The organism is Streptomyces sp. 3330 (genome assembly GCF_031456635.1).
In the GTDB taxonomy this organism is placed as follows: Bacteria; Actinomycetota; Actinomycetes; order Streptomycetales; family Streptomycetaceae; genus Streptomyces.
On record NZ_JAVDVA010000006.1, the window covers coordinates 172,257 to 228,991 of the forward strand.

At 73.4% G+C, this 56,735-nt stretch carries 48 protein-coding genes and 1 riboswitch (2 of these 49 cut by a window edge); of the genes, 29 read left to right on the plus strand and 19 right to left on the minus strand.

Translation table 11 applies throughout. The features are described from left to right. Together J2X68_RS12810 and J2X68_RS12815 are read right to left on the minus strand one after the other, a co-directional pair. On the minus strand, positions 1–550 hold the 5' portion of the coding sequence (locus J2X68_RS12810) for a 2Fe-2S iron-sulfur cluster-binding protein (RefSeq protein WP_310432612.1). Its footprint begins 11 nt before the window's first position; 550 of the gene's 561 nt are visible here — the first part of the coding sequence; its start codon is at positions 548–550; its stop codon lies off the left edge, out of view. A 123-nt stretch (positions 551–673) separates the two neighbouring features. Further along, positions 674–1,834, minus strand: a complete 1,161-nt coding sequence (locus tag J2X68_RS12815) for a hypothetical protein (protein ID WP_310432613.1) — start codon at positions 1,832–1,834, stop codon at positions 674–676. Positions 1,835–2,377: 543 nt separating this feature from the next. Here J2X68_RS12815 and J2X68_RS12820 point away from each other — a divergent pair. The 4 genes from J2X68_RS12820 (at position 2,378) to J2X68_RS12835 (ending at position 6,044) form a co-directional block, all read left to right on the plus strand. Next, positions 2,378–3,424 carry an enoyl-CoA hydratase/isomerase family protein gene (locus J2X68_RS12820; RefSeq protein ID WP_310432614.1) on the plus strand — a complete coding sequence of 349 codons (1,047 nt, stop codon included), beginning with the start codon at positions 2,378–2,380 and terminating at the stop codon, positions 3,422–3,424. Positions 3,425–3,590: 166 nt separating this feature from the next. After that, positions 3,591–3,665, plus strand: a riboswitch (cobalamin riboswitch). Positions 3,666–3,726: 61 nt separating this feature from the next. Then, positions 3,727–3,948: a CbtB-domain containing protein gene (locus J2X68_RS12825; protein ID WP_310432615.1), complete on the plus strand. Its 222-nt coding sequence runs from the start codon at positions 3,727–3,729 to the stop codon at positions 3,946–3,948. Positions 3,949–3,972: 24 nt separating this feature from the next. Beyond that, a complete protein-coding gene (locus tag J2X68_RS12830) occupies positions 3,973–4,734 on the plus strand; it encodes a CbtA family protein (protein ID WP_310432616.1) in 762 nt (253 codons plus the stop codon). A gap of 221 nt (positions 4,735–4,955) precedes the next feature. Beyond that, on the plus strand, positions 4,956–6,044 hold the full coding sequence (locus J2X68_RS12835) for an FAD-dependent oxidoreductase (RefSeq protein ID WP_310432617.1): 1,089 nt from the start codon (positions 4,956–4,958) through the stop codon (positions 6,042–6,044). A gap of 44 nt (positions 6,045–6,088) precedes the next feature. Here the strand turns inward: J2X68_RS12835 and J2X68_RS12840 are convergent, their stop codons facing one another. Then, positions 6,089–6,400 carry a helix-turn-helix transcriptional regulator gene (locus J2X68_RS12840; protein WP_310432618.1) on the minus strand — a complete coding sequence of 104 codons (312 nt, stop codon included), beginning with the start codon at positions 6,398–6,400 and terminating at the stop codon, positions 6,089–6,091. A 66-nt stretch (positions 6,401–6,466) separates the two neighbouring features. On the opposite strand from J2X68_RS12840, the gene map reads away from it, so the two are divergent. From map to J2X68_RS12860, 4 genes are all read left to right on the plus strand, one after another. Beyond that, positions 6,467–7,249: a type I methionyl aminopeptidase gene (gene map / locus J2X68_RS12845; protein ID WP_310432619.1), complete on the plus strand. Its 783-nt coding sequence runs from the start codon at positions 6,467–6,469 to the stop codon at positions 7,247–7,249. Positions 7,250–7,550: 301 nt separating this feature from the next. Continuing rightward, the gene (gene msrA / locus J2X68_RS12850; RefSeq protein ID WP_310432620.1) at positions 7,551–8,063 is read left to right on the plus strand and encodes a peptide-methionine (S)-S-oxide reductase MsrA; all 513 of its coding nucleotides are present in this window, start codon (positions 7,551–7,553) and stop codon (positions 8,061–8,063) included. A 543-nt stretch (positions 8,064–8,606) separates the two neighbouring features. Further along, on the plus strand, positions 8,607–10,178 hold the full coding sequence (locus J2X68_RS12855; RefSeq protein WP_310432621.1) for a protein kinase domain-containing protein: 1,572 nt from the start codon (positions 8,607–8,609) through the stop codon (positions 10,176–10,178). A 227-nt stretch (positions 10,179–10,405) separates the two neighbouring features. Next, complete coding sequence (locus J2X68_RS12860) at positions 10,406–11,167, plus strand: alpha/beta fold hydrolase (protein ID WP_310432622.1); 762 nt, start codon at positions 10,406–10,408, stop codon at positions 11,165–11,167. Between the two features lie 85 nt (positions 11,168–11,252). Here the strand turns inward: J2X68_RS12860 and J2X68_RS12865 are convergent, their stop codons facing one another. The 3 genes from J2X68_RS12865 to J2X68_RS12875 form a co-directional block, all read right to left on the minus strand. Further along, a complete protein-coding gene (locus tag J2X68_RS12865; protein ID WP_310432623.1) occupies positions 11,253–11,954 on the minus strand; it encodes a response regulator transcription factor in 702 nt (233 codons plus the stop codon). A gap of 153 nt (positions 11,955–12,107) precedes the next feature. After that, on the minus strand, positions 12,108–12,803 hold the full coding sequence (locus J2X68_RS12870; RefSeq protein WP_310432624.1) for a CBS domain-containing protein: 696 nt from the start codon (positions 12,801–12,803) through the stop codon (positions 12,108–12,110). Between the two features lie 60 nt (positions 12,804–12,863). Continuing rightward, positions 12,864–13,334 carry a cyclic nucleotide-binding domain-containing protein gene (locus J2X68_RS12875; protein WP_310432625.1) on the minus strand — a complete coding sequence of 157 codons (471 nt, stop codon included), beginning with the start codon at positions 13,332–13,334 and terminating at the stop codon, positions 12,864–12,866. 462 nt (positions 13,335–13,796) lie between these two features. On the opposite strand from J2X68_RS12875, the gene J2X68_RS12880 reads away from it, so the two are divergent. The 6 genes from J2X68_RS12880 (at position 13,797) to pflA (ending at position 21,690) form a co-directional block, all read left to right on the plus strand. Further along, a complete protein-coding gene (locus J2X68_RS12880; protein WP_310432626.1) occupies positions 13,797–15,302 on the plus strand; it encodes an amino acid permease in 1,506 nt (501 codons plus the stop codon). A 58-nt stretch (positions 15,303–15,360) separates the two neighbouring features. Further along, complete coding sequence (locus J2X68_RS12885; RefSeq protein WP_310432627.1) at positions 15,361–16,575, plus strand: arginine deiminase; 1,215 nt, start codon at positions 15,361–15,363, stop codon at positions 16,573–16,575. A 19-nt stretch (positions 16,576–16,594) separates the two neighbouring features. Further along, on the plus strand, positions 16,595–17,596 hold the full coding sequence (argF, locus tag J2X68_RS12890; protein WP_310432628.1) for an ornithine carbamoyltransferase: 1,002 nt from the start codon (positions 16,595–16,597) through the stop codon (positions 17,594–17,596). 4 nt (positions 17,597–17,600) lie between these two features. After that, positions 17,601–18,524 (plus strand): carbamate kinase, encoded by a 924-nt coding sequence (locus J2X68_RS12895; protein ID WP_310432629.1) that lies wholly within the window; start codon positions 17,601–17,603, stop codon positions 18,522–18,524. Between the two features lie 164 nt (positions 18,525–18,688). After that, entirely contained in the window at positions 18,689–20,947 is a 2,259-nt protein-coding gene (pflB, locus tag J2X68_RS12900) for a formate C-acetyltransferase (protein ID WP_310432630.1), read from the plus strand. A gap of 5 nt (positions 20,948–20,952) precedes the next feature. Beyond that, positions 20,953–21,690, plus strand: a complete 738-nt coding sequence (gene pflA, locus J2X68_RS12905) for a pyruvate formate-lyase-activating protein (protein ID WP_310432631.1) — start codon at positions 20,953–20,955, stop codon at positions 21,688–21,690. Positions 21,691–21,707: 17 nt separating this feature from the next. On the opposite strand, the gene J2X68_RS12910 is transcribed toward pflA, so the two are convergent. After that, positions 21,708–23,420 carry a sulfate permease gene (locus J2X68_RS12910; protein WP_310432632.1) on the minus strand — a complete coding sequence of 571 codons (1,713 nt, stop codon included), beginning with the start codon at positions 23,418–23,420 and terminating at the stop codon, positions 21,708–21,710. A gap of 219 nt (positions 23,421–23,639) precedes the next feature. On the opposite strand from J2X68_RS12910, the gene J2X68_RS12915 reads away from it, so the two are divergent. From J2X68_RS12915 to J2X68_RS12930, 4 genes are all read left to right on the plus strand, one after another. Then, positions 23,640–24,269, plus strand: a complete 630-nt coding sequence (locus J2X68_RS12915; protein WP_310432633.1) for a DoxX family membrane protein — start codon at positions 23,640–23,642, stop codon at positions 24,267–24,269. Positions 24,270–24,421: 152 nt separating this feature from the next. Further along, entirely contained in the window at positions 24,422–25,327 is a 906-nt protein-coding gene (locus J2X68_RS12920) for a universal stress protein (protein ID WP_310432634.1), read from the plus strand. Positions 25,328–25,387: 60 nt separating this feature from the next. Beyond that, the gene (locus J2X68_RS12925) at positions 25,388–26,410 is read left to right on the plus strand and encodes a zinc-dependent alcohol dehydrogenase (RefSeq protein WP_310432635.1); all 1,023 of its coding nucleotides are present in this window, start codon (positions 25,388–25,390) and stop codon (positions 26,408–26,410) included. 5 nt (positions 26,411–26,415) lie between these two features. Further along, entirely contained in the window at positions 26,416–27,288 is an 873-nt protein-coding gene (locus J2X68_RS12930; protein ID WP_310432636.1) for a universal stress protein, read from the plus strand. A gap of 17 nt (positions 27,289–27,305) precedes the next feature. Here J2X68_RS12930 and ppk2 read toward each other — a convergent pair whose 3' ends face one another. Then, entirely contained in the window at positions 27,306–28,109 is an 804-nt protein-coding gene (ppk2, locus tag J2X68_RS12935) for a polyphosphate kinase 2 (protein WP_310432637.1), read from the minus strand. 36 nt (positions 28,110–28,145) lie between these two features. Between ppk2 and J2X68_RS12940 the strand changes: the two genes are divergently transcribed. The 5 genes from J2X68_RS12940 to J2X68_RS12960 all read left to right on the plus strand — a co-directional run bounded on the left by J2X68_RS12940 (position 28,146) and on the right by J2X68_RS12960 (position 35,767). After that, on the plus strand, positions 28,146–30,527 hold the full coding sequence (locus J2X68_RS12940) for a phosphoketolase family protein (RefSeq protein ID WP_310432638.1): 2,382 nt from the start codon (positions 28,146–28,148) through the stop codon (positions 30,525–30,527). Positions 30,528–30,560: 33 nt separating this feature from the next. Continuing rightward, entirely contained in the window at positions 30,561–31,574 is a 1,014-nt protein-coding gene (gene gap / locus J2X68_RS12945) for a type I glyceraldehyde-3-phosphate dehydrogenase (RefSeq protein WP_310432639.1), read from the plus strand. 151 nt (positions 31,575–31,725) lie between these two features. Continuing rightward, positions 31,726–34,449 (plus strand): GNAT family N-acetyltransferase, encoded by a 2,724-nt coding sequence (locus tag J2X68_RS12950; protein WP_310432640.1) that lies wholly within the window; start codon positions 31,726–31,728, stop codon positions 34,447–34,449. 19 nt (positions 34,450–34,468) lie between these two features. Then, positions 34,469–35,206: a CBS domain-containing protein gene (locus tag J2X68_RS12955; protein ID WP_310432641.1), complete on the plus strand. Its 738-nt coding sequence runs from the start codon at positions 34,469–34,471 to the stop codon at positions 35,204–35,206. 63 nt (positions 35,207–35,269) lie between these two features. Then, the gene (locus J2X68_RS12960; RefSeq protein WP_310432642.1) at positions 35,270–35,767 is read left to right on the plus strand and encodes a flavodoxin domain-containing protein; all 498 of its coding nucleotides are present in this window, start codon (positions 35,270–35,272) and stop codon (positions 35,765–35,767) included. Between the two features lie 141 nt (positions 35,768–35,908). On the opposite strand, the gene J2X68_RS12965 is transcribed toward J2X68_RS12960, so the two are convergent. Further along, the gene (locus J2X68_RS12965) at positions 35,909–36,604 is read right to left on the minus strand and encodes a universal stress protein (RefSeq protein ID WP_310432643.1); all 696 of its coding nucleotides are present in this window, start codon (positions 36,602–36,604) and stop codon (positions 35,909–35,911) included. 377 nt (positions 36,605–36,981) lie between these two features. Then, positions 36,982–37,563, minus strand: coding sequence for a hypothetical protein (locus tag J2X68_RS12970; RefSeq protein WP_310432644.1), 582 nt, complete (start codon positions 37,561–37,563; stop codon positions 36,982–36,984). A gap of 259 nt (positions 37,564–37,822) precedes the next feature. Between J2X68_RS12970 and J2X68_RS12975 the strand changes: the two genes are divergently transcribed. From J2X68_RS12975 to J2X68_RS12995, 5 genes are all read left to right on the plus strand, one after another. After that, a complete protein-coding gene (locus tag J2X68_RS12975) occupies positions 37,823–38,875 on the plus strand; it encodes an Acg family FMN-binding oxidoreductase (protein WP_310432645.1) in 1,053 nt (350 codons plus the stop codon). A gap of 192 nt (positions 38,876–39,067) precedes the next feature. Then, entirely contained in the window at positions 39,068–40,138 is a 1,071-nt protein-coding gene (locus J2X68_RS12980; protein ID WP_310432646.1) for a zinc-dependent alcohol dehydrogenase family protein, read from the plus strand. A 19-nt stretch (positions 40,139–40,157) separates the two neighbouring features. Continuing rightward, entirely contained in the window at positions 40,158–40,832 is a 675-nt protein-coding gene (locus J2X68_RS12985; protein ID WP_310432647.1) for a pyridoxamine 5'-phosphate oxidase family protein, read from the plus strand. Between the two features lie 113 nt (positions 40,833–40,945). Beyond that, positions 40,946–41,386, plus strand: a complete 441-nt coding sequence (locus J2X68_RS12990; RefSeq protein ID WP_310432648.1) for a pyridoxamine 5'-phosphate oxidase family protein — start codon at positions 40,946–40,948, stop codon at positions 41,384–41,386. Positions 41,387–41,578: 192 nt separating this feature from the next. Further along, positions 41,579–42,409 carry a universal stress protein gene (locus J2X68_RS12995; RefSeq protein WP_310432649.1) on the plus strand — a complete coding sequence of 277 codons (831 nt, stop codon included), beginning with the start codon at positions 41,579–41,581 and terminating at the stop codon, positions 42,407–42,409. Between the two features lie 157 nt (positions 42,410–42,566). Here the strand turns inward: J2X68_RS12995 and J2X68_RS13000 are convergent, their stop codons facing one another. From J2X68_RS13000 to ppdK, 7 genes are all read right to left on the minus strand, one after another. Next, positions 42,567–43,019: a pyridoxamine 5'-phosphate oxidase family protein gene (locus J2X68_RS13000; RefSeq protein WP_310432650.1), complete on the minus strand. Its 453-nt coding sequence runs from the start codon at positions 43,017–43,019 to the stop codon at positions 42,567–42,569. A gap of 194 nt (positions 43,020–43,213) precedes the next feature. Then, positions 43,214–44,818 carry an oleate hydratase gene (locus J2X68_RS13005; protein WP_310432651.1) on the minus strand — a complete coding sequence of 535 codons (1,605 nt, stop codon included), beginning with the start codon at positions 44,816–44,818 and terminating at the stop codon, positions 43,214–43,216. A 181-nt stretch (positions 44,819–44,999) separates the two neighbouring features. Continuing rightward, positions 45,000–45,425: a hypothetical protein gene (locus J2X68_RS13010; RefSeq protein ID WP_310432652.1), complete on the minus strand. Its 426-nt coding sequence runs from the start codon at positions 45,423–45,425 to the stop codon at positions 45,000–45,002. 23 nt (positions 45,426–45,448) lie between these two features. Continuing rightward, positions 45,449–46,681 carry a globin domain-containing protein gene (locus tag J2X68_RS13015; protein ID WP_310432653.1) on the minus strand — a complete coding sequence of 411 codons (1,233 nt, stop codon included), beginning with the start codon at positions 46,679–46,681 and terminating at the stop codon, positions 45,449–45,451. Positions 46,682–46,781: 100 nt separating this feature from the next. Beyond that, positions 46,782–49,475, minus strand: a complete 2,694-nt coding sequence (adhE, locus tag J2X68_RS13020; RefSeq protein WP_310432654.1) for a bifunctional acetaldehyde-CoA/alcohol dehydrogenase — start codon at positions 49,473–49,475, stop codon at positions 46,782–46,784. Positions 49,476–49,576: 101 nt separating this feature from the next. After that, a complete protein-coding gene (locus J2X68_RS13025) occupies positions 49,577–50,299 on the minus strand; it encodes a CBS domain-containing protein (RefSeq protein WP_310432655.1) in 723 nt (240 codons plus the stop codon). A gap of 25 nt (positions 50,300–50,324) precedes the next feature. After that, positions 50,325–53,009 (minus strand): pyruvate, phosphate dikinase, encoded by a 2,685-nt coding sequence (ppdK, locus tag J2X68_RS13030; protein ID WP_310432656.1) that lies wholly within the window; start codon positions 53,007–53,009, stop codon positions 50,325–50,327. 386 nt (positions 53,010–53,395) lie between these two features. On the opposite strand from ppdK, the gene J2X68_RS13035 reads away from it, so the two are divergent. Then, entirely contained in the window at positions 53,396–55,114 is a 1,719-nt protein-coding gene (locus J2X68_RS13035) for a GAF domain-containing protein (protein WP_310432657.1), read from the plus strand. A 45-nt stretch (positions 55,115–55,159) separates the two neighbouring features. Here the strand turns inward: J2X68_RS13035 and J2X68_RS13040 are convergent, their stop codons facing one another. Then, the gene (locus J2X68_RS13040) at positions 55,160–55,654 is read right to left on the minus strand and encodes an FMN-binding protein (protein ID WP_310432658.1); all 495 of its coding nucleotides are present in this window, start codon (positions 55,652–55,654) and stop codon (positions 55,160–55,162) included. A gap of 7 nt (positions 55,655–55,661) precedes the next feature. Then, positions 55,662–56,735 carry the 3' portion of a ferric reductase-like transmembrane domain-containing protein gene (locus tag J2X68_RS13045; RefSeq protein WP_310432659.1) on the minus strand. The gene runs 279 nt beyond the window's last position, so only the last 1,074 of its 1,353 coding nucleotides appear in the window; the start codon falls outside the window, past its right edge — the gene reads right to left on this strand; it ends in the stop codon at positions 55,662–55,664.

Here is a 56,735-nt window from a genome sequence, read left to right on the forward strand (position 1 = left end):
CCGCCCCGGTCACGTCCTCGACCGCGTCCACGATGCGCGGATACGCGCCGCAGCGGCACAGATTGCCGCTCAGCCGCTCGCGGATCTCGTCCCGGTCCAGCGCGACGGGCCGTCCGGAGGGCGCCGCCGGGTCCGTGACGTGCGAGGGGTGGCCCGACTCGGCCTCGGCGAGCGCGCCCACCGCGGAGCAGATCTGCCCCGGCGTGCAGTACCCGCACTGGAAGGCGTCGCGTTCCAGGAAGGCCTGCTGCAGCGGATGCGGGTCCTCGCCGTCGGCGGACAGGCCTTCGACGGTCGTCACGTCGCTGCCGTCCAGGGCGACGGCGAGCAGCAGACAGCTGTTGACGCGCCGCCCGTCCACGAGGACCGTGCACGCGCCGCACTGACCGTGGTCGCAGCCCTTCTTCGCCCCGGTGAGGTCCAGATCCTCCCGCAGGACGTCCAGCAGCACGCGCCGGTGGTCGACGGTGAGGGTGTGCGGCTTGCCGTTGACGCGCAGCGTCGTGTCGCTTCGGTGGGGCGACGACCGGGGGCCGTGCTCACTGCCCATGTCCTGGTCCCTTCCGGGGCGGTCCGTGGTGCCGTGGGGACCGCGTATCCAGAGTGGGGCGAGTGACACGTCCCGGTACGAGGGAATTCGGCCCCGGACGCCCGGCGGGCCCCGGAGGAACGCCTACCGGCCGGTCCCCTCGGGCGCGTCACCGCCCGTGGCGCCCCCGGCGCCTGCCGGACGGTCGTGTTCCGACGGCTCGACCCGGGCCGCGGGCGCGGCCGGCGCCAACGGGCGCAGGCTCTTGGTCGTCTCCCTGAACCGCTCCAGGGTCCGGCCCAGCTGCTGGAACGGCGAGCCGCTCTTCCTGGCCGGCGCCTGCCGCGGTTCCACGGCCTCGGCGGCCGCCTCGCGGTACGCGGCCAGCGCCTCGTGGGCGTGCTCGGCGGCCTCCCGGTACAGGTCCCGGGACTCCGTCATCGCCTCCAGCGCCTCCTTGTACATCACCACGAGCTTGCGTTCCCGGGCGAGCTCCTCCTCCGGGGTCAGCAGCTGCCACTCCTCCCGCAGCGCGGTGAGCGCGGCGTCGGCGTCCTCCGGCAGCGGCCTGGGCAGCGCCGCGAAGCGCCGTACCGCGTCCAGCAGCTCGGTGGGATGCGTCCCGTCCAGGAACACGCTGCGCACCGAGTGGTCGGCGGCGTCGTAGTCGGCCGGAGCGGGGATGCCGGGCAGCACCAGCGCCCCGCCGCGCGGCACCTCCACCCCGGACTCCTTGAGGGCCCAGTTCACGGTGCGCAGCTGGTGCGGGGCCGCGCGGTGCTCGATGACCCGGTGGTGCAGGCCGGGCGGCAGCAGCGGCACCAGCGACCGCCGGCCCCGCTCGTCGGGCGTCATCGCCTCGTGCACGACGAGATGGATCGTCCAGGCGTCCCGCAGGGCGCCCCGGAGCACGCGCCGCAGCTCCTTCTCGTCGGCGGGGAGCGGGTTGGTGGTGAGGAAGCGCTCACCGGTGACGGTCTCGTTGCCCCACGGCGTGTCCGCCTCCCAGGACCAGAACATCCCGGCGGGCGACGGCCACCGCTGGTCCCACGGCCGTTCCGCCTCCGCCGTCAGCGTCCACTCCTGGCCCTGGCCCGACCACTCGGCGAGCCTCAGCCGGGCACGGACCGTCACCTCCTCCGCGATCAGCCACCGGGCTTCGAAGGCCGTCTCCCCTTCGGGGGTGTCGGTGTCGGGCAGCTCCATGAAGTCCTGGACGGTCTCGGCGTCCTTGAGTGCCTGAAGGTGTTTGCGCAGGACGTCCGGGGCGGTGGGGCCGGTGTGACGGCCACGGGTCTGCCACACCGTGGAGGGCGTCGTGGGCGGAACGGTCGCGGAGATGTGTGTCAGTCCATTCGTGAGGGTGGTGACGGCGTGCGTAGGCCAGTATCACTCGCCGCCGGGGGCGGGCGATCAAGCGGGGCGGTGGCACGGACACCCGCGGGCGCCCCGCCGGGATGTGCCTTCCCCGGTGCGGCCGAGGTCACGCGTCCGGATCCGGCCGCGGGCCGGCGGTCCCGTGAGGGGGTGTGCGCCACTCGTACGGGGTGTGCGCGGTTCACCACGGCCGGCGCCCCCGCACTCGTGGGCCCGCCGTGCTCCGGGGCCCGAGAATCGGAGCCGGTGGACAGGGCTCGCCCACCATCCGCGTCGGGGCGAGCCCTGTCCGCGCGCCCGGGGCGCCGGATGCCCGGTGGGCGGCTCGGCTCCCCCTGGCGACGGGGCCGGGGCTTCCTCGGTGAGCACGGTACGGAGAAGATCGTCCATGACCTGTGCGTACGGCACCCTGGAAGGAAGAAGCGAGATCATGCGCGTCAACGTGGCCCGCGGCCTGGCGGAGGCATCCGGATGAACGACGTCGAGGACCCCGTCCTGCTGCACACCACCGGCCGGGCCGCCCACATCACGCTCAACCGCCCGAGGGCCATCAACGCCCTGAACCACACGATGGTGCGCCGCGTCGACGCCGCGCTGACGGCCTGGGAGCGCGACCCGGCCGTCGAGACCGTCGTCCTCTCCGGCGCGGGGGAGCGCGGCCTGTGCGCGGGCGGCGACATCCGTGCCGTCCACGACGACGCCCGCGACGGCGACGGCACCGCCTCGGCCGCCTTCTGGCGCGACGAGTACCACCTCAACGCCCGCATCGCCCGCTACCCCAAGCCCTACGTCGCCCTGATGGACGGGATCGTCATGGGCGGCGGTGTCGGCGTCTCCGCGCACGGCAGCGTGCGGGTCGTCACCGAGCGGTCGAGGATCGCGATGCCCGAGACGGGCATCGGCTTCGTGCCGGACGTCGGCGGCACCTACCTGCTCGCCCGCGCCCCGGGCGAACTGGGCACCCATCTCGCCCTGACGGGTGCGCAGATCGGCGCCGGGGACGCCGTGGCGTGCGGGCTCGCCGACCACTGCGTGCCGTCCCGGTCGCTTCCCGATCTCCTCGCCGACCTCGCCGTCCTGCCCGTCGGGGACGCCCTGGAGCGTCATGTGCGGCCCTTGCCGGAGGGCGAGTTGGCCGGCCGGCGGGAGTGGATCGACGCCTGCTACGCGGCCGGCACCGTGGAGGAGATCGTCCGACGGCTGTGCGCCCACGGCGATCCCGCGGCGAAGGAGACGGCGGAGATCCTGCTCGCCAAGTCGCCCACCGCGCTCAAGGTCACCCTGGCCGCCGTGCGCCGAGCCCGGCGGCTCGGGTCGCTGGAACGCGCGCTGGAGCAGGAGTTCCGCGTCTCCTGCGCGGCCCTGACCACGCCCGACCTGGTCGAGGGCATCCGCGCCCAGGTCATCGACAAGGACCGCGCGCCGTGTTGGTCGCCCGCCACCCTCGACGAGGTGTCCGCGGCCGACGTGGAGCGCTTCTTCGCCCCGCTCGGCGAGCGCGAACTCGGGCTCGTCTGACGGGGCGCCATCTCGCGGGCACCCCCGTCGCGTCCGTCCGGCGGGCGGGGCCGGCGTGGTGATCCGGGCCACTCGGCCGCGGAGAGCGGAATCACGCCAGGCGGGGCGGTATTGGCCGGGGGCCCGGCACGCGGTACCGTCGCTCTGATATCGACGACGGCGAGACGGAAGCCGGTGAGAACCCGGCACGGTCGCGCCACTGTGGACGGTGAACCCCGAAGGGGCGCACCGCGAGTCAGACCCGTGGCCGTCGTCATGTGCACCACCGAGATGGGACGCGAACTCCCAGAGGAGGTCCTGCCATGGCGCAGCATGTCGCCCAGCCGACTGCCAGCACGCCTGCCGTACCCGCCAAGCTGCCGCTGAAGGACATCGCCCCCTGGGCGGTCTTCTTCGGCGTCCTGATGCTGGTCCTGCTGTACTTCGTCGGCGCGGAGCAGGGCGCTACGGCCGTCGTCTCCGGCGAGGACGTTCACGAGTGGGTGCACGACGCCCGCCACCTGCTCGGTTTCCCCTGCCACTGACCCGAGGGGAACCCCAGCACCTCCATGAACTCCACAACGGTAAGAAATCTGCTCGTGCGGGGCATGCTCGCCGGTCTCGCCGCCGGCGTGCTCGCCCTGATCGTCGCCTACTTCCTCGGTGAACCGAACGTCGACAGCGCGATCGGCTTCGAGGAGTCCCACGCGCCGGCCCACGAGCACCACGAGGTGGAACTCGTCTCCCGCAGCCTCCAGTCCACCGCGGGCCTCGCCACCGGCGTGCTGATCTACGGGGTGGCCTTCGGCGGCATCGCCGCCCTCGCCTTCTGCTTCGCCCTCGGCCGCGTCGGCCGCTTCGGCCCCCGGGCCACGGCACTTCTGCTGGCGGGGAGCGCCCTGCTCGCCGTGTACGTCGTGCCCTTCCTGAAGTACCCGGCGAACCCGCCCGCGGTGGGCGACCCCGACACCATCGGCAAGCGCACCACCCTGTACTTCCTGATGATGGTGCTCGGCGTGCTGCTCGCGGTCGCCGCGGTGATGCTGGGCAAGCGGCTCGCACCGAGGCTGGGCGCCTGGCACGCCACCGTCGCCGCCGTCCTCGGCTTCGTGCTCGCCATCGGGTCGGCCTACGCGTTCCTGCCCGCCGTCAACGAGGTGCCGAGCGACTTCCCGGCCGCCCTGCTGTGGCGGTTCCGGCTGTCCGCCCTCGCCATGCAGGTCACCCTCTGGGCAGGCTTCGGCCTCGTCTTCGGAGAGCTGGCCGAACGGCTGCTGCACCCCAGGCCCGCGACGGTGACCGCGGGCACGCCGGTGGCCGCCCCGCACTGACGACACCGGCACGACGACCCGCCGAAAGGGGCCCACGGAACCGTCCGGGGCCCCTTTCGGCGCGCCGTCCGGCGCCGGGGCGCCCGTCGGCGATCGGCGCCCCGGACACCCGCCCGCCCCCACCACCGGGAACCCCCGGACCTGGCCACCCGTACGATCAGGGCTGGTGCCACGGTCCGCGGTCCGCTCGCGGGCGCCGGCCGGACTCCCGGGGAGGGAATGTGATCGCCGTCGTCGGCGCCGGACTCATGGGCGCGGCCACCGCCTGGCAACTGGCCCGCCGAGGCCACGAGGTCACGCTCGTCGAGGCGTACGACATCGGCCACCGGCACGGGAGTTCGCACGGCAGCTCACGGATCTTCCGGCGGGCGTACGCCGACCCCTTCTACGTACGGCTGACCGGACAGGCGTACGAGCAGTGGCGGGAGTTGGAGCACGACGGCTCGACCTCCTTGCTGCGCACGACCGGTGGGCTCGACATGGGCGAGGACCACGATCCGAAGGTGATCGCCGACCTCTTGGGGGCGGCCGGAGTGCCCCACGAGATCCTCGGCCCGGAAGCCGCCGCCGAACGCTGGCCGTACATCCGCGTCACCGGACCGGTGCTCCACCACCCGGACGCCGGCGTGGTCGACGCCGACCGGACCGTCGGGACCTGCGTCCGGCGGGCGATCGCCCACGGAGCGCGAGTGATCACCGGCGCCCGCGTCACCGGCGTCGACGCCGGGGGAGGCGAGAGGGTGCGCCTGCACACCGACGACGGCCGCGAGATCGTCGCCGACACGGTGGTGCTCGCGGCTGGGGCCTGGCTGCCCGAGCTCGAACTGCCCTTCGCCCTGCCGGCGTTGGCGGTGACCCAGCAGCAGGTCTTCCACTTCCCGCAGCGGGACCCGTCCGTCGCGTGGCCGACCCTGATCTGGGACGGGGCGCTGCACCTGTACGGGCTGCCGTCCGGCGGCGACGGGGGCCCGCGCCCCGCGGTCAAGGTCGCCGAGCACGACCGCGGCACACCGGCCACCGCCCGCACCCGCAGCGCCGTCGTGGACCCGTCGTCACGGACGCGGGTGAGCGGGTTCGTGCGCGACCGCCTCCCGGGCCTCGAGCCCGACCCCGTCGCCGAGACGACGTGCCTCTACACCACCACCCCGGACGAGGACTTCGTCCTGGACCGCCGGGGCCCCTTCGTCGTCGTCTCGCCGTGCTCGGGACACGGCGCGAAGTTCGCGCCGCTCATCGGCGCGATGGCGGCCGACCTCGCCACCGGCCGCGCCGAGGCCCATCCCCGCTTCCGCCTGGGCCGCACGGCGTAGGACGCGTCGGCCCGCGAGCCCGCCCACTCCATGCGGAGGGGGTGTCAGGAGACCAGCGAGGGACGCCGTACGACGGGCAGGGCCGACCGGTCCCCGACGGTTCGCTCCGCCCGATCGGTCTCGATCTCGGCCCAGACGGCGTCGAGAGACAGCCCGAGGGTGCCGGCGATCGCCGCGACGGTCGGGAAGGAGGGGGTGGCCACACGACCGGATTCGATCTTCCGCAGGGTTTCCGGAGAGATGCGCGAGGCGAGCGCCACTTCCAGCATCGAGCGGCAGCCCCGGGCTCGGCGGAGCAGGGCGCCGAGGCGCTGTCCGCGTTCTACCTCGGCCGGGGTGAGCGGCAACCTGACCATGACCCTATTCTAATACCGGTACAGTGGGACCGGGATAGTTATTGGACGTACACGAGAGGTCCCCCCATGATCGAGATCCTCAATTCCGCGCGGCTCGAGCGGGCGAGGGGCACCGGCGCCCTGGTCGGAGACATCCTGCACACGCTGAGGCAGCGCAGCACCGTCGGGACGAACCTGCTGGACATCGACCAGTGGGCCAAGGAGATGATCACCGAGGCGGGAGCGCAGTCCTGCTACGTCGACTACGCGCCGTCCTTCGGGCGCGGCCCGTTCGGGCACTACATCTGCACGGCCGTCAACGACGCGGTGCTCCACGGGCGGCCTCACCAGTACACGCTCGAGGACGGGGATCTGCTGACCCTCGACCTCGCCGTGACCAGGGGCGGGGTGGCCGCGGACGCCGCGATCAGCTTCCTGGTGGGCGACGCCAGGCCGGCGGAGAGCGTGGCGATGATCGAGACGACCGAACGCGCGCTCGCCGCCGGCATCGCCGCCGCCAGGCCCGGAGCGCGCATCGGTGATCTCTCCCACGCCATCGGCGCGGTTCTCGCTGAGGCGGGCTACCCCGTCAACACCGAGTTCGGAGGCCACGGCATCGGCTCGACCATGCACCAGGACCCCCACATCTCGAACACCGGACGGCCGGGCCGCGGGTACACGCTGCGCCCCGGACTGCTGCTGGCCCTGGAGCCCTGGGTCATGGAGGACACCGCCGGCCTCGTCACCGACGCCGACGGCTGGACGCTGCGCAGCGCGACAGGCTGCCGGACCGCGCACAGCGAGCACACCATCGCCATCACCGACGACGGAGCCGAGATTCTCACCCTGCCCGCGCACGCACGACCGTAAGCGGGCGCTGTGACGCGTGGCCCGGCGGGCGGGCCGCCGTCGGTCCTCGTCGTCCTCGACAGCCGGAGCCGGCGCCGCCCCCACCCGGTCGTGTACGCCCGCCCCCCGGGCGGGCACGGGAGCCTCGTCGCACGCCTCACGTCGTCCGGACGCGCCTTTCGAATCGGTGAGGAGGATCGTCGGGCCCGGCGCGGAATTGTTCGGGCCTCTCACGTGCTGTTGTATCCACGAAGACCGGTACGTCGACGGTGTGCGCGCGAGCAGCGCGGGATCCGAGGCGAGAGAGACGGAAGGCACTGAGATGGCAGCGCAGACGCAGAGGGCCGTGCTTGCGGGCGGATGCTTCTGGGGGATGCAGGACTTGATCCGCAAGCTCCCCGGCGTGACGGCGACCCGGGTCGGCTACACCGGGGGTGACGTGCCGAACGCGACGTACCGCAACCACGGCACCCACGCGGAGGCCATCGAGATCCTCTTCGACCCGGAGAAGACCGACTTCCGCACGCTCCTGGAGTTCTTCTTCCAGATCCACGACCCGAGCACCAAGAACCGCCAGGGCAACGACATCGGCCTCAGCTACCGCTCGGCGATCTACTACGTGGACGACGAGCAGAAGCGGATCGCCGAGGACACCATCGCGGACGTGGACGCCTCCGGGCTGTGGCCGGGCAAGGCCGTCACCGAGGTCGAGCCGGTGGGCCCCTTCTGGGAGGCCGAGCCCGAGCACCAGGACTACCTGGAGCGTTACCCCGAGGGCTACACCTGCCACTTCCCCCGCCCGGGATGGCGGCTCCCGGCCCGCACCCAGGGCTGAACCACTCGGCGGTCACCGGACGGCGGACGGCGGTCGGCGGTCGGCGCGGGGCACGGACGCCCGCGCGACCGTCCGAAGTACGAGCCCCAGGGGCGGTGACCGGCGGCGGGAACGGGCTCGGGGAGGCCTGAGGGGTGAAGTCCGGGTCCGTAAGGGCAGGAACGGGGGAGCGTCGGGGCACAGGGGAGGGCGCCGGGCGGGTCGCGCGTGACGCGCGGGCCGTGTGACGGGCCCTCCGCCGGGTCGGCGTCCCCCGGAACCCGGTGCTCCGAACAGCGCGGCGGCCGACGGGCATTCGCCCGCCGGCGTGCGGATGTCCGCGGTTTCCCCCGTGCCCGCCGGGTTCTCGCGATCCGGTCCGCCGTTCCCGGGAATTCCGCTGCCGGGCACAACTTCTGCTCCGTGCAGGCGAGTTGGAGTGTGAGCGACGGGTGAACCCGTCCGGCATACTTGCGGGCGCGGAGCACCCTGCTCACCAGCACGCAAGCCAGGGCCCAGCGCGTGGGTCCGAGCGCTGCAGCACACTTCCGGGGAACAGTCGTCATGAACAACCTTCAGCCTTCGGATCCGACGTCCATAGGCGGCTATCCGTTGCTCGGCCGGCTCGGTGCGGGCGGTATGGGGCAGGTGTACCTGTCCCGTACGGGTTCGGGCCGGCTGCTCGCGCTGAAGACGATCCGCGACGACCTCAGCTCCGAGCCGGGGTTCGAGGAGCGGTTCGCCCGCGAGATACGCAACAGCGACCGGGTCCGCTCGCCGTGGACCGTGACCGTCGTGGACTACAGCGCCCCGGGCCGGCGCCCGCAGTGGCTGGCCACCGAGTACGTGCCGGCGCCGTCGCTCGCCGACTGGGTCGCGGCCCACGGCCCGCTGCCGCGGACCGCGCTGCTCTCGCTCGCCGCCGAACTGTGCGGCGCCCTGCAGGCCGTGCACCAGGCCGGGCTCGCCCACCGGGACGTCAAGCCCGGGAACGTCCTGCTGGCCCGCGACCGGCCACGGCTGATCGACTTCGGCGTCGCACGGGCCGCCGACGACAGCCGGCACACCCATCTCGGCGTCTCGGTGGGCTCTCCCGGCTTCCTCGCGCCGGACCAGGCCGTCGGCAGCGTCGCCGCCGAACCCGCCGACGTGTTCTCGCTGGCCGCCACGCTGGTGTACGCGGCGACCGGACGCGGTCCCTTCTCGCGCGCGGGAGAGCAGATACCCGCGGCCACCCTGCTGTACCGGGTGGTCCACGAGGAACCCGACCTCACGGGCGTCCCCCCGGAGCTGGTGCCGCTGCTGACGGCGTGTCTCGACAAGGACCCGGCGGGGCGTCCGACCGCCGCGCGGCTCGGCGCATGGCTGGAGGAGAGGGGTGGCCGGTCGGGGCGATGGGCCGACGAATGCCCGACCGTGCTGGCCGGAGAACTGACCGCGACCGAGCACTCGGCACGCACCCTGGTCGATCTCGCGCACCACACCACCGTGACTCCCTCCGGTCGGCAACCGGCTCCGGCGACGAGGTCCGACACCGTTCTCGCGGCCCCGGCGGAGCCGCGCCGACGCCTTCGGCCCGCCGTGCTGCTGACCGCGGGCGTCGCGGCGGTCGCGGTCGTGACGGCCGTGGTGGCCGCCGTCCACTTCGGGACGCAGCGTTCCTCGGCCGGCTCCTCCCCGTCCGGGAAGGGGCGGTCGTCCCCTGCGGCCGCCTCGGCGACCGCGGAGAAGTCGCCGGCCGCCTCCACCCGGCAGCCGCAGCCCGGGCAGTCCCCGGCGGGCCAGGAGTCGCCGGCGGGGGACGGGGCGGCCAGGGTCGTACAGGCCCCGTTCGAGCTGGCCACCGGCGAGTCCGTGGCAGCCGCCTCCAGGAGTCTGATCATCCAGCAGGACGGCAACCTGGTGATCTACGACCAGGACCAGACGGCGCGCTGGGCCGCGATGACCAGCGGCGAGGGCAACACCGCCCGCTTCCAGGCGGACGGCAACCTGGTCGTCTACGACAGCGCCGGTCGGGCCGTGTGGGCCTCGCGGACCGATGGCCACCCGGGAGCGGTCCTCGTGTTCCAGGCCGACGGGAACGTGGTGATCAAGTCCGGCGACACCGTGCTCTGGGCGGCGGGAACGGCGAGCTGACGCTTCCGGCGCGGGGCGGGTCCGCACTCGGGTGAGGTGAACCCGGCCGGGGAGTGGGTTCGGCCAGGGCCCGGGGTGCCGGCGTTCGCGCTCGTCGGAGGAGTGCCGCGGGGCGAGCCCCAGAGGCCGCTCCCGTCCCCGGGGAGTCCCTGGAGCTTGCGCGGCAGCCCCATCGGCGACTCTGACTAAGCTTGCTTATATAAATATCTTTAGTTACCGTCCTCGTCATGACTCCGCACCTGACGCTCCTCGCATCCGGCCCCGCCGCCGGCCGCCCCGTCCTCGTCCTGCACGGTGGCGGCGGGCCCGCCACCGTCGCCCCGATCGCCGAGCACTTCGCCGCGACCGCGCCCACCCTGCTGCCCACCCACCCGGGCTGGAACGGCACCCCCCGGCCCGACGACCTCACCCGCGTGGCCGACCTCGCCGCCGTCTACCTGCGCCTCCTGCGGGACCGCGGGCTGTCCGACGTCCTGGTCGTCGGCTCCTCGCTCGGCGGCTGGATCGCCGCCGAGCTGGCCACGGCCGACACGGAGGGCCTGATCAGCGGGCTCGTCCTGATGAACGCGGTCGGCATCGAGGTCGACGGCGCACCCGTCCGGGACTTCTTCTCCCTCGACGCGCGCGGCGTCGCCGAGTACGCGTACCACGACGCCGAGCGCTTCTACGTCGACCCGGCGACCGTCCCGGCCGAACGGCTCGCCGCCCTCCGGGCCAACATGGCAGCCCTGCGCGTCTTCTCCGGCGGACCCGCCATGAGCGACCCCGCCCTCCGCCCCCGCCTCGCGGCCGTCACCGTCCCCACCCTCGTGCTGTGGGGCGAGAGCGACCGCATCGCGACCCCGGCGTACGGCAAGGAGTACGCCGCCTCGTTCGGAAACGCCCGCTTCGACGTCGTGCCGGAAGCGGGCCACCTGCCGCATCTCGAACAGCCCGCGCGCACCTTCTCCCTGCTCGACGGCTTCGCCGCGGAGACCGGACGCGCCTGAGGGCGCCCGGCGGGCGCGAGGGAAGCCGCAGCCGGGTCGGGGCCGCGGCCGGCGCGTCGCCCGGTTCCGGCGGAACCGGTCCCCGTCACCTGGTCCGGTGCTCGCTCGCCTCCGGCTGCTCCAGGTGCGAGGCGAGAACGGCGGCCTGGACCCGGCGCTGCACGCCCAGCTTGGCCAGCAGCCGGGAGATGTGGTTCTTGACGGTCTTCTCGGACAGGTAGAGCTTCTTGCCGATCTCACGGTTGGTCAGGCCGTCGCCGATCAGCGCCAGGATGTCCCGCTCGCGCGGCGACAGGCTCGCCAGCTCGGACGGCACGGCCGGGGTCTCCGCCGGGTCGGCCCGCAGCGAGCGCATCAGGCGGGCCGTGGTCGCGGGATCCAGCATCGACTGGCCCGAGGCGACCGTGCGGACCGCCGACACGAGGTCGGAGCCCTTGATCTGCTTGAGGACGTAGCCGGACGCCCCGGCCATGATCGCGTCGAGCAGCGCCTCCTCGTCGTCGAACGAGGTCAGCATCAGACAGGCCAGCTCCGGCATCTGGCTGCGCAGCTCCCGGCAGACGGAGATGCCGTCACCGTCCGGAAGGCGTACGTCGAGGACGGCGACGTCGGGGCGCAGGGCCGGGCCGCGGGCCAGCGCGTGGTCCACCGTGCCGGCGTCGCCGATCACCGTGATGTCGGGTTCGGCGTCGAGCAGGTCGGCCAGACCGCGACGGACGACCTCATGGTCGTCCAGCAGGAACACCCGGATCGGGTTCTGCTCGGTGAAGACGCGTGGCTCTGGCATGTGGCGACCCCTCGTTCCCCGACGGAGGACAGACGGTGAGCTGTCCATGATGCCGATCATCACGCGCCCGGACCCGATGTACTAGGGCCGACCGGCCCCATTCACACGGAGGCGCCGCGGGGACCGGGCGGTCGCGCGCCGTTCCGGGCGGGTTCAGGCGGATTCGACGTGCTCGGTGACGTCCGTGGGCGCGTCGGTCGGCTCCGCGCGCCGGGTGAGGTCGAATTCCACGTCGACGACCCCTTCCACCGCGCGGACCAGCCGGGCCGCCACCGGCACCAGGGAGGTGTCGCGGACGTGGCCGACGAGCTTCACCACGCCGTCGCGCACGTCGGTGCGCACGTTCGCGGTCGGCGCCGGGAACAGGTAGGACACGACCTCGCGCCGTACCTCCTCGGCGATCTCCTCGTCGGTGCGCAGGAAGACCTTGAGCAGGTCGGCGCGGCTGACGACGCCTTCGAGCAGCCCCACGGCATCGACGACGGGGAGCCGCTTCACCTTCGCCCGGGCCATGGTCCGGGCGGCGTGGGCGAGCGTGGTGTCCGGGTGGACGGTCAGCGCGGGGGAGGTCATGAGCTCCCGCGCGGTCACGGCGCCGGCCTTCGCGAGGTCGGACAGACGGCGCAGCTGCGTGTACCGGTCGGGGTCGCTGTCGCGGAACTCCTCCTTCGGCAGGAGGTCCGCCTCGGAGACGACGCCGATGACACGGCCCTCGCCCTCGACGACGGGCAGGGCGCTGACCTTCCAGTCCTGCATCAGCCGCACGATCTCCTTGAACGTCGCCCCGCCGCCGACCGCGGCGACCGTGTGGGTCATGACATCGCTGACGATGTGTGGGGTGCCGTGCATGACCATCCTCCGTTGTCCGTTCCTGTGACGGGTGCTTGCTGCGGTACCGGGGCGCTCGGGTCAGACGGTGCTGCCGGCGCCGTACGGGGCGTACAGGTCCAGGAGCCGGGTCCTGGCCGCGTGCAGACGGTGGGCGAGGACCTCGCCGACCCAGAGGGCGACGTCGTTGCCCAGTGCCGGGTCGTCCTCGCACATGGACCGGACGGCCGTGGCGTCGAACTCGTAGGCCCGCACCGGCGTGCTCGCCTCGGCGCCCAGATGCCAGACGTGAGGGGTGAAGAGCCAGGACCAGCCGACCAGTTGGTTGTGGCCGAGGCTCTCGATGACCACCGCCCGGCGGCCCGGCACGTGCATGTCGAGCTCGATGCTGCCGGTGCGGATGATCCAGAAGCGGTCGGCCCGCCCGCCTTCCTCGAACAGGCGCGTGCCCTGCGGCACGGACACCTCCCGGGCGATGCCCATGAGCCTCCGGCGGTGTTCGGCGGACAGGGCGCGCAGCATGCTGGGGCCGGGCGTGAGGGGAGCGTTCATGGTGTGCCTCCGCTGCGGGGAGTAGGGGCTTCCAAGGCCAGCGTGGGTCGTGCCCCCCCGGGGCGGACCATGGGCCACCTGGTCCTTCGCGCGCGCCGTACGGCACCGGGAGGGTTGTTCGGCTCCTGCGGTGAGAGCCGTCCCGCGCGGCAGGGGCGGGCACCCGGGCGGTGCCGTGCGGGACGCGCGAGGTCGCCGCCGGCACGGTGGCACGGACGACGTGTGATCGTCGCCTCTCCTGGTCGCCGGGCCGTCCGTCCGTCCGAGGCCCGGATGCCGACGGAAGCCCGGTCGCAGGCCGTTCCGCTCGCGCCCGGCACGGGCCGGGCCCCACCGGATCTCTCGCGTCGGGACCTTCGGCACCCCCGCGGGCCCGAGTGGCCGCTGCCCCGACCCGGCGTGGCGCAGAAGCATCGTCCTCGGACCGACTCTTCCGCAGCCACTCGCACAAGGAGCACAGCCATGCCCAGGACTTCAGCGACCGGTGACCGAGCGGCGCCCGGGCCCAGGGCGGCGCTGGGTCTCCCGGCCGCGTCCGCGCTCGTGATCGGGACCGTCATCGGCACCGGGATCTTCGCTCTGCCGTCCGCGCTCGCCCCGTACGGCCCGGTCGCGCTGGTCGCCTTCGTCGTCGTGACGCTGGGCGCGCTGGCGCTCGCGCTGACCTTCGGCGCGCTGTCGAGGCGGGTTCCGGCGAGTGGCGGCCCGTACGTCTACGCCCGGGAGGCCTTCGGCGAGTTCGCCGGATTCCTGAACGCCTGGTCGTACTGGATCACCGCATGGGCCGGCAACGCGGCCATCGCGGTGGCGTGGGTCGGCTACGTCGAGGTGTTCGTCAACACGGGTCACAAGACCTGGATCTCGATGGGCATCGCCCTCGCCGGGCTCTGGGCGGCGGCCGCGATCAACCTCACCGGGGTCCGCAACACCGGCGCCTTCCAGGTCGTCACCACCGTGCTGAAGTTCGTGCCGCTCGTCTTCATGGCGACCGTCGGACTCTTCTTCGTCGACCCGGACAACTTCGGCGCCTTCAACGCCGGCGGCGGGTCGGTGCCCGGCGCGATCTCCGCCGCGGCCGCCATCGCCCTGTTCAGCTACCTCGGGCTGGAAGCCGCCTCGGTGGTCGCCGGAAGGGTGCGCGACCCGGAGCGCAATGTGCCGCGCGCCACCGTCTACGGCACCCTCCTGTGCGCCGTCATCTACATCCTGGGCACGCTCGCGGTGTTCGGCACCGTTTCGCACGGGTCGCTGACCGGCACCGTCGCTCCGTTCACCGACGCCGCGAACAACATCGTCGGCGGCACGTGGGCGGGAGACGCCGTGGCCGTCGCCGCGATCGTCTCGGGCATCGGCGCCCTCAACGGCTGGACCATGCTGTGCGCGGAGATGCCCTACGCCGCCGCCCGCGACGGGCTCTTCCCCGACGCCTTCGCGAAGCTGCGCGGACCGAGCGGCGTCCCGGCCTTCGGCATCGTCGCCTCCGCCCTTCTGGCCTCGCTGATCACCGTGTTCAGCTACACCCGCTTCGAGGACGTCTTCACGAAGATCGTGCTGCTGAGCGTGCTCACGGCCGTGGTCCCCTACCTGTTCTCCGCCGCCGCCCAGCTGTACTGGCTGCTCGTGCACGGCCGGGAGACCCTGAGCCCGCGGCGGCTGGCCCGTGACGTGACCGTCGCCGCGCTGGCGCTGGCCTTCTCGTACTGGTCGATCCAGGGCAGCGGCTACCAGACCGTCTACTACGGCCTGTTCGTGCTGCTGCTCGGCGTGCCGGTCTACGTCTGGCTGAAGCGGGGCCAAGGACGGTACGGCGACGACCCGGTCGTGGCGGTCCCCGCCGCCCGTGCCCCGCGCGCGGAGCGGGCCCCGGAGACACCGGCTCCGCCCCCGCGGCTCTCCCGGGCCCTGGGCACCCACCGCGTCGGCGACCCGCGCAGGCGCACCGCCCACCCCCACCCCCACGAGGACTGACCGTCCCCCGCACGCGTTCACGCCCGCTCGCCCTCACGACAGAGGAAGACATCACGCCATGAACACGTTCCACGTCGACTCCGAGACCGGCCGGCTGCGCCAGGTGATCCTGCACCGCCCCGGCATCGAGCTCTCCCGCCTCACCCCGCGCAACGTCGACGCCCTCCTCTTCGACGACGTCCTGTGGGCCAAGCGCGCCCGCGAGGAGCACGACGCCTTCGCCCAGGTGCTGCGCGACCATGGGACCCGCGTGCACTATTTCGCCGACCTGCTCGCCCGGACCCTCGACGGCGACGAGGCCCGGGACTGGCTGCTCGACCGGGTGATCACCCCGGCCACCGTCGGACCGGCCCTGATGGACCCGGTGCGCGAACTCTGCGCGCAACTGGACGGGGAGACCCTCGCCGGGCACCTCGTCGGCGGCCTCCTCAAGACCGACCTGCCGCTCGCCACCCCGCACAGCCTCGTCTGGAACGCGCTCGACGCCGAGGACTTCGCCCTCGCCCCGCTGCCCAACCACCTCTTCCCGCGGGACAACTCCTGCTGGGTGTACGACCGGTTGTCGGTCAACCCGATGGCCAGGACGGCCCGGCGGCGCGAGAGCCTGCACGCCGAGGCCGTCTACCGCTTCCACCCGATGTTCGCCGGCGTCGCCCCGGCGCCGATCCTCGACGGCTCGGTGGGCACCCTCGAAGGCGGGGACGTCCATGTCCTCGGCAACGGCGCCGTCCTGGTCGGCGTGGGGGAGCGCACCACCGCCCAGGCGGTGGAGAACCTGGCCGCGCGGCTGTTCGCCGACGGAACGGCGCGGCGCCTCGTCGCCGTCCAACTCCCCTCGGCCCGGGCGTACATGCACCTCGACACCGTGCTGACGATGCTCGACCGCGACACGTTCGTCATCTACCCGGGCCTGGCCGACACCCTGCGTTCCTGGACGCTCACGCCCAGCGGCTCCCGCGAGTGCGGCTTCGACGTCGTCCCGAACTCCGACCTGGCCACCGCCCTCGCCGAGGCGCTCGACCTCGACAAGGTCCGCATGCTGTCCGCCCCGCAGGACATCCGCAACGCCGAACGCGAGCAGTGGGACGACGGCAGCAACTTCCTCGCCCTCGCTCCGGGCGTGATCGTCGGCTACGAGCGCAACGTCACCACCAACACCTACCTGCGCAAGCAGGGCATCGAGATCGTCACCGTCGCCGGCGCCGAACTCGGCCGCGGACGCGGCGGACCGCGCTGCATGAGCTGCCCGATCGAGCGCGACCCGGCCGCCTGAACCCCAGGGGGGAACCATCATGACCGTCGACCTGCGAGGCCGTTCCTACCTGAGCGAACTCGACTTCACCGCCGCCGAGATCCACCATCTCCTCGACCGGGCGGCCGCCCTCAAGGCGGCCAAGCGCGCCGGTGCCGAGCGACCCCGGCTGACCGGCCGGAACCTCGCGCTGATCTTCGAGAAGACCTCCACCCGCACCCGCTGTGCCTTCGAGGTCGCCGCCGCCGACCAGGGCGCCGCCACCACCTACCTCGGTCCCGGCGACACCCACATCGGCGTCAAGGAGTCCATCGCCGACACCGCCCGGGTCCTGGGCCGGATGTTCGACGCCATCGAGTACCGCGGCTCCGCCCAGTCCCTCGTGACCGCGCTCGCCGCCCACTCCGGGGTGCCCGTCTACAACGGCCTCACCGACACCGCGCACCCCACGCAGAGCCTGTGCGACGTCCTGACCATGCGCGAACACAGCCGCAAGCCGCTGTCCGACATCGCCTACTGCTACCTCGGCGACGCGCGCAACAACATGGGCAACTCCCTGCTGTCCATGGGCGCCCTGCTCGGCATGGACGTGCGCGTCGCCGCCCCCGCCGCGCTGTGGCCCGACCCCGCGCTGGTCGCCGCCTGCCGGGAACGGGCGGGGCGCAGCGGCGCCCGGATCACCCTCACCGAGGACGTCGAGACCGCCGTGCGCGGAGCCGACTTCCTGCACACCGACGTCTGGGTCTCCATGGGCGAGCCCGCCGACACCTGGCGGGAGCGGATCGAGGCGCTGCTGCCGTACCAGGTCGACGCCAAGACCCTGGCCGCCGCCGGCAACCCGGACGTGAAGTTCATGCACTGCCTGCCCGCCCTGCACGACCGCCGCACCCGCCTCGGCCGGGACCTCTTCGACCGCTACGGCCTGGACGGACTCGAAGTCACCGACGACGTCTTCTCCTCACCCGCGTCGATCGTCTTCGACCAGGCCGAGAACCGGCTGCACACCATCAAGGCCGTACTCGTCGCCACCCTGGAGGACTGAAGCCATGCGTATCGTCGTCGCCCTCGGCGGCAACGCCCTGCTGCACCGGGGTGAACGTCCCGACGCCGCGGTCCAGCAGGCCAACATCGACCGGGTCGGCACCGCCCTCGCAGCCCTGGCCCACGAGCACGAGATCGTCCTCACCCACGGCAACGGCCCCCAGATCGGCCTGCTCGCCGTGGAGAGCGCCAGCGACCCCGCCCTCACCGCCCCCTACCCGCTCCATCTGCTCGGCGCCCAGACGCAGGGCATGATCGGCTCGTTGCTGGCCTGCACCCTGCACGACGCGCTGCCCGGCCGGCGCATCGCCACGCTCGTGACCCACACCCTCGTACGGGCCGACGACCCGGCGTTCGCCCGGCCCACCAAGTTCGTCGGCCAGGTCTGCTCCCGGGACCTCGCCCGCACCCTCGCCCGCGAGCGCGGCTGGCACGTCGCGCGCGACACCACCGGCTGGCGCCGCGTCGTCCCCTCCCCGGCGCCGGAACGGATCCTGGAGACCGACACCGTCCACGACCTGCTCAGCGGCGGCGCCCTGGTGATCTGCGCGGGCGGCGGAGGCGTTCCCGTCACCGCGGACGCCGACACCGGCGCGCTGACCGGCGTGGAGGCCGTCGTCGACAAGGACCTCACCGCCGCCCTGCTCGCCGAGGACCTGAAGGCCGACTTCCTGCTCGTCCTCACCGACGTCCCGTGCGTGTACGAGGACTTCGGCACCCCCCTCCAGCGGCCCGTCCTCGACGCCACCCCGGCCGAGCTGCGCCGCAAGGGCTTCCCCGAAGGCTCCATGGGGCCCAAGGCGGAGGCCGCCGCGCGGTTCGTCGAACGGACCGGAGGGCTCGCGGCCATCGGGGCGCTGGACGCGGCGAACGAGATCGTGCACGGCCGGTCCGGCACACTGGTCCGCCCGGAGCTCGCCGCCGGCTGACGGGCCGCCAGGAAGGCGGGGGAGGGCGCGGGGAGCCGCCGGGCCGTCCGGCCCCGCGCCCGGGGCCGGACGGCCCGCCCGTGGGCGCTGTCCGGCACTCCCCGTGACGATCACGGACGACGAGCATCGAAGTGCACCGACACGAACCGAGGAGAGGAACGGCGATGACCGCAACCGTGACGGCCGGCGACCGGGCCACCGTGGCCTGGCGAGGCTTCGCCGGGACCCGCTGGCGCGAGCTGATCGACGTGCGCGACTTCATCCAGGCCAACTACACCCCGTACGAGGGCGACGCGTCCTTCCTGACCGGCCCCACGGACCGCACCCGGGCCGTCTGGGAGAAGGTCGGCTCGCTGTTCCCCGAGGAGCGTGCGCGCGGCATCCTCGACGTGGACCCCGCGACGCCGTCGACGATCACCTCGCACGCCCCCGGCTGGATCGACCGGGACCGCGAACTGATCGTCGGCCTCCAGACGGACGCCCCGCTCAAGCGCGCGATCATGCCCAACGGCGGTCTACGTATGGTGCAGAGCGGGCTCAAGGCGTACGGCTACGAGGCCGACCCGTTCGTGACGAAGGTCTTCGGGACCTACCGCAAGACCCACAACGACGGTGTCTTCGACGGCTACACGCCCGCGATGCGCACCGCGCGCAAGGTCGGCATCATCACCGGACTGCCCGACGCCTACGGCCGCGGCCGGATCATCGGCGACTACCGGCGCGTCGCCCTCTACGGCACCGACCGGCTGATCGAGGCCAAGCGGGCGGAGAAGGCCCTGCTGGACGGCCGGCCGTCGAGCGAGCACGTGATCCGCGACCGGGAGGAACTCGCCGAGCAGATAAAGGCGCTGGGCGAGCTGACCCGGATGGCGGCGACCTACGGCTGCGACGTCTCCCGGCCCGCGGGCACCGCGCACGAGGCCGTGCAGTGGCTCTACCTCGGCTACCTCGCCGCCGTGAAGGAACAGAACGGCGCCGCCATGTCGCTGGGCCGCACGTCGACCTTCCTCGACGTCTACCTCCAGCGGGATCTCGACGCGGGGACCCTCGACGAGTCACGCGCCCAGGAACTGATCGACGACTTCGTGATCAAGCTGCGGATCGTCCGCTTCCTGCGCACCCCCGAGTACGACGCGCTGTTCTCCGGCGACCCGACCTGGGTGACCGAGTCCATCGGGGGCGTCGGCGCCGACGGCCGCACACTGGTCACCCGCACCTCCTTCCGCTTCCTGCAGACCCTCTACAACCTCGGCCCCGCCCCCGAACCCAACCTCACCGTGCTGTGGTCCCCGCGGCTGCCCGCCGGCTTCAAGACGTTCTGCGCCCAGGTCTCCATCGACACCAGCGCCGTCCAGTACGAGTCCGACGAACTGATCCGCCCCCGCAACGGCGACGACACCGCGATCGCCTGCTGCGTGTCCGCCATGGCGGTGGGCAAGGAGATGCAGTTCTTCGGCGCGCGCGTCAACCTGGCCAAGGCGCTGCTCTACGCGGTCAACGGCGGCCGGGACGAGATGACGGGCGACCAGGTCACCCCCGCGACGCCCGCGCTGACGGGGGAGTACCTGGACTTCGACGAGCTGTCGGCGGCCTACGACCGGGTCCTGGACTGGCTGGCGCAGACCTACGTCGACACCCTCAACGTCATCCACTACATGCACGACAAGTACGCCTACGAGCGCCTGGAGATGGCGCTGCACGACCACCCCGTGCACCGGTTCATGGCCTGCGGCGTCGCGGGGCTCTCCGTCGCCGCCGACAGCCTGTCCGCCGTCAGGTACGCCCGCGTGAAGGTCGTCCGGGACGCCACCGGGCTGGCCGTCGACTTCCTGACCGAGGGCGAGTTCCCGGCGTACGGCAACAACGACGACCGCGCCGACTCCCTCGCCGTCGGCCTGGTGGAGTCCTTCATGGCGAAGGTCCGCAGGCACCCCACGTACCGGGACGCCGAGCACACCCAGTCGGTGCTGACCATCACCTCGAACGTCGTCTACGGCAAGCACACCGGCAACACCCCCGACGGGCGCCGGGCCGGGCAGCCCTTCGCGCCGGGCGCCAACCCGATGAACGGACGGGACCGGCACGGCGTGGCCGCCTCCGCCCTCTCGGTCGCCAAGCTGCCCTACGAGCAGGCCCGCGACGGCATCTCGCTGACCACCACCATCACTCCCGAGGGGCTGGGCCACGCCCCGGCGGAGCGGGCCGGGAACCTGGTGGGCATCCTCGACGCCTACATGACGTCCGGCGGTTTCCACATGAACGTCAACGTGCTGGACCGGGAGGTGCTGGAGGACGCGATGGAGCACCCCGAGAAGTACCCGGAGCTGACCATCCGGGTCTCCGGATACGCGGTCAACTTCGTCCGCCTGACCCGCGAGCAGCAGCTCGACGTGATCAGCCGCACCTTCCACGGAACGCTGTGAGAGCCATGACGGGACCGACGACCGGGCGGATCCACTCCTGGGACCTGTCCACCGGAGTGGACGGCCCCGGGACCCGGTTCGTCCTGTTCGTCAGCGGCTGCCCCCTGCGCTGCCTGTACTGCGCCAACCCCGACACCTGGCACATGCGCGACGGCCGGGAGACGACGGTGGACGAGGTGATGGCGGAGATCGAGAAGTACCGGGCCTTCGTCACCACCGCCGGCGGCGGGGTGACGATCACCGGGGGCGAGCCGCTGCTCCAGCCGGCCTTCACCGGCGAGGTGCTGCGCCGGTGCCGGGAAGCCGGCCTGCACACCGCCCTGGACACCTCCGGCTTCCTCGGCGCGCGTGCCTCCGACGAGCTGCTCGCCGACACCGACCTGGTCCTGCTGGACATCAAGGCCTTCGACATCGGCGCCTACCGGAGACTGACCGGCGGCCGTCTCGCCCCCACCCTCGGCTTCGCGACCCGCCTCGACCGCCTCGGCGTCCCGATGTGGATCCGCTACGTGCTGGTGCCCGGCTGGACCGACGATCCGGGGGCCGTGGACGGCCTGGCCGACTTCGTCGCGGGGCTGGGCACGGTCGAGCGCGTCGACGTGCTGCCCTTCCACAAGCTCGGGGCCCCGAAGTACGAGGCCCTCGGCATCCCCTTCCCGCTGCGCGACACCCCGGTGCCCGACCCGGCCCTGACCCGGAGCGTGCGCGAGCGCTTCAGGGAGCGGGGGGTGCCCGCCTACTGACGCGGCGACGGACGTGCCTACTGACGGTCGAGCCACGCGCGGTAGGCGGCCACGGCGGTGGGCAGCGTGGGGAAGATCCGCTCCCCGCCGACCGTGTCCGCGAGGCCGTACGCCACCAGGTCGTCCATCAGGTCCTGCTTCACCCGCGCGAGGCAGAACACGATGCCGCGGCCGGTCAGTTCACGGCGCAGCTCGTCGACCGCGTCGAGGGCGGTGATGTCGACCTCGACATTGGCCTCGGCGTTGAGGACGAACCAGCGGACGGGTCCGGTCTGTTCGTCGACGGCGGTCAGGGCGCGGCGCCGGAAGTCCTCCGCGTTGGCGAAGAACAGGGGCGAGTCGTAGCGGTAGACCAGGAGCCCCGGGATCGTCCGGGCCTGCGGGTAGTCGTCGATGTCGTGCATGCCGGCCACGCCGGGGACCAGGCCCTCCACGGCGTCGTGCGGCCGCGCCACCCGGGTCAGCAGCTCGGCCACCGACAGGCCGACGGCCACGATCACCCCGTACAGGATGTCGAGGGCGAGCACACCGGCGAGACAGCCGAGCGCGAGGAGCAGTTCCCTGCGGCGGAAGGAGGCGAGCCGCCGGAAACCGGCGAGGTCGATCATGCGGACCGCCGCGTGGACGACGAGCGCGCCGAGCACCACGGACGGCGTCCGGGCCAGCAGCGGACTGAGGAAGAGCAGCACGGCGAGCACCACCGCCCCGGCCACCAGCGAGTACGCCTGACTGCGGGCGCCGGCCGAGGAGGCGAGGGCGGTACGGCTGGCACTGCTGCTCACCGGGAACCCGGCCAGCGCCCCGGCGCCGAGGTTGGCCGCGCCCAGGGCCAGGAACTCCTGGTCGGCGTCGAGCCGGGGGCCCTCGTCCTCGTGGGCGGCGAACGCCCGCGCGGTCAGGATGAAGTCGGTGTAGCCGACCAGCAGGACGCCCAGCGCGGGGAGCACGAGGTGCGGCAGCTCGCCCGGATCCGGGACGGACGGACTCGGCAGACCGGCCGGAACCTCGCCGATCACCCGGAGGCCGTGTGCGCCGTCGAGGTCGAACACCACCACCGCGGCGGTGCCGAGGACGAACGCGACCAGCGGACCGGGCACGGCCGGGGCGTGACGGGCCGTCACGAAGAGGAACACGAGGACGGAGACGGAGAAGACGACGGTCGTCGGGTCCGCCTCGGGCAGGTGGACGAGGAAGGACCACACCTGGGGGAAGAACTCCGCGCCCGTCGTCGGCACCCCGGTGAGCTTGGGCAGCTGATCCACCATCATGATGAGCGCCACGCCCGCGAGATAGCCGATCAGGACGGGACGGGACAGCAGATCCGCGAGGAAGCCCAGCCGCACCGCCCGGGCGACCAGGCAGAGCAGCCCGACCGTCACGGCGAGAGCCGCCGCCAGCGACGCGTAGCGCCCGGCGTCCCCGGCCGCCAGCGGCGCGACCACGGCGGCCGTCATGAGGGCGGTCGTGGACTCGGGGCCGACCGACAGCAGCCGTGAGGAACCGAAGACCGCGTACAGCCCGAGGGCCGGGAGGATCGCCCACAGCCCGGTGACCGGCGGCAGCCCGGCCACGCCCGCGTAGGCCATGACCTGCGGCACCAGGTAGGCGGCCACGGTCACCCCGGCGAGCAGGTCACCGGTGAGCCACGCGCGCCGGTAGTCCAGGAGGGCGACGAGACCGGGCACCAGCCGGCGCCACCGCGGGACCCGTCTGCCCGAGGCCTTGGACATGTGCCGCCTTCCGTCGTCTGCCCTCATGATCCACCGGCCGCGCGAGCCACGGCCGGAGCGCGCGTGCCCGGCGTGCCACGCCCGTCCCAACGGCCTTGCGGAACGGGGCCGTTCGGCCCTGGGGACGCGGACCTTCGGCATCCGTCGCCGAGCGTCGCCCGCGGCCAGAGTAAGGGGTGTCAGGCACCGACCCGATCACCCCCGAAGGGAACCACGACCATGGCCGTGCACGAGCACCCGCACCGGAGCTCCGGCTTCCACCTGCCGTCGCTGCGCAGGAACCGGACCGCCTCCGCATCCGAGTCGGCCGTGTCGGCGGACACCGGCACGCACACCGCGCGGGCCTACGCCTTCGCCTCCCTGCGCCTGCTCACGGGGTTCGTCTTCCTGTGGGCGTTCCTCGACAAGACCTTCGGCTTCGGCTACGCCACCCCGTCCGGCAAGGGCTGGCTCGACGGCGGATCGCCGACGAAGGGATTCCTCGGCTCCGTCGCCGTCGGACCGATGGAGTCCACCTTCCACTCCTGGGCCGGCGACCCGTGGGCGGACTGGCTGTTCATGCTCGGTCTGCTGGGGATCGGCCTCGCCCTGGTCGCGGGGGTCGCGCTGCGGTTCGCCGCCGTCGCCGGGACCGTGATGATGGCGCTGATGTGGATCGCCGAGTGGCCGCCGGCCAAGCACCTCTCGGACGGCTCGCCGAGCATGTCGCCGAACCCCTTCGTCGACTACCACCTGATCTACGCCGTGGCCCTGATCGTGCTGGCCGCCGCCGCCGCGGGCGACACCCTCGGCGCGGGCCGGCTCTGGGCCAGGCTGCCGTTCGTCCGCGACCACAGCTGGCTGCGCTGAACACCGACCGCGCGGTGGGCCCGGCACCCGGCCCACCGCGCCGAGCCGTGCGGGGGGTCGGTCGGCCCCGATCCGGGACCAGTGGCCCCTGCACGGGGAACCGCCCGAAGACGACTCTGGAATCGGATTTCTCGCCCCAGGAGGTGGAGATCATGCTCCGCACCATCGCCGTAGGCCTCGACGGCTCCCAGGAGAGCCGGGCCGCCGCGGAATGGGCGGCTCGCGAAGCGAAGCTGCGCGGCCTGCCGCTGAAGATCGTCCATGTCTGGGAGCCGGTGCCCGAGCCCATGGCGCAGGCGCCGCTGCTCGGCGCCGAGACCCATCAGCACTGGACCGAGCGGATCCCGCGGGAAGCCGCGGAGGGGGTCCGGCTGCGCCACCCGGGCGTCGAGGTGAGCACCGAGCAGGTCTCCGGCTACCCGGGCAACGCGCTGGCCGAGGCGGCGAAGAGCGCCGAACTGCTCGTCCTGGGCTCGCGCGGCCTCGGCGGGATCGGCGGCTTCATGGTCGGCTCGGTCGGCCTCTCCGTCCTCGCGCACGCCGACCGCCCCGTCGTGATGGTGCGGGCGCTGGAAGCGGCCTCCGACGAGCACGAGCCGGACCCGGAGGGGGTCCCCTCCGCCGCGACGCCCTTCCTGCCGGTGGTCCTCGGACTCGACGTCGACCACCCGGACGACACGCTGATCGAGTTCGCCTTCGACGCCGCCGAGCGGCGCGCGACCTCACTGCGGGTCGTCCACGGCTGGAACCCGCCGCCGTACTACGCCTACGGCACGCCAGCGAACCCCGCGCTGCACGAGGCGCTGGCCCTCGGTGACGCGGAGGCGCTGGCCGAGGTGCTGCGGCCCTGGCGGAAGCGGTTCCCGGAGGTGCGGGTCGTCGAGGAGTCCCGCTACGGCAGCGCGGCCGTCCACGTCGTGGAGGCCGCCCGCCGGGCTTCCCTCGTCGTCGTGGGCCGGCGCATCCGCCGCAGCCCGTTCGGCGCCCACATCGGGCACGTCACGCACGCCGTCCTGCACCACTCCACCGCCCCGGTCACCGTCGTCCCCCACGACTGACCCACCCCGATCCCCCGATCACGCCCGATCCCCCCGATCACCCGCGAGGAGAAGAGAACCATGAAGGCAGCGGTCGTACGAGCGTTCGGTGAGCCCCTGGTCATCGAGGAGCGCCCCGACCCGGAGCCCGGTCCCGGCCAGGTCCGCGTCCGGGTGGAGGCGTCCGGACTGTGCCACACCGACATCCACGCGGCCCACGGCGACTGGCCGGTGAAGCCGAACCCGCCGTTCGTTCCCGGGCACGAGGGCGTCGGCCTGGTGGAGGCGCTCGGCGAGGGCGTCACCCACCTCGCCCTCGGACAGCGGGTCGCCGTGCCCTGGCTGGGCAGGGCGTGCGGCCGGTGCGAGCACTGCCTGTCCGGCTGGGAGACGCTCTGCGAGCAGCAGATCAACACCGGCTACGGCTGCGACGGCGGGTACGCCGAGAAGATGCTCGCCTGGGCCGACTTCGCCCAGCCCGTGCCCGACGGCATCAGCGCCCTGGAGGCCGCCCCGCTGACCTGCGCGGGCGTCACCACGTACAAGGCGCTCAAGGTCGCCGGGGTCCGGCCCGCCCAGCTCGTCGCGATCTCCGGGATCGGCGGACTCGGTCATCTCGCCGTGCAGTACGCGAAGATCGCCGGCGCCACCGTGGCCGCGATCGACGTCACCGACGAGAAGCTCCGGCTGGCCGCCGAACTCGGCGCGGACATCGTCGTCGACGCCCGCAAGGAGAACGTCGGCGAGGTGCTCAAGCGACACGGTGGCGCCCACGCGGCCCTCGCGCTCGCGGTGGACGACGCGGCCTTCGAGGCCGTCAACGCCGGGCTGCGGCGCGGCGGCAAGCTGGTCATGGTGGCGCTGCCGGCGCACGGCACGGTCCGCGTGCCCGTCTTCGACACCGTCCTGAACGGCACCTCGGTGATCGGCTCGATCGTCGGCACCCGCCAGGACCTCGCCGAGGTCTTCCGGCTGCACGCGGCCGGCCGCACCGAGGTCGTCTACGAGGCCCGTCCCCTGGCCTCCGTCAACGACTCCATCGACGAGGTGCTGCGCGGCGAGGTCAAGGCCCGGATCGTGTTCGACCTCGGTGCGGGACGGTGAGCACGATGAACCTTCCGCTCGTGGTCGGTGTGGACGGCTCGGAGCCGAGCCTGCGGGCCGTCGACTGGGCGGCCGACGAGTGCGCCCTGCGCGGGGCGCCGCTGCGGCTGGTGTACGCCTCCCTCTGGGAGCGGTACGAGGGCGAGTCCCTGGCCGCGGACGTCGGCAAGCCGTCCGAGCAGGTGACGGCCGAGCACATCGTGCGGACCGCCGCGCGGCGGGCCCGCGCACGCCGCCCGGAGGTCGAGGTGTCCACCGACGTGGTGCCCGAGGAGCCCGAGTACGCCCTGGTCCGCGAGGGACGCGACGCCGCCGCCCTGGTGGTCGGCACCCGGGGGCGCAGCGGCCTCGTCGAGATGCTGCTCGGGTCGGTCAGCCTGACCGTCGCCGCCCACGCGGACTGCCCGGTGATCGTGCTGCGCGGCAGCCACGACAACCGGGTGAGCGCCGCGACGCCCGGCCGGATCGTCGTGGGGATCGGCGAGAAGGGGGCGGACTCCGCCGCCGTGCGCTTCGCCGTCCAGGAGGCGCGGCTGCGCCACGCGGCCCTGGACGCCGTACGGGCCTGGCGGTGCCCCGCGCACGAGAGCACCGACCACCCCCTGCTCGCCGGAGAACCCGCTCGCCTGCACGAACAGCACGCCGTCGAGGCCCTCGACGGGGCGCTGAAGGACGTGCCCGCGGAGGTGGACCTGCGCCGTCGGACGGTCGAGGGCCCCGCCCGGCAGGTCCTGTCGGCCGCCTCGCACGAGGCGGACCTGCTGGTGGTCGGGGCCCGGCGCAACCCGGGACATCTGGGGCTCCAGCTCGGGCGCGTCGCCCATGGGGTGCTGCACCACGCGGCCTGCGCCGTCGCGGTCGTGCCCGAGCGGGCGTGAAGGCGGTGGCCGGCCGCTCAGAGGCTCGCCGCGTGGTCGGGCACGTAGGTCTGCAGATCCCGCGGCGGGCGCTGGTAGCCGGTCGACGGCGGCCGCTCCGGGAGCTCCAGCACCGGCGGCGGCACCTCGCGGTACGGCACGGACGAGAGCAGGTGGGCGATCATGTTCAGCCGCGCCCGGCGCTTGTCGTCGCTCTCGACGACGTACCAGGGCGCCTCGGAGATGTCGGTGTGCACCAGCATCTCGTCCTTGGCGCGGGAGTAGGCCTCCCAGTGGGTGATCGACTCCAGGTCCATCGGCGAGAGCTTCCAGCGCCGCAGCGGATCCTCCAGCCGCCGCCGGAAGCGCTCCTGCTGCTCGGTGTCGCTCACCGAGAACCAGTACTTGCGCAGCAGGACGCCGGCCTCGACCAGCATGCGCTCGAAGATCGGGCACTGGCGGAGGAACAGCTGGTGCTCCTCCTTCGTGCAGAAACCCATCACGTGCTCGACCCCGGCCCGGTTGTACCAGGACCGGTCGAACAGCACGATCTCCCCGGCCGCCGGCAGATGCTCCACGTACCGCTGGAAGTACCACTGGGTGCGCTCGCGCTCGGTCGGCTTCGGGAGCGCCGCGATCCGGGCCACGCGCGGGTTGAGGTGTTCGGCGACCCGCTTGATCGTCCCGCCCTTGCCCGCCGCGTCCCGTCCCTCGAAGACCACCACCAGCCGGGTGCCGGACGCCCGCACCCACTCCTGCAGCTTCACCAACTCGGTCTGCTGGCGCAGCAGTTCCTTCTCGTAGGTCTTGCGCGGCAGCCCCGCCGCCTTCTTGTCGGCCATGCCGCCTCCACCACCCGATGACTTCCGGAGTCCCTCATGCCCAAGGTCGAACACCAGGACGCCACCGTACTTTCCGACGACGAGCTGCGCACCCTGGACGCGCACTGGCGGGCCGCCAATTACCTGGCCGCCGGACAGATCTACCTGATGGCCAACCCGCTGCTGACGGAGCCCCTGCGACCCGAGCACATCAAGCCCCGGCTGCTCGGCCACTGGGGCACCTCGCCCGGCCTCAACCTCGTGTACACCCACCTCAACCGGGTGATCAAGGCCCGCGGGATCGACGCCCTGTGCGTGTGGGGTCCCGGTCACGGGGGACCGTCGATCCTGGCCAACTCCTGGCTGGAGGGCAGCTACAGCGAGACCTACCCGGACGTGCCGAGGGACGCGGCGGGCATGGAGCGGCTCTTCCGGCAGTTCTCCTTCCCGGGCGGGGTGCCCAGCCATGTCGCCCCGGAGACGCCCGGCTCGATCCACGAGGGCGGTGAGCTCGGCTACGCGCTGTCCCACGCCTACGGCGCCGCCTTCGACAACCCCGATCTGCTGGTCGCCTGCGTGATCGGCGACGGGGAGGCGGAGACGGGTCCGCTGGCCGCCTCCTGGCACTCCAACAAGTTCCTCGACCCCGTGCACGACGGCGCGGTCCTGCCGGTCCTGCACCTCAACGGCTACAAGATCGCCAACCCGACGGTGCTCTCTCGCATCCCGGAGGCCGAACTCGACGAGCTGCTGCGCGGCTACGGCCACGACCCGATCCACGTGAGCGGTGACGACCCGGCCCAGGTGCACCGGGCCATGGCGGCGGCGATGGACGACGCCCTGGACCGTATCGCCGTGATGCAGCAGACCGCCCGCGAGGACGGCGTCACCGAGCGCGTGCACTGGCCCATGATCGTGCTGCGCACGCCGAAGGGCTGGACCGGCCCCGCGGAAGTGGACGGCGAACCCGTCGAGGGCACCTGGCGCGCCCACCAGGTGCCGCTGGCCGGCGTCCGGGAGAACCCCGAGCACCTCCGTCAACTGGAGGCCTGGCTGCGCTCGTACAAGCCCAAGGAGCTCTTCGGCGCCGACGGGCGGCCCGTCGCCGACGTCCTCGCCTGCGTCCCCGACGGCGCCCGGCGGCTCGGCGCCACCCCGCACGCCAACGGCGGCCTGCTCGTCCGGGACCTGCCCGTCCCGCCGCTCGACGACTTCGCCGTGCCCGTCGACAAGCCGGGCACCACCCTGCACGAGCCGACCCGCGTCCTCGGCGACCTCCTGGCCCGGGTGATGAAGGACACCGGCGGACGCCGGGACTTCCGGCTCGTCGGCCCCGACGAGACCGCCTCCAACCGGCTCCAGGCCGTCTTCGACGTCAGCGGAAAGGCGTGGCAGGCCGAACACCTGCCGGTCGACGAGCACCTCGAACACCACGGCCGGGTGATGGAGATCCTCTCCGAACACACCTGCCAGGGCTGGCTGGAGGGCTATCTGCTGACCGGACGGCACGGCCTGTTCTCCTGCTACGAGGCCTTCGTGCACATCGTCGACTCGATGGTCAACCAGCACATCAAGTGGCTGAAGACATCGAGGGAGTTGCCCTGGCGCGCGCCCATAGCCTCCCTCAACTACCTGCTCACCTCGCATGTCTGGCGCCAGGACCACAACGGCTTCTCCCACCAGGACCCCGGCTTCGTCGACCACGTCCTCAACAAGAGCCCGGAGGTCGTGCGGGTCTATCTGCCGCCGGACGCCAACACCCTGCTGTCGGTGGCGGACCACGTGCTGCGCAGCCGCGACTACGTCAACGTCGTCGTGGCGGGCAAGCAGCCCTGCTTCGACTGGCTGGGCATGGACGAGGCGCGTGCCCACTGCGCGCGCGGCGCCGGCGTCTGGGAGTGGGCCGGCACGGAGAACGGCGGAGAGCCCGACGTGGTCCTCGCCTGCGCGGGTGACGTGCCGACCCAGGAGGTGCTGGCCGCCGCCCAGTTGCTCCGCCGGCACCTGCCCGACCTCGCCGTCCGCGTGGTCAACGTCGTCGACATGACCCGGCTCCTGCCGCGCGAGGAACACCCGCACGGGATGAGCGACTTCGAGTACGACGGCCTGTTCACCGCCGACAAGCCGGTGATCTTCGCCTACCACGGCTACCCGTGGCTGATCCACCGGCTCGCCTACCGCCGCACCGGCCACAAGAACCTGCACGTGCGCGGCTACAAGGAGTCCGGTACGACGACCACGCCGTTCGACATGGTCGTCCGCAACGACCTCGACCGCTTCCGGCTCGTCATGGACGTCATCGACCGCGTCCCCGGCCTCGCCGTGCGGGCCGCCGCCGTACGCCAGCAGATGGCCGACGCGCGCACCCGGCACCAGGCCTGGATCCGCGAACACGGCACCGACCTTCCCGAGGTCGCCGACTGGACCTGGAACAGCTGACCCGCCCCTCACCCCCGGAAGGAATCCACCGCCATGACCGTACGCGTCGGCATCAACGGCTTCGGCCGCATCGGACGCACGTACCTGCGCGCCGCCCTCGACCGTGCCGAGGCCGGCACCCAGGACGTCGAGGTGGTCGCCGTCAACGACATCGCCCCGCCCGCCACCCTGGCCCACCTGCTGGAGTACGACTCGACCTTCGGGCACATCGGACGCCAGGTCGAGCACGACGACAGTTCCCTCACGGTCGACGGCCGCCGCATCGCCGTCACCGCCGAGCGCGACCCGGCCGCCCTGCACTGGTCCGACCACGGCGCCGGCGTCGTGATCGAGTCCACCGGACGCTTCCGCGACCGGGACTCCGCGGCCCTGCACCTGAAGGGCGGAGCCCACACCGTGCTGCTGTCGGCCCCCGGCAAGGGCGTGGACGCCACCATCGTGATGGGCGTCAACGACCGCGCCTACGACCGGAACAGCGACCGGATCGTCTCCGCCGCCTCCTGCACCACCAACTGCGTCGCCCCGATGGTGAAGGTGCTCGACGACGCCTTCGGCGTCGAACGCGGGGTGATGACCACCATCCACGGCTACACCAACGACCAGTCGCTGCTGGACGGCCCGCACAAGGACCTGCGCCGGGCCCGCTCGGCGGCCCTGAGCATCATCCCCACCAGCACCGGCGCCGCCCGCGCCGTGGGTCTGGTGGTGCCGGAGCTGGCCGGCGCCCTGGACGGGATCGCGGTCCGGGTCCCCGTGGAGGACGGTTCGCTCACCGACCTCGCCGTGGTGCTCGCCCGGGAGGCGGGCGCGGACGAGATCAACGCCGCGTTCGAGGCGGCGGCGGACGGTCCGCTCAACGGGATCCTGCGCGTCACGAAGGCCCCGATCGTCTCCCGGGACGTCATCGGCGACCCCGCGTCCTGCGTCTTCGACCCGGCGCTGACCCAGGCCAACGGAACCCTGGCCAAGGTCTTCGGCTGGTACGACAACGAGTGGGGCTACACCAACCGCCTCCTGGACCTCACGGCCCTCGTGGCGGACGACTGACACGCCCGGCCGCCGGCCGGCCCGGCGCGGGCGGGGCCGGTCGGCCACCGGGGCAGGGCCGACCGGCCCCCGGGCGGCCCGCACAGCCCATGGCCGCCGCCCCCGCTCCGCCGGACGATCGAGGTACCGAATGCCACGGAGGAGACCTGCGATGACGGACGACCTGCTCGACCGGCCCATCGTCCACGCCCTGCTCGCGGACGGCACCACGGTGCGCATCCGGCCGGCCCTTCCGGGCGACCACGAACAGCTCCAGGGGTTCTACGAGGAGATGTCGCCGGAGAACCTCCGCCTGCGCTTCTTCGCGGCGAGCCGGCGCTCGGCCGCCATGGCCGCCGACCGGGCCTGCGCCCCCGCCCGCCCCGGCTACCGCTCCCTCGTCGCCGAGACGGACGGCCGGGTGATCGGCCTCGCCGAGTACGACACCGGCAGTGAGCCGGGCGACGGGGAGAAGGGCGAAGGGGAGAAGGGCGCGGCGGAGATCTCCATCGCCGTCGCCGACGGCCTGCACCACCGGGGCGTGGGCACCCTCCTCGTCGAGCACCTGGTCTCGGCGGCGCGCGCGGAGGGCATCACCACCTTCACGGCCGACGCGCTGAGCGAGAACCACGAGATGCTCCGCCTCTTCGCCGACCTCGGCCTGCGTGTCTCCCGCCGCTTCGAGGGGCCGGAGGTGCGCTGCACCATCCGCCTCGACCAGGACGACGCCTACCTGTCCGCCGTGGAGGCCCGCGGCCGCGCCGCCGACGTGGCCAGCCTGATCCCCCTCCTGCGTCCGGACGCCGTCGCGGTCGTGGGCGCCGGACGCACCCCCGGATCGGTCGGCCGCGCCATCGTCCACCACCTGCGTACGGGCGGCTTCACCCGGCGCCTCTTCGCGGTGAACCCCAGCGTCACGTCGGTGCTCGGCGTGCCGTCCCATCCGTCCGTCGCGGCCCTGCCCAGAACCCCCGACCTCGTGATCGTGGCCGTCCCGGCCGCCGCCGTCGCGGCCGTCGCCGACGAGTGCGGCCGGGCCGGGGTGCGTGCGCTCGTCGTCGTCACCGCCGGTCTCGACCACGCCCAGGCACAGTCCTTGCTGGACGCCTGCCGCAGCTACGGCATGCGGCTCGTGGGCCCCAACTGCCTCGGGGTCGCCAACACGGATCCGGAGCTGAGCCTGGACGCCACCTTCGCCGCCGAGCACCCCCGCCCGGGGACCGCCGGTGTCGCGGTGCAGTCCGGCGGGGTCGGCATCGCCGTGCTCGACGGGCTGTCCCGGCTCGGCGTCGGCGTCTCGTCCTTCGCCTCGCTCGGCGACAAGTTCGACGTCAGCGGCAACGACATGCTCCAGTGGTGGGAGAGCGACGGCCGCACCGACCTGGCCCTGCTGCACCTGGAGTCCTTCGGCAACCCGCGCGCCTTCTCCCGCACCGCCCGGCGCGTGACGCGCCGTATCCCCGTGCTCACCGTCGACGCGGGCCGCACCGAGGCGGGGCGCAAGGCGGCAGCCTCGCACACCGCGGCCGCCGCCACCCGCACCATGACCCGCGGCGCGCTGTTCACCCAGGCCGGCATCACCGCGACCCGCTCGGTCGGCGAACTCCTGGAGACGGCGGCCCTGTTCCACTCCCAGCCGCTGCCCGAGGGCAGCCGCGTCGGGATCGTCACCAACGCCGGCGGCGCCGGGGTGCTGGTCGCCGACGCCTGCGCGGAGGCGGGACTGGCCCTGCCGCCGTTCACCCCGGCGACGATCGACGACCTGCTCGCCGTGCTGCCGGACGGCGCCGCCGTCGGCAACCCGATCGACGCCACCGCGGCCGTGTCGGAGGAACAGCTCACCGAGTGCGTCGACCGTCTCACCCGGTGCGTCGGCATCGACGCCGTCATCGTGGCGCTCGTCCCCACCGCGGTCGCCGCGGCCACCGGCGACGACCTGGTGCGGGCCGTCACCGCCGCCCCCGGCCGCCGGGCACGGCCCGTGCTCGCCGTACGCCTGGAGCAGGACAGGGCCGTCAGGCTGCTGCCCGCCGCCGACGGCGGCACGGTCCCCTCGTACGGCGAACCGCAGGCAGCGGCCCGCGCCCTGGCCCACGCCGCCGAACGCGCCGCCTGGCTCGCCCGGCCCGCAGGCGCCGTCCCCGGCCTCGACGACGTCGAGACCGCGCGGGCCCGCACCCTCGTCGCGGAGTACCTGGCCGCGCACCCCGACGGCGGCTGGCTGGACCCGCGCACCTGCGCCGATCTGCTGGCCTGCTACAGCGTCCCGCAGATCCCGTGGGCCTGGGCCGAGAGCGAGGACGAGGCCGTGCTCGCCGCCGACCGGCTGCGCGGCTTCGACGGCCGGGTGGTCATGAAGGCCCACTGGCCCGGGCTGCTGCACAAGTCCCAGCAGCGGGCGATCCATCTGGACCTGCGCGGTGACGCCCAGGTGCGGGCCGCGTACCGCGACCTGGAGACGCGCTTCGCCGGGCTCATGACCGGCGTGGTCCTGCAGCCCCTCGCCGCCCGCGGGACCGAACTCTTCGCCGGCGTCGTCCAGGACGAGGTCTTCGGCCCGCTGGTCCTGTTCGGGCTCGGCGGCACGGCCACGGAGGCGCTCGCGGATCACGCGGCCCGGCTCGCCCCGCTCACCGACCGCGACGTGCACGAGCTGATCGTCTCGCCGCGCTGCGCCCCGCTGCTCCTGGGCGCGCAGAGCGGCAGCCCCGTCGACCTCGGGGAACTGGAGCAGCTGCTGCTGCGGCTGTCCCGGATGGCGGCCGACCTGCCGCAACTGGCCGAGGCCGACTTCAACCCCGTGCTGGCGACACCGGACGCCGCGACCGTGCTCGACGCGCGGATCCGCCTGGTGCCGCGCCACCCCCAGGACCCCTACCTGCGCCGACTGCGCTGACGCCGAGGAGGAAACGGCCATGAGGCACGACAAGGTCGGCTCCGTGATGAGCACGGAGGTCGTCCGCGCCGGACGCGGCACCCCGTTCAAGGAGGTGGCCCGGCTCCTCGCGGCCCACCGGATCAGCGGACTGCCGGTGGTCGACGAGGACGACAAGGTCGTCGGCGTGCTGTCCGGGACGGACCTGATGATGCACCAGGCGACCACCCCCGACCCGTACGGGACCGGGCGCCGCGTGCGGCTCACCGGACTGACGCCGGGCGCCAGGCGCCGGGCCACGAAGGGCAGGGCGCGCACCGCGGGTGAGCTGATGACGGCTCCGCCGGTCACCGTGCACGCCGACGACAGCATCGTCCGGGCGGCCCGCACCATGGCCCAGCGGCACGTGGAGCGGCTCCCCGTCCTCGACGAGGAGGACCGGCTCGTCGGCATCGTCACCCGCCGCGACCTCCTCCAGGTCTTCCTGCGGCCCGACCGGGAGATCCGCGACGAGGTGATCCGGGAAGTCCTCGTGCACGCCCTGTGGCTGCCGCCGCGCAGCGTGGAGGTCTCGGTGGCGGAGGGCGTGGTGACGCTCACCGGACACATGGAACGCAAGAGCGAGACGGAGATCGCCGTGGCCATGACCCGCCGCATCGACGGCGTGGTCGACGTGGTCGGCAAGCTCACCTACCGGCTGGACGACGCACGCCTGCGCACCGAGGAACAGGGCCGGGCCGTGCACGGCGTGGCCGACGACTGGCTGCGCCGACTGTGAGCCGGGCCATGCACGGCGTGGCCGACGACTGGCTGCGCCGACTGTGAGAGGAGGCGGACGACCATGACCGACACCGTGTTGGTCACCTACGGAACGACGAACGGATCCACGGCGGAGATCGCCGAAGCCGTCGCCGACGTCCTGCGCAAGGACGGGCTGACCGTCGAGGCCCTCCCGGCCCGCTCGGTCACGAACGCGGCGCGCTACGACGCCGTCGTGGTCGGCGGCGGGCTCTACGCGGGCCGCTGGCACAAGGACGCGCGGCGGTTCGTCCGCCGCAACCGCGTTCTCCTCGCGGAGCGCCCCGTGTGGTTCTTCAGCAGCGGCCCGCTCGACGCCTCGGCCTCCGAGCGGGACATCCCGCCCGTGCGGGGCGTGCAGCGAGCCATGAACCGACTGGGCGTCCGCGACCACGTCACGTTCGGCGGACGCCTGGTCGAAGGCGCCAAGGGACGCGTGGCCGGGATGATCCTCCGCTCCGGCAAGGGCGGCGACTTCCGCGACTTCGCCGCGATCGAGGCCTGGGCGAAGAGCGTCGCCGACGGGGTGAGGCAGGGCTAGACGGCACGCCCGGGCGACATGCCCGGGAGACACTTCCGAGAGAGGAGCGCAACCGTCGTACCGATACCGAGACGGCCCCGAGGCCCGGTACGCACCGGCCGGCGGGGCCGTCCTCGTGGTGTCGTCCTCGTGACGTCGTCCTCAGGGTGCCGTCCGGGTCGGGACCAGGGCGACGGGGCAGGTGGTCTCCCGCAGCAGGGTGCGGACGAGCTCGCCCCACCCGGTGCCGGGGTCGGTGCCCACCACGACCAGGGACGCGCTCCTCGCGTGGTGGGTGAGTGCCCGGGCCGGGGTGAGGAGAACGACGTCCTCGTACACCGGGACGTGCGGATACCGCTCGCGCCACGGACGCAGCACGTCGGCCAGGAGCTGGACCTCGTGGTCCTCCCGGGCCGCACGCTCACGCTCCGGCACGCCGAACGGCCACTCGGCGGCGCGGGACGGAAGCGACCAGGTGTGCACGACGTGCAGCAGGGCGTCCCGTCGCCGGGCGCTGTCGAAGGCGAAGCCGGTCACGTCGTCGGCCGGGTGCCGGGCGTCCGTTCCGAGAAGGACCCGTCCGGAGGGCGGCGGGGGCGCGGTGCCGTCCGGGACGAGGACCAGCGGCCGGTCGGCCCGGCGGAAGGCGCCGGGAAGCCGGTGGCCGGTCTCCGCGCCGGCGGCGCGAGCCGCGCGCGGGACGCCGCACACGATCATCTTCGCCCCGCCCGGGTCCGGGGGAGCGCCCTGGACCACCCGCAGGGGCAGACCGTGCAGCCGTGCCTCCCGCTCGGCCCAGGCGACCGCGGAAGGGCTCGGCGCCGACGGATCGGTCCACGTGAGGATCACTTGGCGCATCGAAGTCCGCCTTTCCGGAGGGCAGTTGTGCAGCGGGACGAGATGCCCCGCGTGTGCGCCGCAGCCGTGGGGCAGGGGCCGCCGATCGGCCCGTAGAGCTCGCCTCCGGCCGTACCGCGCCCAGGACACGCGGGAGGGCTCCAGGCCGTTCTGCGGTCCGGAGCCCCGGGGCCGGATCCCTGATCCCTGATCCCTGCCTCCCGGAGCCCTGATCCCGGAGCCCGGAGCCCGGAGCCCTGATCCCGGAGCCCTGGCCCCGAGCCCCGAGCCCGGATGCCGGGTCCCGGTCCCGGTTCGTCGAGCGTTCCGCCGGCGTTGCGGTCGCCCGGTCGCTCACGGCGCTGCGGCCGCTTCTGCCGTGCGGCCGCTCACGTCGGTCAGCCGGTCTTGTGGCCCCACCGCGGACCCACCAGGTCCCATTCCTTGCCCCACTCGTCCACCCGGCGCCGGTCGAGCCGCCACCGGGCGACCGCTCCGGCGCCGAAGACCAGACCGGCGAGTCCGGCCGCGGCCGCGACGCCCAGGAAGCCCGACTCGATCGCCGCTTCCGTGGTGCTCGGCGGCGCGGTGGTGAGGCGGCCGTGGCCGTCCTGCCAGACCGTGACCGTGGATCCGGCCTCGAGGCCGCTGTCCACCAGGGTCCGGCCGGTGCGGGTCGAGCCGTCGGACGCCGTCCAGCGCACGGTCGTCGTCCGGCGGTCGGAGGTGCCACCGATCGAGGGGGCGCCGGACGGGACGTCGGTGAGGAGCACGGCGCGGACCGACTCCCGCTCGGCCCGCTGCCGGGCGAACACCTCGTCCGCGGCATGCGCGGTCACCAGCCCGGCGACGGCGCCGCCCACGACGAAGACGATCCACACGGCCAGCACGATCCAGGCCTCGACGACGTCGTCGCGTCGCCGGAGCGGATTGCTCCGCCACCGCCACCACCGCTTCTTCGCGTACGTGCCGCTGGGCATCGGTCCGCACCTCCTCCTCGTCGTCGTGACACTTCCGACAGTGACAGCCGGGGCCGCGCCCCGGCATGGGCCGGTCAGGCGCTGCCGCGGGGCCGCCCGGGACCGACTCCAGGGCCGGCAGGGGCCGTTCAGCCCATGGGCGCCCGAGGCCGCCCGGAGTCTCACCCAGGGCTTTCGCCCCCTGCCGGGGTGCGCGGCGCGGCGCTCATCCTCGGAGGACGGAACGAGCCGTCCGACGTCCCCGTGCGAGGAGGGCACCATGGAGAGCACCACGTTCGGCGCCGCGCTGCTGGAGACCTGTGTCTCCGCCGCGGTCGCCGCGCCCTCGATCCACAACACCCAGCCGTGGCGCTTCGGGCTGGACCCCGCGACCGTGACGTTCGAGGTGCGGGCCGATCCCGCACGGAGCATGCCGCACGTCGACCCCACGGGCCGCGCCCTGCTTCTCTCCGTCGGGGCCTGCGTGTTCAACCTCCGGGTCGCGCTCGCCCACTTCGGCTGGTCACCGGTCACCCGCCTGCTGCCCGACCCCGACGACCCCGGCCTGCTCGCCACCGTGCGGCCCGCCGACCCCACCGCCCGGCGGCGGGAGGAAGGGAGCGTGGATCTCTACGAGGCGGTCTGGCGCAGGCACAGCAGCCGCCTGCCCTTCGCCGGGCGGTCGCTCCCGGCTGCCGTGCGCGATGAACTCGCCGCGGTGGCCCGCGCGGAAGGCACGTCACTGCGTTTCTGCGACGGCGCCGAGGCGACCCGCGTGCTGCGGCTGACCGCCGAGGCCGAACGCCGCAACCGCCTCGACGCGGACCGGGCGGCCGAGAGCCGGCGCCGGGTGCACCGCGTTCTCGAACCGCCGCCCGGCACCGGTCTGCCGCGCACGGCGCTGGGGCCGCAGGACGCCAGGGAGAGGATTCCCCTGCGCGACTTCACCGCACAACGGCATCCCGAACGGCTCGTCGCCCGGCCTTTCGAGGCGTCCCCGGTCCTCGCCCTGCTGGCCACCGAGCACGACCGGCGGGTCGACTGGCTGCGCACGGGACAGGCCCTGGAGCGGGTGTGGCTGGTCGCGACGGTGTACGGCGTGCGCGGGTCGGTGATGCATCAGGCCGTCGAATGGGCCGACCTGCGTGACGCGCTGGGCGGCCCGCCCGAGGGCACCGCACATCCGCAGCTGCTCATGCGTCTCGGATACGGCCCGGAAGGCCCTGCCACCCCGCGTCGCACACCGGGCCGGGACCCGCGCCCGGCCGCTCGGGCCGGGACGCCGCCGCCGAGCCGACCGAGCCCACCGAGCCGACCGGGTGCCCCGAGCTGACCGGGTTCAGGGCCGGTCGGTCCCCGGTCGGTCGGGTCGGTCAGGCCTCCTCCGGTGTGCCCCGACGGCGACGGCCGGGCCGTCCGGGCAGGCGATCAGGGCCGGACGGCCCAAGCGGATCAGGCGGATCCCGGACAAGCTGGATGGGTGGGGCAATCTCGACAATCGGACAAAGGGATGGTGATGAGTGCCATGAAAGGCTTCGTTTTCCACGGCCCCGGGCAGTCCGCCTGGGAGGACGTCCCGGACCCGGCCGTCAAGGAGCCCACCGACGCCATCGTGCGGGTCGGCGCCGTCACCATCTGCGGCACGGACCTGCACATCCTCAAGGGCGACGTGCCGGAGGTGCGTCCGGGCACGGTGCTGGGCCACGAGGCGGTGGGCGAGATCGTCGAGGTCGGGAGCGACGTACGGACCGTGCGTCCGGGCGACCGCGTGCTGGTGTCCTGCATCAGTGCCTGCGGCCGCTGCCGCTACTGCCGTGAGGGCAGCTACGGGCAGTGCCGGGGCGGAGGCGGCTGGATCCTCGGGCACCTGATCGACGGCACCCAGGCCGAATACGTCCGCGTCCCCTACGCCGACATGTCCGTGCACGCCCTGCCCAGCGCGGTCGAGAGCAAGGACGCCGTCCTGCTGGCGGACATCTTCCCGACCTCCTACGAGGTGGGCGTCCTCAACGGGCACGTGCGTCCGGGCGACACCGTCGCCGTCGTCGGCGCCGGTCCCATCGGCCTCGCGGCGATCGCCACGGCACGGCTGTTCGCCCCCGAGCGGATCGTCGCCGTCGACCTGGCGGCGTCCCGGCTGGAGGCCGCCAGGCGGCTCGGCGCGGACGCCGTCGCCGACGCCCGCGAAGACCCCGAGCAACTGGTCGCCGACCTCACCGACGGACTCGGCGCGGACGTGGTCATGGAGGCGGTCGGCGTGCCGGAGAGCTTCGAGCTGTGCACGCGCATGGTGCGGCCCGGCGGTCACGTCGCGAACATCGGCGTCCACGGCAAGCCCGCCACCCTGCACCTCGAAGACCTGTGGATCAAGAACGTGACGATCACCACCGGCCTGGTGGACACCCACTCCACGCCCACCCTGCTGCGCATGGCCGCCGCCGGCCGGCTGCCCACGGCGCAACTGGTCACCCACACCTTCCCGCTGGAGCAGATGGAGGAGGCGTACGACGTCTTCGGCCGGGCCGCCGACACCGGCGCCCTCAAGGTGGTGCTCGGCGGGCAGCCCCACGAGGAGATCGCCGTACGGGCGGCATGACGAGAGGAGGTGACGGGTCATGACCGAACAGACACGGGCGGACTCGACGGAGGGCGCGCCCTCGGGTGACCTCGGCCGCCGGCTCGCCGCCCGCCGGGTCCAACTGGGGCTGACGCGGAAGGAGACGGCCGACCGGGCGGGCATGGCCCCCACCTACGTGGCGTACCTGGAGCAGCACTCCGAGGCCTCGCCCGGCAGAGGCGCGCTGCTCGCGCTGGCGGCCGTGCTGGAGACCACGGTCGCGGCGCTCACCGGAGCCGACGCCGACCGGCCGCCCGGTCGTGGACAGGCCGGGCACGCCCCGACGTTCACCGAACTGAGCAGGGCCGAGTGCGCCGAGCTGCTGTCCACGCACGGCGTGGGAAGGCTCGCCGTGTCCACGGCTCGCGGGCCGGAGATCGTCCCGGTGAACTACAGCGTCGTCGAGGACGCGATCGTCTTCAGAACCGCGCGGGGGGCCACGCCCTCGCTCGCCGCCGGATGCCCGGTCGCCTTCGAGGTCGACCGCATCGACGACGTGTTCAGCCAGGGCTGGAGCGTGCTGGTGCGCGGCGACGCGCACATGGTGACGGACGTCCGTGAGGAACGGCGGCTCGCCGAACGGGCACTCGGCGCACCGTGGGCCGGAGGCCGGCGCGACGTCTGGGTGCGCATCGAGCCCCAGAGCGTCACGGGACGCCGCATCGTGGTCTGAACAGGGCCTCTCTCAGGAAGCCGGGGACCGATGGTCCCTGGCCCGGGCCGACCGTGCCCGGTGACGATGGGCAGTGTCACTACCCCTATGCCAGGTGAGAGACGAGAAGGCAGATGGACGCCAACGACGGATTCCGTGAACTCCACCGACAGGAGTGCCTGAGCCTGTTGGCCACCGTGCCGGTGGGGCGCATCGTGTACACGCGGCAGGCGTTGCCCGCCGTTCTGCCGGTCAACTTCTCGCTGGACCGCGACGGCGCGGTGCTGGTGCGCACGTCCGCCGCCTCGGAACTGGTGGGCGCGATCGACGGGGCCCTGGTCGCCTTCGAGGCCGACGAGGTCGACGCCGCCGCCCACTCCGGCTGGAGCGTCGTCGTCATGGGCACCGCCACGGTCGTGACCGACCCCGCCGAGCACACACGGCTGCTGCTGACCGGACCGCGTTCCTGGGCGCCGTCTCCGCGGGAGGTCTTCGTGCGCATCGACCCGGAACTCGTCACCGGACGCGAACTCGTCGGTGGACGCTCCCTGTACGGAGCGCGCTTTCCCTCCTGAGCCCGACACCGCCCGCCCTGGCCCGTCCCGTACCGAACGGCCCTTGCCACAAGGGCCGTTCGGCGTTTCCCGGGGTTCTCCCGGCTCCTGTCCGGGCCGCCGGCGCACGAGGAGCATCGTGCGAGGAGGGCGGCAGGTCCGTCGGGCGCCGCCTCCGTCGGACGAGCACCCGAAGAAGGGGCGGATACGGTCATGACCTCGCATCGCACGGTCGTCGGAGTGGACGGATCCCTGATATCCGCAAGGGCGTTGGACTGGGCCGCGGCCGAGGCCGTGCGGCGCGGCGGCACCCTGCGCGTGCTGTACGCGGTCCCCGACCGTGACGAGGCGGCACCGGTCCTGGGCTACGCCGCCGCACGCGTCCGCGCGCGGTATCCGCGACTGCCCGTGGAGACCGTCCCGGCGGAGGGCGGCACGGTGCGTGCGCTGGCGCGCGAGAGCGCGGACGCGGACCTCACCGTCGTGGGCACCCGCGGCCTGGGCGCGTGGGCGGGCCCGGCCCTCGGCTCGGTGAGTCTGCGGCTGGCCGCTCTCGCGCGAGGACCGCTCCTCGTCGTCCGCGGGGACCACCCCTGCGACGACGGACGGGACGTGCTGCTCGGCCTCGCGGGCGACGCGGACGACGGGGCCGCCGCGTACGCCCTCGGGGAGGCCGAGCGCCGCGGCGCGAGGCTCCGCGTCGTGCATTCCCCGAGCCGTCGCCACCGCACCCCCGAGCTGCCCTCCCCCGTGCCGGCCGCCGGCCCGCGCCAGGAACGGCCGGCCCGCGCGGCCGCCGCCGAGGAGGCCGTGCCCCGCTTCGCGCTCGCCCGGCCGGCGGACCGGCATCCCGGCGTCACGGCGGAGGCCCGCACGGTCCGCGCCGCGCCAGCGGACGAACTGGTGGCGGGAACCCGGGAGGCCGCGGTCGTGGTGATCGGCGCCCGGCGGCGCAGGGGCAGGCTCGGCCCGCGCCTGGACCCGGTCGTCCGCGCGCTGCTGCACCGGGCGCACTGTCCGGTGGTCGTCGTCCCCCACGGGTGACCGGCGCGGCCGCCCCCGCTCACGGAGGGGGCGGTCCCGGCCGGTCGCGGGATCAGCCTTCCGCCACGATCCGCCGGGCGGTCCCGGACCGGCGGGGGACCGCCCGTCCCGAGGAGCCGCCCGTCCCGAGGAGCCGCCCGTCACGCGGGACCGCCCCTCACGAGGAGCCGCCCCTCGTGAGGCGGACGCCGGTGACGAGATCCGGGCTGATGAGGACGGCGTGATCCATCGTCTGTGAGACCCAGGGACGCAGCAGGGCCCGGTAGCGGGCCAGCTCCCGCGGGTCGGTGACCAGCCGTGCGAAGCCCGTGACGACGACGCTCCAGCCGAGATGGGTCCGGGGATCGATGTCGTCGGCCTCGTACGCCACGACGGCACCCGCACCCTCGTTCTGCCGGGTGTACCGGGTCAGCGTGGCGTCCCCGTGGGTGCGGATGACGATGTCGCCGTCGACCAGGGCGTGGTTGACCGGGCGGACGGTCGGCAGCGCGTGCCGGGTGAACACGATCCGCCCCAGGGACACGCTGCCCAGCAGCCGCAGCGCCTCGACGCCGTCCAACTCGACAGTCCTGTGGGCCTCCGAGGTGCTCGAAGGGTCGTCGCCGGCCATGGCAGGTTTCCGTATCCTTGGGTCGCTCACGCTTCTCCGTCTCCCGCCGCCACACGGCCGCCGCCGCGTTCCTCGACCGCGCCGAGGGCCCCGCGCCCGCGTGAGACGGAGCGACACCGCGGGGGATCGGTGCCGCTCCTGTCTCCACTGTCCCTGACGCCACGCTGTTCGCGCAGATGCCGATGGTCCCCCCGTCATGGGCCGGACGGCCCTGGCGCCGAGGTGGCCCGACGGCGGTGCATGGTCTCCAGAGCGGCGGCCAGCACCTGGGGATCGCGGTGGCCCCGGTGGACGGCGGGCGGCCGCCTGTCGAGCTCGAGGAGCTGCGCCACCGCCGTCCAGGCGGTGCGTACGGAGTACTCGACGGTGAAGACGACGTCGTCGGGCACCTCGGCGAACTGCCCGATGAAGGCGAGGTTGACCGACCCCTGCGGGACCACCCGGGGGCGGTCGCCGCGGCGGCGCGCCAGGAACTGGCTGGTGATGTACGGCATCACGCAGGGCACGACGGTGGAGGTCTCCCGGATCCGGGCCGCCGTCCGCTCGTCGAACGGGAGGTGGTGCAGGACCTCTTCGAGGATCTCGCGGCCGGTGCACATGGTCATCGGCTTCGGCGTGGTGCTGCCGGCCCGGCCGGGGAACAGGCCGTATCCCCACCAGACGCCGACGTCCTCGGGCTGGTCGCGGTAGACGGGCTGGCGGTTCGCGACGATGGTGAGCAGCCAGGGGGACGCGGTGAAGGTCATCAGGCCGCCCTTGCCGGTCGGCCGGCCGCTGAACTCCTCCAGCGCGGTCAGGAAGGCGGGGTCCCTGGACGTCACCGTGAACGACTCCCAGCGCGACTCCTTGACGCGCTTGTCGAAGACGCCCGGGTCACCGAAGTCCTCGCGGCCGCGGGCCAGCCGGTGCCAGAGCAGCCAGGCCTCCGAACGCGGGGGCGCCGGCGGCGGTGCGGACGTGTGCGAGCCGACGCTTGAGGCGTCCGTCATGGAACCGTTGGTGACGAGGACCAGATCGTCGGGCGCGACGGCGACCTTCTCGTCCCGGCCGTGCCGGCTCAGGTACAGCGTCTCGACCGTGCCGCTCGCGAGGCCCGGGGTGAAGCCGAGGTCCGTGACCCGGCAGCCGGTGTGCACGGTGACGCCGCGCTCCACGAGCCAGGCGGTCAGGGGGCGGACGATCGAGTCGTACTGGTTGTAGCGGGTCCGGTGGATGCCGGACATGGAGGCGAAGCCGGGGAACAGGTGGAGGAAGCGCCTGAGGTAGCGGCGGAACTCGATCGCGCTGTGCCAGGGCTGGAAGGCGAACGTGGTGCACCACAGGAACCAGAACGTGGTGGTGAAGAAGTGCTCGCCGAAGCAGTCGGTGATCCGCTTGCCGTCCAGGTGTCCTTCCGGCGTGGCCAGACAGCGGACCAGGTCCAGCCGGTCGCGTTCGGAGAACCCCATCGACGTCGTGTCGACGATGTGGCCGTCGCCGTCGACGAGGCGGGCGATGTCGTCCCAGGCGAACTCCTCGTGGCCCGCGAGGATCTCCTCGGTCACGGAGACGGAGGGGTCGTCGAGGGTGGGGATGCCGGACAGCAGGTCGTAGGTGCAGCGGAACTCCGCCTCGAACATGCGGCCACCGCGCATGGTGTAGCCGGCGTCCGGGGTGCCGTCCGCGTCCAGACTGCCGCCCAGGGTCCGCCGTTCCTCGAAGAGGTGGATGTCGGATCCCCGGAAGCCGCCGTCGCGGATCAGGAACGCCGCCGCGGCCAGCGCCGCGATCCCGCCGCCCACCAGATATGCCCTCGCCATCACACAACTCCTCTACCTTGTACGGCTGTTCGGGAGCCGTGTGTCCACCGTGTCCGGTGGTCCCGCGTGCCGTCAGTGGGCCGTTGGTCACCTCACCGGTCCGGTCGGCCCCAGGACCGGGGCCAGGCGGCCGGCGGCCCGGTCGTGGACCGTGGCCGACCGGGCCGCCGTCACCCCCGCGTCACGTGACGCCGGAGCCCTGTGCCGCGCCGCCGGGTCCCGTGTCGGGCGCGGGCCGTCCGTCTCCGCCCCGCCACGGCGGGGCCGCCGTCCGGCGCACGTCGTCGCGGACGCGGGCGGCCGCCTTGTCCGCCTGGCGGCGCAACCGGTCCTGGAGGCGGTCGACGACCTCCGTGCCCGTGGCCTCCTCGGCCGTCGCCACCACCTGACGGCCGCCGACGCGAAGGTCGGCCGCGGCCGACCAGGGGTGGCCCGCGTGCGGGGCGGCCGCCCGCGCGAGGTGCACCTCGCCGGTGACGGCCGGCAGTCCCGGCCTGCCGACGAGTGCGTCGATCTTCGTACGGGCGTAGGCCAGGGTCTCGTCGTCCACGGCGCCGTCCGAGCGCAGCAGGACCCCGGAGGTCGCCTCGGTGTGGTCGCTGGTCATGTGCGGTCCTTCCTCGGGGGATGTCAGGGACGCGGCGCGCTGCACGCGGCGGTGTCGGGGAGCCACAGGTCGGGGCCGAAGACCTCGTAGCGGATACGGCGGGCGGGAACGCCGGCACGCAGCAGCCGGTCGCGTGCCTCCCGCATGAAGGGCAGCGGGCCGCACAGGAACACGACCACGCCGTCGGGGAGTTCGATGCCGCTCAGCTCCATCGGGCCCGTACGGGCGTCGGGTTCCTCCGGCCCGGGGCGCTCGTACCAGAAGACGGTGCGCGCGCCCGGCAGTCGTCCGGCGAGGTCGTGCGTGTCGGCGCGCAGGGCGTGCTCGCCGGGGGAGCGGTCGGCGTGCAGGACGAGCACCGGGCGGGTCGAGCCGAGGGCGGCGAGATGCGCCAGCACGGCGATCATGGGGGTGCAGCCGATGCCCGCCGAGACCAGGGCGAGCGGGGCGGCCGAGTCCGCCCGGTCGTCGAGGAACACGTCGCCGAACGGCGCCGACAGCAGCAGTTCGTCCCCCTCGCCGACGCTCTCGTGCAACAGGGTGGAGACCTCGCCGTCCGGCCCGCCGGCGTCGCCGGTGACCCGCTTCACGGTGATCCGGCGCAGTTCCCCGCCCGGGGCGCAGGACAGGCTGTACTGACGCAGTTGGTGCACCCCGTCGGGCAGTCGCACGCGGACGCTCACGTACTGTCCCGCGCGGGCTCGCGGAGCGGGTTCGCCGTCCGCCGGGCGGAGCACGAAGGACACCACGTCGGGTGTCTCCGCACGGCGCTCGACGACGGTCCAGGGCCGCCAGATCCCGCCGGGCTGCACCCCGGCGTCCTGGTAGAGGAGGGCCTCTCGGCTGATCAGGGCGCCGGCCATCAGCCAGTAGACCTCGTCCCAGGCGGCCGCCACCTCCGGGGTGACGGCGTCGCCGAGGACCTCGGCGATCGCGCCGAACAGGTACTTGTGCACGATCGTGTACTGGTCGTCGGTGACGCCGACGGCCGCGTGCTTGTGGGCGATCCGCGACAGCAGCGCGTCCGGCCGCGCGGTGGGATCCTCCAGCAGCGCGGAGGCGAATCCGGCGATCGAACCGGCGAGGGCCCGGCGCTGGGCGCCGCTCGCCTGGTTGCCCCGGTTGAACATCCCGTCGAGCAGTTCCGGCCGGTCGTGGAACATCGTGGCGTAGAAGCGGGCGGTGATCTCGTCGAGCGCTCCGGCCACGGCGGGCAGGGTGGCCCGGACGAGGGCGGCGGACTCCGCGGACAGCATGGAACCTCCTGGGAGGAACGGGGACTTGGGAGAGAGGAACGGAGAGGCAGGGAGAGGAAGTGAGTGGGGGGAGGAGGGGGAGGGAGGAGCGGACTCGTGGTCAGTCCCTGTCCGCCGGCGCGGCGGCGCCGGACTCCGCGCCGCGGCCGTAGTAGGCGGTCCGCATGAGCTCCCGCATGTCGTCGAGCATCGGCATCCGCGGGTTGGCGGGCGCGCACTGGTCCTCGTAGGCGTTGAGGGCCTGCCGGGGCAGGGCGTCGAGGAAGGCGCGCTCGTCGACGCCGAGGGCCCGGAACGTCGGCTCGATGCCGAGGGCGTCGCGGAGCCGTTCCACGGCCGAGGCGAGCGACTCGACGCCCTCGGCCGGGGTGGCGGCGGGCAGGCCGAGGGTGCGGGCGATGTCCTGGAAGCGTTCGGGGGCGCGGTAGCTCTCGTACTTGGGCCAGCCGGTGAGCTTCGTCGGGACGGTGCCGTTGTAGCGGATGACGTGCGGCAGCAGCACGGCGTTCGTGCGGCCGTGCGCGATGTGGAAGGTGGCGCCCAGGGTGTGGGACATGGCGTGGACGATGCCGAGGAAGGCGTTGCCGAAGGCCATGCCCGCGATGGTGCCGGCGTTGTGCATCTTCTCCTGGGCGTCCGGCCGGGCCGCGCGGTCGTTGACCGCCGCCTCGATGTTGTCGAAGATCAGCCGGATCGCGTGCAGGGCGAGGCCGTCGGTGAAGTCGTTGGCGTAGACGGACACATACGCCTCGATGGCGTGCGTGAGGGCGTCGAAGCCGCTGTCGGCGGCCAGCGCGCGGGGCAGCGCGGTGGTGAGGAGCGGGTCGATGATGGCCACGCTCGGAGTGAGCGCGTAGTCGGCCAGCGGGTACTTCTTGCCGGTGGCGGGGTCGGAGATCACGGCGAACGGGGTGACCTCGGCGCCGGTGCCGGACGTGGTGGGGATGCACACCAGGCGGGCGAGCTTGCCCAGCACGGGGAAGCGGAAGGCGCGCTTGCGGATGTCGGAGAACTTGTGCCGCATGTCGGCGAAGTCGACGTCCTTGCCCTCGGCCTGCTGTTCGTACAGCAGCCACATCACCTTGGCGGCGTCCATGGGCGACCCGCCGCCGAGGGCGATGATGGTGTCCGGGCGGAAGTCGCCCATGAGGCGGGCGCCGCGCCGCACGGAGTCGATGCTCGGCTCGGGTTCGACGTTGTCGATGACCTGGACGGTGACGGGCTCCCGGCGGCGCCGCAGCACGCCCTCGACCCGGTCGACGAGGCCGAGCCGGGTCATCGTCGCGTCGGTGACGACGGTGACGCGGTGGACGTCCGGCATGGCGGCGAGGTAGCGGATGGCCTGCGGCTCGAAGTAGATCTTCGGCGGCACCTTGAACCACTGGAGGTTGTTGCGCCGCACCGAGACGCGCTTGACGTTCAGCAGCTGGGCCGCGGAGACGTTGTTGGACACCGACGTGCTGCCCCAGGAGCCGCAGCCCAGCGTCAGCGACGGCAGCAGGCTGTTGTAGATGCCGCCGATCGCGCCTTGCGAGGACGGCGCGTTGACGATGATCCGCACGGTCTTCATGCGCTGTCCGTACGCCTCGGCCAGCGCGAGGTCCCGGGTGTGGATGACGGCGGTGTGCCCCTGGCCGTGGAAGGCGACCATGTCGGCGGCCAGGTCGAACCCCCGCTGCGCGGAGTCGGCCCGCAGGACGGCGAGGACCGGGCAGAGCTTCTCCCGGGTGAGCGGCTCGTCGGGGCCGACCCCGGCCGCCTCGACCAGGATGAGGGAGGTGTCGGCGGGCACCGTGAAGCCCGCCTGTTCGGCGATCCACGCCGGGCTCTGCCCGACGGCCGCGGCGTTGACCTTGGGCTCGCAGCCCGCGCCCGCGGCGCCGACGGGGAACAGGAAGGCCTCCAGCTTCGCCTTCTCCTGCGCGGTGGCCACATGGGCGTGCAGGGCGCGGAACTCCGCGAGGACCGCGTCGTGGACCTCCGTGTCCAGGATGACCGCCTGCTCGGAGGCGCAGATCATGCCGTTGTCGAACGACTTCGACAGGACCAGGTCGTTGACGGCCCGGCGCACGTCCGCGCTGCGGTGGACGTAGGCGGGCACGTTGCCGGCGCCCACGCCCAGCGCGGGCTTGCCGGCCGAGTAGGCGGCCTTGACCATGGCGTTGCCGCCGGTGGCGAGGATCAGCGACACGCCCGGGTGCCGCATCAGGGCGCCGGTCGCGTCGACGGACGGGGTCTCGATCCACTGCACACAGTGCTCCGGCGCCCCGGCGGCGACCGCCGCGTCCCGCACGACGCGGGCCGCCTGCGCGCTGCACCGCTGGGCCGAGGGGTGGAAGGCGAACACGACCGGGTTACGGGTCTTCAGCGCCATCAGCGCCTTGAAGATCGTGGTGGAGGTCGGGTTGGTGACGGGCGTGATCGCGCACACCACGCCGACCGGTTCGGCCACCTCGGTGAGGTCCTCGAGGTCGTCGCGGGCGATGACGCCGACGGTCTTCAGCGGGCCCATGCTGTGCGTGACGTACTCGCAGGCGAACATGTTCTTCGCGGCCTTGTCCTCGAAGACGCCGCGCCCGGTCTCCTCCACGGCGAGCCGCGCGAGTTCGATGTGCTGGTCCAGGGCCGCGACCGAGGCCTTCTTCACGATGTGGTCGACCTGCTCCTGGTCGAGCGCCTCGTAGTCGGCCAGCGCCTTGAGCCCGTTCGTCACCAGGCGGTCCACCGCTATGGCGGTGTCGGACGGCGCGGCGGCGGGGTCGGCGGTCGCGGTGCGGTCGTGGTGGCGGGTCATGGGGGCGAGCCTCCGTCGTCGTGGGAGTGCCGCACGGGGTGGCGGCCCGGGGCGGGAGCGGTACCCGGGACCGGCACCGCCTCCACCGGCAGCGTCTCTCGTCAGCCGGGTCCCGCCCCAGGTCCCGTCGGTCCCTCCCTGGGGCCGACCGGCCCCGAACCGACGCGGACGGTCAGCCTGTTGACGACGCCCACCACACCGTCCACCCGGTACGTCAGCCGGATCGCGAGCGGAATGTCGTCGCCGTTGTCCAGGTCGCCCTCCAGCGTGACCATGCCGTCCTGGACCGTGACGGACGCGCCGTGGACCGGCCGGCCCACGGCGCGCGCCAGCACCTCGTCACGGACCTCCCGGCGGATCTCGTCGTCCGTGCGCAGGAAGACCCGCAGCAGGTCGCGCCGGGTGGCGATGCCGATCAGCCGGTCCTCCTCGTCCACGACCGGGAGCCGTTCGACGCCGTGCCGCTCCATGACACGCGCGGCGTCCGCGACGCGCTGTTCCGGATGCACGGTGACCGCGGGCGTCGACATCAGCTCCTGTGCCGTGACGGCGCCGTCGGCCGCGTCGGCGCGGCGGGCGGAGCGGCCGAGCGGCGGCAGCCGCAACCGCCGCAGCCCCCGGGCCCGGGCCCCCGGGGACCCGGCCGCCTGACGGCGGATCAGATCGGTCTGCGAGATCACTCCGACGACCTTGTCGTCGTCGTCCACGACGGGCAGTCCGCCGATCCGATGCCGGTCCAGCAGCCGTACGACGTCCTTGAACGACGTCTCCCGGTGCGCCTCGACGACGTCCTGGGTCATCACCTCACCGACGATGCGGGCCATGCCGGCCACCTCCCTCGCTCTGCGCTCACCTGCTGTCGCTCGTTCCCGTCCCGGAGAGCGCGGCGCGTCCGGCCTCCAGCCGGGCGACCGGGACCCGGAACGGCGAGCAGGAGACGTAGTCCAGTCCCGCCGCGTGGAAGAAGTGGACGGATCCGGGGTCGCCGCCGTGCTCGCCGCACACGCCGATCTTCAGGTCCGGGCGGGCGGCGCGGCCCTCGTCGACCGCGATGCGGACCAGCCGGCCCACCCCGTCGCGGTCGAGGGTCTCGAAGGGGGAGGCGGCGAAGATGCCCTTGTCGAGATAGGCGGAGAAGAACGCCGCCTCGACGTCGTCGCGGGAGAAGCCCCAGGTCGTCTGGGTGAGGTCGTTGGTGCCGAAGGAGAAGAACTCCGCCTCCTCGGCGATCCGGCCGGCCGTGAGCGCGGCCCGGGGCAGCTCGATCATGGTGCCGACCGGGCAGTGCACGGGGACGCCGGACTCCTCGGAGACCTCGGCGAGGACGCGTTCCACCTCCTCGCGTTCGATGCGCAGTTCCTCGACGGCGCCGACCAGCGGCACCATGATCTCCGCCCGGGGGCAGCCCCCGGCCTCCGTCCGTGCCACGACCGCCTCGGCGATCGCCCGCACCTGCATGGCGACCAGTCCGGGGACCACCAGGCCCAGCCGCACCCCGCGCAGCCCCAGCATCGGGTTTTCCTCGTGCATACGGCTGACGGCGTCGAGCAGGTCGGTGTCGTGCGGGTCCGGCGCCGCGCCCCGGGCCTCGGCGGTGGCGAGGCGGACGGCGAGGTCGGTGCGGTCCGGGAGGAACTCGTGCAGGGGCGGGTCGATGAGCCGGATCGTGACCGGCAGCCCGTCCATCGCCTCCAGGATGCCGACGAAGTCCTGCCGCTGGAGCGGCAGCAGCGCGTCCAGAGCCTTCTCGCGCTCGGTCTCGTCGCGGGCCAGGATCATCGCCTCGACCAGCTTGCGGCGCTCGCCGAGGAACATGTGCTCGGTGCGGCACAGTCCGACGCCCTGTGCGCCGAACCGCCGGGCGCGGGCCGCGTCCTCGGGGGTGTCGGCGTTCGCCCGCACCTCCAGCCGCCGGGCCCCGTCGGCCCGTTCCATCGCGCGGGCGACGGCCTCGACCAGTCCGGCCGACCGTTCGCCCTGCTCGAAGTAGCGCATCACCGCGGAGTCGACGAGCGGCGCGGCGCCCAGGTACACGGCTCCCCCCGAGCCGTCGACGGACACGACCGTGCCCTCCTCGACGACGGTGTCGCCCACGGTGAAGCGACGCCCGGCGGTGTCGACGGTGATCTCCTCGGCACCGCACACGCACACCGTGCCCATGCCCCGGGCGACCACGGCCGCGTGGCTGGTCTTCCCGCCGCGGCTGGTGAGCACGGCCTGCGCGGCGATCATGCCCGGCAGGTCGTCCGGGGTGGTCTCCTGTCGCACCAGGACGACCTTCTCGCCCGTGCCCGCCCGGCGGACCGCTTCGGCGGAGTCGAACACCGCCGCGCCCACGGCCGCGCCCGGTGAGGCGGGCAGTCCGTGCGCGAGCGCCTCGCCGACGGCGGAGGTGTCGAACCGGGGGAACATCAGCCGGGCGAGGCCGTCCCCGTCCACCCGGGCCAGACCCTCGTCAGCGCTGATCAGCTTCTCGTCGACGAGTTCCGCCGCGATGGCGAACGCGGCCTCCGCGGTGCGCTTGCCGACGCGGGTCTGGAGCATCCACAGCCGGCCCCGCTCGATGGTGAACTCGATGTCGCACAGATCCCGGTAGTGCCTCTCCAGAGCCTCCATGTGCGTGCGCAGCCGGCCGTACGAGACCGGGTCCAGGTCCTTCAGCGCGGTCAGCGGAACGGTGTTGCGGATACCGGCGACGACGTCCTCGCCCTGCGCGTTCGCCAGGTAGTCGCCGTACAGGCCGGGCCGCCCGGTGGCCGGGTCGCGGGTGAAGGCGACACCGCTTCCCGAGTCGGACCCGAGATTGCCGAAGACCATGGTCTGCACGTTGACCGCGGTGCCCAGGTCGTCGGCGATGTGCTCGCGGCGGCGGTACAGCCGGGCGCGCTCGCCGTTCCAGGACGCGAAGACGGCGAGAACCGCCCGGCGCAGCTGCTCCGCCGGGGACCGGGGGAAGTCCTCGCCGGTCTCCCGCCGGATCAGCTCCTGGTAGGTGCGCACGAGCCCGGCCAGGTCCGCCGCGCTCAGCCCCAGGTCGTTCTTCGCCCCCCGGGACCGCTTGAGCGCGGTCATGGCCTCCTCGAACAGGGAGCCGTCGACCCCCATGACCGTGCTGCCGAACATCTGCACCAGGCGGCGGTAGGAGTCCCAGGCGAAGCGTTCGTTCCCGGAGACCTTCGCCAGGCCGAGCACGGAATCGTCGTTCAGACCGATGTCGAGGATCGTCTCCATCATGCCGGGCATGGAGAAGCGGGCCCCGGAGCGGACGGACAGCAGCAGCGGGTCGTCGGGCTGTCCGAGCCGTCGTCCCGCGGACCGCTCCAGCGCGTCGAGGTGCTCGGAGATCTCGCGGGCCAGGGTGTCCGGCTCGGCGCCGGTGGCCAGGAAGGCCCGGCAGGCCTCGGTGGTCACGGTGAAGCCGGGGGGGACGGGCAGGCCCAGGCGGGTCATCTCGGCCAGGTTCGCGCCCTTGCCGCCCAGCAGGTCGGCCAGGTCACGGCCGCCCTCCGTGAAGTCGTACACGTAACGCGCCATGACACCGGTCTCCTCGGTCGGACGGCTGGCTGGATACCTCACCAGCGTCCGGCCGCCGGGACCGGGGCCGGCAGGTGCCGTCGGTCCCCTCCACCGGGCCGGTCGGCCCAGGCGGTGTCGCCCCCTCGGAACGGCCCGGCCCGGCCCGGCCCGGCCCGGCCCGGCCCGGCCCGGCCCGGCCCGGCCCGGCCCGGACGGCCCGGCGCGGCACGAGCCGGGCGGCGGCGCTTGGTTTGGGCCCGGGCCCCCGAACGGTGAGGGAGACGCAGAAGCGGAGTCACGGGCGCGCGTCTGGATCTACTACCGCGCGCCCCTGCCGACCACTACCGTGAGCCATGACCGGGCCGGTGGGTGTCCGTGCGTCGAGGGGACCTGGAGGAGTACCGGTGGGAAGCCCCGAGGAGGCTCGCGTACGACTGCCTCAGCTGCGGCTGGACGAGCTGCTGGAGGAGCTGCAGGCGCGCCTGGACGCGGCCCGCGGCACGCGTGACCGGGTGCACAGCCTGCTGGAGGCGGTGCTGTCGGTCGGCCGGGAGCTGGACCTGGAGCAGGCCCTGCACCGGATCGTGGAGGCGGCCGCGGTGCTCGTCGACGCGGAGTACGCGGCGCTGGGCGTGATCGGCCCGGACGGCCGACGTCTTTCGGCCTTCCACACGGTCGGGGTGAGCGACGAGCAGATCGCCCGCATCGGCCCGTATCCGGAGGGCCACGGGATCCTGGGGGAGCTGATCCGGCACCCCGAGCCGCTGCGGCTGGCGAAGATCTCCGAACACCCGGCCTCGTACGGCTTCCCGGCGCACCACCCGCCGATGAACACCTTCCTCGGCGTCCCCATCCGGGTGCGCGAGCAGGTCTTCGGCAACCTGTACCTGACCGAGAAGCGGGGCGGGGCCCAGTTCGACGAGGAGGACGTCTCGGTCACCCTCACGCTGGCCGTGGCGGCGGGCGTCGCCATCGACAACGCGCGTCTGTACGAGGAGTCCCGGCTGCGGGAACGCTGGCTGCGGGCGAACGCGGAGATCACGCACAGCCTGATGTCCGGCAACGACCGGGGCGAGGTCCTCGGGCTGATCGCCGAGCGGGCCGGCGAGATCACGGGGTCCGCCCTGGCGGCGGTCGCGCTGCCCATGAAGGACACCGCGTCACTCGCCGTGGAGATCGCCGTCGGGGTGGACTCCGAGGCGCACCGCGGGCTCGTGCTGCCGATGGACAGGAGCCTGATGGGACTGGCCTTCGCCGGCGAGGCCCCGGTCACCAGCGAGGACGTCGCCCACGACGAGCGCATCTCGCTGGAACCGCCGCGGTTCGGCGGACTCGGCCCCGCCGTCGCCCTGCCCATCGGCACGGGCGAGGCGGGCGCGCGCGGCGTCGTGCTGCTGGCCCGCGAAGCCGGCCGCCCGGTGTTCACGGTGACGGAGACCGAGACCCTGCAGCATTTCGCCGCGCAGGCCGCCATCGCGATGGAGCTGGCGGAGCGCCGCCAGGACGCGGCGGCGGTCGCGGTGCTCATGGACCGCGACCGGATCGCCCGTGACCTGCACGATCTGGCCATCCAGCGGCTCTTCGCCACCGGTATGACGCTCCAGAGCGCCGGCCGCTTCATCGAGCACGAGGAGGCCGCGGAGCGCGTGGTGCGCGCGGTCGACGACCTGGACGAGACGATCAAGATCATCCGTTCGACGATCTTCGGCCTGCGCACCCGTGACGGCGCGGGGGAGGCCGGTCTGCGCGCGCGTGCCGTGCGGGTCGTCGGCGAGGCGGCGCCGGTGCTCGGCTTCGCCCCCAGCGTCCGGATGGAGGGCCTGCTGGACACCGACGTGCCCAAGGAGACCGCCGATCACGTGGTGGCGGTGCTCTCCGAGGCCCTGACCAACATCGCCCGGCACGCCCACGCGGACCGCGCCGACGTGCTCCTGGCGACGGACGGACGGGAGATCCGGCTGTCGGTCACGGACAACGGGGTGGGCCTCCCGGCCGACGGCCGCCGCAGCGGGCTGCGCAACATGGCGGAGCGCGCCGAGCAGCTGGGCGGCCGGCTGGAGCTGGCGGAGCCCGCGGGCGGCGGCACCGCGCTGGTGTGGCGGGTGCCGGCGCGCGTGGCGTAGGCCGCGGGTCCGGGCCGGGGACACGGCCGCCGGCACGGGCGGGCGTCAGCCGGCGGCGGCGTCCAGGGCCGACTGGAGCGACTCGCGGTAGCCGTCGCTGGTGTACGTGGCTCCGGACACGGTGTCGATGTCGGCGCTCTGCGCCGTCAGCGCCTCCCTGGTCAGCTGCGGGATGGCGTACGCGTTGATCTGCTGGTCCCTCGGGTTCTCCTGCGGGTACGCGACCGCGGTGACGTCGGTGAGCTTTCCGTCCTTCAGCGTGACCCGGACCTGCACCGGGCCCCAGCGGGTCTGGACGGAGTCCCCGGTGAGGGTCCGGGTCCCCGTGGCCGCGGACCCGCTCGACCCGCCCGACCCGCCCGATCCGGTCGTTCCGCCCGACGCGCTCGAACTGCTGGAGGGCGCGGGGGAGGACGCCAGCCCCGCGACGGCCGGGGTCGTGTGCGGTTTCAGCGACAGCAGCAGCACCATCCCGGAGACGGTCGCCGCGCTCGCCAGCACGATACGGCGCAGCGGACGGTTCTTCTTCAACGTGTGCAAGACGGCCTCACAGCTCGAAGGACTCGTGGTGGATGCGGTGGTCGGGGACCCCGGCGGCGCGCAGGGCCGTGTACAGGTCCTGCGCGAACCCGTGCGGACCGCACAGGTACACGTCGTGGGCGTCCAGGTCGGGCACCGCCGCGCGCAGGCTCCCGGCCGAGAGGTCCGGCCGGCGGCCGTGCGGGCCGTTGAGCGCGTACAGCACCTGCGCCCCGCGCCACCGTGCGACGGTCTCCAGCTCGGCGCCCAGCGCGAGGTCCTCGGCCGTGCGGGCGCGGTAGAGGAGGGTGACGTCGCCCGGCAGCGTCTCGAACAGGGCCCGCAGCGGGGTGATGCCGACCCCGCCCGCGATGAGCAGGGACTTGTGCGCGCTCCGCCGGTCCGCGGTCAGCGCCCCGTACGGACCCTCGGCCCACACCCGGGTCCCGGGCCGCAGCAGGCCGACGGCGGCGCTGTGGTCGCCGAGCGCCTTCACGGTGATGCGCAGCAGATCCGGGCGCGGCGGCGCCGACAGGGAGTACGGCGTGGACGTCCAGCGCATGCCGTCGGTGAGGAACCGCCAGCGCAGGAACTGCCCCGGCCGCGCGCCCAGCTCGTCCAGCCGCCGGCCGCGGACGACGACGGAGTACACGCCCGGCGCCTCCCGGTGCACGGAGTCTACCGTCAGCCGGTGACGCAGGTTGAGCCGTACCGGAGCGAGGATCCGGAACCACACCACCAGAGCCGCGACGCCGAGGTACAGCACGTACCAGGCGACCTGCGCGGGCCGGCTGCCGACGAGGTCGGACCCCAGGGCGAGCTGGTGGCCGAAGGCGAGGAAGACCGCGGCGTACGTCAGCAGGTGCGTGTAGAACCAGAACTCGTGGCTGACCCGGCGGCGCACCGCGCGGGCCGAGGTGATCCCGACCGCGAACAGGATGACCGTGCCGGCGGTGGCCTTGAGCATCTCCGGGTAGTCCAGGACCACCGTGAGCGTCTCGTCCACGAACGACGAGCCGTCCTGGGCGGCGTACCCGAGCAGGATCAGCACGACGTGCGCCACCAGCAGACAGATCGTGTAGCGGCCCGCCATGGCGTGCCA

Bases quoted from the DNA above. Each gene is read 5' to 3' on its own strand.
- J2X68_RS12855 (WP_310432621.1), top strand. From the start codon at position 8,607: ATGAACAACCTTCAGCCTTCGGATCCGACGTCCATAGGCGGCTATCCG.
- ppk2 (WP_310432637.1), bottom strand. From the start codon at position 28,109: ATGGCCGACAAGAAGGCGGCGGGGCTGCCGCGCAAGACCTACGAGAAG.
- J2X68_RS12860 (WP_310432622.1), top strand. From the start codon at position 10,406: ATGACTCCGCACCTGACGCTCCTCGCATCCGGCCCCGCCGCCGGCCGC.
- J2X68_RS13025 (WP_310432655.1), bottom strand. From the start codon at position 50,299: ATGGCCCGCATCGTCGGTGAGGTGATGACCCAGGACGTCGTCGAGGCG.
- J2X68_RS12825 (WP_310432615.1), top strand. From the start codon at position 3,727: ATGGCGCAGCATGTCGCCCAGCCGACTGCCAGCACGCCTGCCGTACCC.
- gap (WP_310432639.1), top strand. From the start codon at position 30,561: ATGACCGTACGCGTCGGCATCAACGGCTTCGGCCGCATCGGACGCACG.
- J2X68_RS12875 (WP_310432625.1), bottom strand. From the start codon at position 13,334: ATGAACGCTCCCCTCACGCCCGGCCCCAGCATGCTGCGCGCCCTGTCC.
- J2X68_RS12840 (WP_310432618.1), bottom strand. From the start codon at position 6,400: ATGGTCAGGTTGCCGCTCACCCCGGCCGAGGTAGAACGCGGACAGCGC.
- J2X68_RS12940 (WP_310432638.1), top strand. From the start codon at position 28,146: ATGCCCAAGGTCGAACACCAGGACGCCACCGTACTTTCCGACGACGAG.
- J2X68_RS12985 (WP_310432647.1), top strand. From the start codon at position 40,158: ATGACCGAACAGACACGGGCGGACTCGACGGAGGGCGCGCCCTCGGGT.
- J2X68_RS12870 (WP_310432624.1), bottom strand. From the start codon at position 12,803: ATGCACGGCACCCCACACATCGTCAGCGATGTCATGACCCACACGGTC.
- J2X68_RS12865 (WP_310432623.1), bottom strand. From the start codon at position 11,954: ATGCCAGAGCCACGCGTCTTCACCGAGCAGAACCCGATCCGGGTGTTC.
- J2X68_RS12880 (WP_310432626.1), top strand. From the start codon at position 13,797: ATGCCCAGGACTTCAGCGACCGGTGACCGAGCGGCGCCCGGGCCCAGG.
- map (WP_310432619.1), top strand. From the start codon at position 6,467: ATGATCGAGATCCTCAATTCCGCGCGGCTCGAGCGGGCGAGGGGCACC.
- J2X68_RS12965 (WP_310432643.1), bottom strand. From the start codon at position 36,604: ATGCGCCAAGTGATCCTCACGTGGACCGATCCGTCGGCGCCGAGCCCT.
- J2X68_RS12915 (WP_310432633.1), top strand. From the start codon at position 23,640: ATGGCCGTGCACGAGCACCCGCACCGGAGCTCCGGCTTCCACCTGCCG.
- J2X68_RS13005 (WP_310432651.1), bottom strand. From the start codon at position 44,818: ATGGCGAGGGCATATCTGGTGGGCGGCGGGATCGCGGCGCTGGCCGCG.
- pflA (WP_310432631.1), top strand. From the start codon at position 20,953: ATGACGGGACCGACGACCGGGCGGATCCACTCCTGGGACCTGTCCACC.
- pflB (WP_310432630.1), top strand. From the start codon at position 18,689: ATGACCGCAACCGTGACGGCCGGCGACCGGGCCACCGTGGCCTGGCGA.
- J2X68_RS13010 (WP_310432652.1), bottom strand. From the start codon at position 45,425: ATGACCAGCGACCACACCGAGGCGACCTCCGGGGTCCTGCTGCGCTCG.
- J2X68_RS12960 (WP_310432642.1), top strand. From the start codon at position 35,270: ATGACCGACACCGTGTTGGTCACCTACGGAACGACGAACGGATCCACG.
- J2X68_RS12830 (WP_310432616.1), top strand. From the start codon at position 3,973: ATGAACTCCACAACGGTAAGAAATCTGCTCGTGCGGGGCATGCTCGCC.
- J2X68_RS12930 (WP_310432636.1), top strand. From the start codon at position 26,416: ATGAACCTTCCGCTCGTGGTCGGTGTGGACGGCTCGGAGCCGAGCCTG.
- J2X68_RS12895 (WP_310432629.1), top strand. From the start codon at position 17,601: ATGCGTATCGTCGTCGCCCTCGGCGGCAACGCCCTGCTGCACCGGGGT.
- J2X68_RS12955 (WP_310432641.1), top strand. From the start codon at position 34,469: ATGAGGCACGACAAGGTCGGCTCCGTGATGAGCACGGAGGTCGTCCGC.
- J2X68_RS13015 (WP_310432653.1), bottom strand. From the start codon at position 46,681: ATGCTGTCCGCGGAGTCCGCCGCCCTCGTCCGGGCCACCCTGCCCGCC.
- J2X68_RS12990 (WP_310432648.1), top strand. From the start codon at position 40,946: ATGGACGCCAACGACGGATTCCGTGAACTCCACCGACAGGAGTGCCTG.
- ppdK (WP_310432656.1), bottom strand. From the start codon at position 53,009: ATGGCGCGTTACGTGTACGACTTCACGGAGGGCGGCCGTGACCTGGCC.
- J2X68_RS13000 (WP_310432650.1), bottom strand. From the start codon at position 43,019: ATGGCCGGCGACGACCCTTCGAGCACCTCGGAGGCCCACAGGACTGTC.
- J2X68_RS12950 (WP_310432640.1), top strand. From the start codon at position 31,726: ATGACGGACGACCTGCTCGACCGGCCCATCGTCCACGCCCTGCTCGCG.
- adhE (WP_310432654.1), bottom strand. From the start codon at position 49,475: ATGACCCGCCACCACGACCGCACCGCGACCGCCGACCCCGCCGCCGCG.
- msrA (WP_310432620.1), top strand. From the start codon at position 7,551: ATGGCAGCGCAGACGCAGAGGGCCGTGCTTGCGGGCGGATGCTTCTGG.
- J2X68_RS12975 (WP_310432645.1), top strand. From the start codon at position 37,823: ATGGAGAGCACCACGTTCGGCGCCGCGCTGCTGGAGACCTGTGTCTCC.
- J2X68_RS12885 (WP_310432627.1), top strand. From the start codon at position 15,361: ATGAACACGTTCCACGTCGACTCCGAGACCGGCCGGCTGCGCCAGGTG.
- J2X68_RS12970 (WP_310432644.1), bottom strand. From the start codon at position 37,563: ATGCCCAGCGGCACGTACGCGAAGAAGCGGTGGTGGCGGTGGCGGAGC.
- J2X68_RS12925 (WP_310432635.1), top strand. From the start codon at position 25,388: ATGAAGGCAGCGGTCGTACGAGCGTTCGGTGAGCCCCTGGTCATCGAG.
- J2X68_RS12910 (WP_310432632.1), bottom strand. From the start codon at position 23,420: ATGTCCAAGGCCTCGGGCAGACGGGTCCCGCGGTGGCGCCGGCTGGTG.
- J2X68_RS12995 (WP_310432649.1), top strand. From the start codon at position 41,579: ATGACCTCGCATCGCACGGTCGTCGGAGTGGACGGATCCCTGATATCC.
- argF (WP_310432628.1), top strand. From the start codon at position 16,595: ATGACCGTCGACCTGCGAGGCCGTTCCTACCTGAGCGAACTCGACTTC.
- J2X68_RS12920 (WP_310432634.1), top strand. From the start codon at position 24,422: ATGCTCCGCACCATCGCCGTAGGCCTCGACGGCTCCCAGGAGAGCCGG.
- J2X68_RS12820 (WP_310432614.1), top strand. From the start codon at position 2,378: ATGAACGACGTCGAGGACCCCGTCCTGCTGCACACCACCGGCCGGGCC.
- J2X68_RS12980 (WP_310432646.1), top strand. From the start codon at position 39,068: ATGAAAGGCTTCGTTTTCCACGGCCCCGGGCAGTCCGCCTGGGAGGAC.